Source organism: Robertmurraya siralis (assembly GCF_005502275.1).
GTDB lineage: Bacteria > Bacillota > Bacilli > Bacillales > Cytobacillaceae > Robertmurraya > Robertmurraya siralis.
Map to the genome: position 1 here is coordinate 57,672 of NZ_SWLZ01000013.1, position 57,671 is coordinate 115,342.

Here is a 57,671-nt window from a genome sequence, read left to right on the forward strand (position 1 = left end):
TACCTGCCTCTTGCAGTGCGTAGCTAATTAAGGAAGTGTTCCATACGGAAGCGGTTGTATACTGCATATGGGTATATCCATTAATCGTTGTTCTCATGCCCTTTAGTCCGTTCACAGCTCGCTTGATAATGGGTTGAAGACGTTTATCATTAAACGTAATTAACGCAAAGATCATCAAAAATGTTGAACTGAAATAGCTATAAAAAGTCCCATCTTTTTCTATATGGGCAAGCATATATTGTTTCCCTTTTGTTCGGGCCCGTTTTTTTAACTGGCTTGGCAAGCCGACTATTTTTTCAAGTCCATCAGTAACAAGCGAAGTAAAGTCGCGCCATTCTTCCGAGTAATCTTCCGTTTCCTCCTCCTCTCGGAGAAACAACTCTGACAAATCCGGGCTTCTCTCTGTTTTTAAAATAAACTTTTGCTCCGCTAATATCATAATTGGCAATAAATTCGCACGACCAAAGACAGATAGCTGATAAAAATTGATAGGAAAAGAAGTTGGAAGAAGTATAAACTCCAACGGAATAGGAAAAAAATCAGGCCATTTATATTGACCAGTAATCGCCAGCATAATCTTTGTAAATAAATGAGCTTTATGCGCACCGCCGTTAGCAACTATAAATCTTCTAGCTGCCCTCAAACGTTTATCACTTTTTTCATAATAACCAGAATATAATAATGCATAATAGGCTTCCAATGTAGCAGTTAAATTGCCGTCTCCTTCTTCATCGTAAAATATTTTCCAGGCTCCGTTCTTTTCCTGCCTACTTAAAATCCTTTTCCCAAGCTCCTTGATTAAGTTTTCATCATCAATCTCCAATGATCTTAATAAAATAATCATATAGCAATCTGTTGAAATTCCTGTTTCAAATGGGTACTCCCATGATCCTGATTCCGATTGCTCTCGTTTGAGGATATTGACTAAATAATTAATCCCATCATGGACCTTATCTTTCAATCCCATCACTCCAATAGAGGAAGTCGTTTTCTATAATACATATTCGCACACTGTTCTGAACATTCGCCTCAATCTGCAGCCAAAATAAAGGAGGAGTTGAAATAATTTGGGAAAGCTCTTCAAAAACGAACCTAGCTCCCTTCCACAATCTTTAAAGCGCATTAAGAAAGAACTGCGGGCAAAATCGAAAAAATTCCCGCAGACTCCTTCTTTAAACGAAAAGAAAATCATTGAAAAAATTCAACTTCAAACACAAGAACTGAATGTAAATAATGTGACTAGAACAAAGGCCTATCTAGACTTCTATTTAAAACATCCTGAAATCCATTGGGCTTTTTTAGGACATATGGTTTCCAGAAATGGAGGCTGGAATATGACTGATTTAAAAGGAGGGCTTCTAACTAGGCTGCTTTCTCGTACGGAAGCATTAAATTTCTTCAATTTTTTAGAAAGAGGCAATTGGCTAATCTTTCAAGATGCCTATCCGCAGTTTCTACTATATGAGGAAAGCTTAAGAAGTGGTAAAAATCTCTTTTATTTACTACCTTTTTTTCATGTTTCTCAATTTATGGAAACCATCTGGAATGACTTTTGGTACTACCATGATCCTTCCATTTTAACAATATCGTTAGTTATTAATGAGCAAAGCTATTTAGAAAAAAGAGTGATTCATCATCCAACCTTCAAAAAAGAGGTGTTTGATTCATTGGAATTTATGCTACAGGACATCCTGTCCATGAATCATATTCTTTTCCCCTTCACGTCTTCAGGTCGCGTCCAACTCATCGGGGAAACACTTCATCATTTTCAAAGCTTGCATGAACGCATTCTCTTAGGAAAAAGACTTTATAAAATCTTATACGCTGACCAAAAGCGACTGCAGCAAGTGCTACAATGGGCTAAACAAACACCTCATACTGGCTCAAGGAAGGATTATTGGCCAAATATTTTTAACTCGATTGAGGAGGTTGTCCCCGGCACTGAGCTAAAAAGGCGATTAAAAGGCTGCCAATTAACCCCGGGGGCATACCGCTTTTATAGTCCTTATTTAACTGTTGCATGGAAAAATCAAACACACGAAGCTGCTGAATTAGGAGATTGGTATAAAAGCTGGAAAGTCGTCTACTATTTATTAGATGATCAAAAAACTGAAAATGGAGAGATCGAAAATGACTACTGTAAAAGCCTTGAAAGACTTGAACTCGCCGCCATCGCCAAAAAAGCGGTTTCACTTCTCGGTTAGTATTTTAGCAACGATTCTATTAGCTACCTTAATTGGCACCTATTTAGATTTATTTTTTACAGGCATAGGGTTATACACATTCCCAATTCGACCTTTTTCATCTATCTTTACAATCAATATATTATTTACACTAATAGTTCTTCCACTTTTTACTACATTATTCATTCTTATTTCTTTAAAGCTACATAAATGGCTAAAAGGGATGTTCATTATCACGGTCAGCACCTTAATGGCTGCCCTTGAAAAGTTTGCAGAGTCTATCGGCTTTTTTACTCATCATGACATTTGGCAGCACTATTACTCTTTTTATGGTTATACAATTTATTTAATTTTTGTGCTTCTATTCCATCATCTATTAGACAAGCAAATTAATGACAATTAACGGCTTGAAAGGCTTTTGGCAAACGAACTTAATTGCTTAAGCAGATCGACATTTAAGTTCGTTTCACAGCCCATTTTTTCCAACATATTTACTAATTCTTCCGTCGCCACATTGCCTGTAGCTCCTGGTGAAAATGGGCAGCCGCCTAGTCCTCCGATCGAACTATCGAATTTCGTAATCCCTGCCTGTAATGCTGCAATGACATTAGCCAATGCCATTTTTTCTGTATCATGAAAATGAGCCACAAAGCTTGTTTCTTGAAATAACTCCTGGAGCTTTAAAAAACGTTCATACACTAATCTCGGATTTGCTTGACCATTTGTATCCCCAATATCTATTTCATCGACACCAAATTTTATCAATGATTCACAAACATTTCGCACTTGCTCTAATGAAACGGCCCCTTCATATGGACAAAAGAAAGCCATTGAAACATAGCCCCTAACAAACATTCCCGCTTTTTTAGCGCGCTCAATCAAGCGCTTATACTCTGTTAACGAATCATTAATGGAACGATTAATGTTCTTGCGATTAAAAGTCTCACTCGCCCCTATAAAAACAGCAATTTGCGGAACATGAACAAAGATCGCGCGCTCAAGTGCTTTCATATTTGGTGTCAAAGCAAGATAGGTCAATCCAAGCTCCTGTGAAAATCGAGCGATTTCCTCCGCATCGCTCATTTGTGGAACCCATTTTGGATGAACAAATGACGCCGTTTCAATTCTAGAAAAGCCGCAATCTGCTAACCTTCTAATTAATTGTTTCTTTTTCGCGCTTGAAATCGGAATCGGTTCATTTTGCAAACCGTCACGGGGACCGACTTCAATAATTTCCACCTCTTTTGGTACATACAATGGATACCCCTCCTTAAACTAGAAAAGTCCAGCTATTACAATGTATGCACCAAGTTCACTATTTAAAAACCATCTTTATATATTTTAAGCCATTCTTAAAATTAGGGTAACGCAGTGGAATGTCAAATAAAGTCGTTTGCTTTAATATACTCTTATCATGGGAGAAAGTATTAAAACTTCCCTTTCCGTGATAGGCTCCTATACCGCTGTTTCCAACTCCGCCAAACGGAAGATATGGGTTTGCAATATGATAAACCGTATCATTAATACAACCTCCCCCGAAAGAGACTTGTTCAAGAAGCCGATTTTGAACATCGCTGCTCTCAGTGAATAAGTAGAAAGCAAGTGGTTTTGGGCGGCTCCTTATTTCCTCTACTGCTTCTGATAACTGACGATACTCCAGAACAGGAAGAATTGGTCCGAAAATCTCATCCTCCATCACAGAATAATCCCATGTAATATCAGTCAGAACAGTTGGAGCAATCATTAATTTCTCCTCTGACGATTTTCCCCCATAGAAAATTTCTCCTTCCGCTAAAAATGATCGGAGCCGGTTAAAATGCTGCTCGCTCACGATTTTCGTATAATGTAAATTTTCCAACGGCTCCTGACCATAAAGCTCGTTCACCGCTCTTTTTAAATGCGCCAAAAACTCATCCTTCACTTTTTTATCTACATATACATAATCTGGAGCGATACAGGTTTGACCCGCATTCATAAACTTCCCCCATGCAATCCTTTTTGCGGCAAGCTTTAAATTGGCATCCACGTGGACGATACATGGGCTTTTACCCCCTAGTTCTAATGTGACTGGCGTCAAATGTTGAGCTGCGCTTTCCATAATAATCTTGCCAACTTGGACGCTCCCAGTAAAAAAGATATAATCGAAGTTTTCTTTTAAAAGAGCTTCACTCGTCTCCTTCCCTCCTTCGACAACGGCAATGTATTCCTCCGGAAAATGGCTGTTTATTAATTCAGCCAACACTAATGAAGTTCTTGGCGTGAGCTCTGACGGCTTTATAACGGCACAATTTCCTGCTGCAATAGCCCCGATTAGCGGAGCAACAGCCAACTGAAAGGGATAATTCCACGGAGCAATTATAAAGGCTACACCATATGGTTCAGGATAAATATAGCTTTTAGCACCAATATGGGTGAGCGGTGTTTTCACCTTTTTAGGTTTTGCCCAGGAACGAATATTTTTCAAAGTATAGCGGATTTCTTCTAAAACAATGCCGATCTCAGTTGAATACGCATCAAATTCAGATTTATTTAAATCTTCTTTTAAGCTTTGAATAAGCCTTTTCTCGCCTTCTCGAATAACTTGATTGAGTTTTTGCAAAGCCTTTATTCGAAAAGCTAGATTCTTTGTTGCGCCTGTTTGAAAATAATTTCTTTGTTTTGATAGTAATTCAGAATAATTTAACATTTCATTAATTCTCCTAATACTTTTATTATCATCGTCATCTTCATAATGATATTACCAAATAATTGACCATTTCATGCGCAAAACTTCTTGCAACAAAAAAATTGTGGAGGAGCGTCCATATCGTAAGTGTATTCGGACATACGTGCAACACAAGCATACCGCTCAGCTCCTAAATAAGAATAAAAGACAATCAAGATGGCAATATTCGTCATCTGATTGTCTCTTTTCGTTTATTGCGAAAAATGATTGTGACAAAGCCTGAAGCCTTACTTTGGCTGCATTCGGATCGCTCCGTCAAGCCGAATCGTATCACCATTAATCATCGGGTTCTCGATAATGCTTGTTGCAAGCATGGCAAACTCTGCAGGATATCCTAACCTTGATGGAAATGGAACCATTGCCCCAAGCGCTTCTCTTGCTTCAGCTGGCAGGGATGCAAATAAAGGAGTATCAATTAAACCTGGAGCGATGCTGACATTACGAATGCCATACTTAGCTAACTCCCTTGCAATCGGTAGGGTCATCCCGACAATTCCACCTTTAGAGGCGCTGTAGGCAGCTTGACCAATCTGCCCTTCAAAAGCAGCTACAGAAGCAGTATTAATGATTACTCCCCTCTCGCCTTCCTCATTTGGCAGATTGGCACTCATCCTCTCTGCAGCTAAACGAAGCACATTAAAGGCTCCAATTAAATTCACATGAATCACTTTCGTAAACGTTGATAAATCGTGCGGCCCTTTATTTCCCAATACTTTTTTCGCAAGCCCGATACCTGCGCAATTAATGACCACATGGATGTTTCCGAACTTTTCCTCCGTTTTATTTAAAGCTTCAAGTACTTGCTCTTCATCGGTCACATCTGTCTCTATGTAAAGAGCCTTATCCGGACCAAGCTTCTCTACCAGTGCTTTGCCTTTATCACCTGCTATATCCAAGATTGATGCAACGCCTCCACCTTCGATAATTCTTGTGACAGTAGCTTCTCCTAATCCAGAAGCCCCGCCTGTTACGATTGCGACCATATTATTCAGTTTCATAAAACATTACTCCCCCCATTCGAGCCTGCATCTTACTCTTAGCATCGTTCTATAATGGTTGCATTCGCCATGCCTCCACCTTCACAAACTGCCTGCAAACCAAAGCGACCACCACTTCGTTCCAACTCATTCATCAACGTGATCATTAGTCTTGCTCCGCTTGCTCCAAGTGGATGACCTAACGCAATCGCACCTCCGTTTGGATTTAGCTTCTTTTGATCTGCTCCTAATTCTTTTAACCAAATGAGCGGCACTGGTGCAAATGCCTCATTCACTTCATAAGTATTGATGTCCTCAATGGATAACCCAGCTTTTTTGAGCACCATTTTTGTTGCTTCAATCGGACCTGTCAACATTAACGTAGGGTCGGAGCCGACAACAGTGCGAGCAACTACTTTACATTTTGGTTTAAGTCCCAGATCATTTGCTTTTTCTCTGGACATTAATAGCAGCACTGCCGCTCCATCACTCATTTGACTGGAATTCCCAGCGTGAATTTTGCCATTTACCTTAAATACAGGCTTAAGTGAAGCCAGTTTTTCAAGAGACGTGTCCCTTCTCGGACCTTCATCAAGGTCCACTAACTGTTTTGTTCCATCATCAAGCGTCACTTCTAATGGCATAATTTCATCGCGAAAAAATCCCTCACCTTGCGCACTCACTGCTCTTTGATGACTTTCCAGAGCGAATTCATCAAGCTCCTGACGACTTAAATTCCATTTATCTGCAATTCGCTCAGCCGAGTGGCCTTGATGAATCATTTCGTACCGCGAAGTTAACATCGAACTCCAAACAGATTCCTTTCTCGTTGAATTCATTGGTACCCGTGTCATACTTTCCACACCGCCGGCAATAACAATGTCCATGTCTCCACTTAAAATAGCTTGTGAAGCGAAATGAACAGCCTGCTGTCCGGAACCGCATTGTCTATCAATCGTTGTGCCCGGTACTTCAACAGGAAAACCTGCCATAAGAGCAGCTGTACGAGCTATGTTTACAGCTTGTTCTTCCACTTGTGACACGCAACCTAAAATAACGTCGTCGACCAAATTTGTGGGTATACCAGCTCGTTTGATTACTTCCTGCAAAACCAGGGCGGCGAGTTCATCAGGCCGTATATTTTTTAGCGCACCATTTCTTTTTCCAATTGGCGTTCTTACTGCCTCAACAATGACTACTTCTCTCATGAATATCCCCCTTATTTACTACTAACGAATGATCAGCTCCCACTTGAATTTTATTCAACAGCACTACTTTTAGTATAGCACGATTAATTGAAATTTTCTGTAAATTAACTAAATAGTAAAATTTATTAATGCACAAAAGTGAAAAGACCGTCTGGACAACAATATTTCAAAAAAGATTTCATTCTATTCTGTATATGCTAAAATATTGTAAGACTGCGAAAAAAGGATTGATAAACTCTTGCAAAATTCATTAAACAAATTACAGCGTTTCATCGCGATACACAGAAAGAAAGCGCCACTTGATTTTATTCACGAAAATAGCAGCCAGCTATTAAAAAGACTACATGTTATATCGATCGTCCTTACAATCCTTTTCATTTATTATTTTTTCGCAGATTTTGTCATGCTCAATCATTTGGAAAATAAGCTGTTCCGCTCCAATCTTATCGTGATTCATCTGCTAAGTTTATTGATTTCAATTGTATATATATGCATTTACCGACTGGTAAAAAATAAACAAACTTTCATAAGCTCTAGAAAGGCAAATGTATTAATTAATACTTACATTTCAATGTATTTACTACTCGGTGTGGCAAGCTCTTTAAACAGCCAAAACTTAAGCGGCAATATCGATGCTTATATAACAATCGTTATCGGAGTTGCCGTTTTATTTCAAGTTCAGCCCATGACACTCACTGCCATTTTATTGTTCTCACACAGTCTATTTTATATCGGACTCTATTACACCGTGCAAGATTTACCCAGTTTAGTTACAAAGCAAATCAATTCAACTGCAACCGTAATCGTTGCTCTCATCATTGGAATCATCTTCTACACAAATAAAAAGAGAGACTATTTTCATCAAGAAAATTTCGCAAAGCTATTTGAAATTAACCCTTATCCTCTTATTCTTTCAAAAATTGAAGACGGAGAACTATTAAAAATGAATCATCGTGCCTCTAAATTTTATGGAATTAATAAAAAAGATCTGAAACAAATGCGTGCTAAGGAATTTTATAAAAATCAACAACAAAGGCAAGCGATTATAGAAGAACTCAAGAAAACCGGTTTTATAAAAAATCAAGTCATCGAGCAAAAAACGGCAAATGGAAACTATAGATGGGTTCAACTAAACTATGAACTAATTGACTATAAAGGAGAGGAATGTATTCTCGCAGGTGTAACCGATGTTACAGATTTAAAGGAAATGGAAGCGGAGCTGGTCCAACATGCCTCCATTGATCCATTAACAGGGATTCAAAACCGAAGAAGCGGAATTCAGCTACTGAAAATGTTATTAATGGAGAGTGAAAGAATAAAAGATACCTTTGTTCTTTGTTTTATCGATGTAAATAATTTAAAAATCGTCAATGATCGCTTTGGGCATGCAGAGGGAGATCGATTACTAAAAACGGTGTGTCATGTCATTAAGGAATCACTTGAGGATGATGACCTTTTTTTTCGCTATGGAGGCGATGAATTTATAATCGTATTTAAAGGAGCGGAGCTGGACGATGTAAAAAAACGCTGGAGCATAATCGTAAAGCAGCTGGCTGAAACATCACCAACACTTTATGAAATCTCTGTTAGCCACGGCTTATTTCAATATGAACCGAACAGTGCGATCACCCTTGAAAACATGATTAAAAAGGCTGATGAAAGTATGTATAAAGAAAAGCGATTAATAAAAAATCTGATTTAAAAAAGGAGGGAAACCCCTCCTTCTTTCTAGCCAATCTCTTCACCTGTTTGTACATCATGTATGAATTGTCTTTTATTAGCGATCTGCGTAAGCTCTGTTCTTTTAAGCAGATAATGAAGGTGTTGAAGCGGCATAGAGCCGTGTCCCTTTCCATCACCTAATATAAACTGTACCGTTTGTCCACTTATATTAGTGATTGTTAATGCTCTAGCTGAGTTATAATATCCCATAATTTCCTTTGAAATTTGAAACTTTGTTCCGACTTCAATTGCCATACACACTACTCCTTTTTAAAGTAGTATGCCCTTCACAAAGATAATTTCATACATTTTCCATACTTGTTATGAATTGTTATTTAAACCAACCTTTTTCTTTAAAATGGGTTATCGCTTCGATTCTGTTTTTTACATCTAATTTATCGAGAATCGTCGAAATATAATTACGAACGGTACCGGTTTTTATACTGAGCTCCTCGGCAATTTCTTTTGTATTCCTTCCATCTGCAACCAGCTCAAGAACTTCTAACTCCCGATCAGTAAGGGGATTTTCACCAGCATAAATGTCATCCATCAGTTCTGGAGCGTATACCCTTCTCCCAGACATGACATCGCGAATTGACTTTGCTAGTTCTTCACTCGGACTATCCTTAAGCAAATACCCTTTAACTCCAGCTTTTAACGCTCGCTGAAAATAACCTGATCGGGCAAAAGTCGTAAGGATCATTATATTGCAATCAAGTCCTTTCATTTCTTCAGCAGCTTCTAATCCACTTTTCTCAGGCATTTCAATATCCATTAAACAAATATCTGGTTTCAATTGATGGACGAGCTGAATAGCCTCTTCTCCATTTGTCGCTTTCCCAACAATCTCGATATCTTCCTCCAGGTTAAGCAAGGAGCCTAATGCCCCAAGAAGCATACGTTGATCCTCGGCAATGACAATCCTGATCATGTTCTAATTCCCTCCCTTATATTTTTTATGTTCGGCACAGTCATGATAATCATAGTTCCATTTCTCGTAAGTATTTCTAAACTCCCGTTCACAAATTCTAACCGTTCTCTAATTCCCAAAAGGCCGCTGCCTTTATCATCATCAATCCGTTCTTGTATTCCGATGCCGTTGTCTGACACCTCAATTCGAATGTCGTTAATGGATTGTGAGATATAAATTTTACATGTAGAAGCTTTACTGTGTTTGACAACATTTGTAACAATTTCCTTCAAACACATGCTTAATATATTTTCTAAAAAGAGCGAAACATTTGTTAAAGGCTCTTTTTGTTCTATCACGAGCTGAATTCCTGCTGCGTCCAACAATCTTCGCACTTCCATCAGTTCATCCCTTAGACGAATTCCCCTCATCGAGGACACCATTTTCCGTACCTCATTTAAAGCCTGACGAGAGGTTTGCTGAATATCTTTTAATTCAGCTCTCGCTTGTTCAGGATCTTTATAGACAAGCTTTCTCGCTAAATCGGATTTCAAACCAATTAAAGAAAGCCTTTGTCCCAAAGTATCATGAAGGTCTCGAGCGATGCGTTGCCGCTCCTCTTGTTTCACCAGTTCGGCTATTCTCTTGTTTGCATCCTCCAGTTGTTCTTCCAGCTTTCCCTGTTTCTTTTTATTGTAAAGATTAAAAGGCAGTAAAATAACGCTAATCCAAATAATGATCACAAATGGAAGCTGCTCGAGAAACAGACTCTTTTGCATGACTAAATTATAATTAATGGCAATAGTGGTACAAACTAGATGAATGATATATAAAGTTAGAAATGCGATTCGATTCCGTATATTCCCATTATAATAGGCAATATAAAAGGCAAAGTAGATGAAATCAAATAATATCGTCATTGTCATCGATATGCTAATTAAAATGACCGTCCAAACATAAACTGGCCATTTTTTAGATAAAAAAGCAAAGCGATACGAAATGAAAAATGTTGCCGTTAACAAAAGTCCAACGATAATTTCAATTGTTGAAGATGATTGAAAAATAAAGTAAAACGGCAAGATGCTTATAATCGTCCATATATAAGGGGAAATCCCTGAAAATTTTTGTTTGAGCATTTGCTTATTGATCATAAATCGTCCTCAGTTTTTATGACTTTCTCCAAATTTTATCATATTTCAAATAGAAAATAGTCGTTCTATTTCTAGAACGACTCACCATTTTTCATAATTCTGGTGAAACTCTTGCTTTACTTGCTTTTTTTGCTTTTAATTCCTTAAAGCCTATAAACTTTTTTTCTGTTTCGTCCCAAAGATGGAATTTAATTGATTCAATGCTTGTAGCTAATGTCACCGTTGGAACGTTTTGCAGAGGTGGTGTGTTTTCATGTGCCTGTTCAAGCTTATAATTTGGAATACGCGGGCTTAAATGGTGAACATGGTGGTAACCAATATTACCTGTGAACCATTGCAATGCCTTTGGAAGCTTGTAAAAAGAACTCCCTTCAACTGCCGCTCGAACATATTCCCAGTTCTCATCTTCCTCAAAATAAGAATCCTCGAATGTGTGCTGGACATAAAACAACCAAATTCCCGCTGCGCCTGAAACCATGAAAATCGTTCCTTGAATGAGGAGGAATGACTGCCAGCCAAGAGTAAAAGATAGCAAAACAACTAGCCCCACAATCGCTACGTTCGTTACATACGTATTGATTCGCTCTTTTTTACGTGCCCCTTTACGGTTAAAGCGGTTTTCAATTAAGAATTTATAAATCGGACCTAAAACAAACATCACAAACGGATTACGATACAAGCGATATTTCATTTTTGTCCATCTGTCTGCCTCTAAATATTCATCAACCGTTAACATCCATATATCGCCTGTACCACGCTTATCTAAATTTGAACTTGTAGCATGATGTACAGAATGGTCATGCTGCCATTGACGATAAGGGAATAATGTTAATATTCCAGTAATCGTTCCTAGAATATCATTCGCTTTGCGGTTTTTGAAAAAAGAGTAGTGACAGCAATCATGGAAGATGATGAACACTCTCACTAAAAAACCTGCAGCGATTACTGACAAAATAACGGTTAACACATATGAAATGGATAAGGATTGATAAGCTAGTATCCACAATAAAAAGAATGGCAAAATTGTATTCCCAATCTGAAGGATACTATTTTTTGTGGTGGATTTTTCAAATGGAGCCATTTGTTTTCGAAGACTTCTTTGCTTTTCTTTTATCATGCACTTGCATCCCTTCGTCATTTGTTTTTTTTAATCATAACAAAGGCTATAAATTATACTAGACATAGTTGTCATGGTGCATACATGATAAATGTCATACTCAATCCATTTTTTACGAAAAAAATCCTTCACTCAGCAATAGAGCGAAGGACTAGCTACAGCTTTTTCCCTAAAAAACAAACTGTATTCGGTTTCATCATATATTCATCACTGACATCTCTATTTTGTAATAAATCGACGTATGGAGTAGCGATTTCAAATTGAAAAGGGGTATCGGAGCGGTTTACACCCACAATTACTTTTTCTAAACCATTATATCTTTGAAAAAGATACACCTGCTCTTTTGCATAAAGCGTTTTATATTGGCCTTCTTTAAAGACATCCCATTGCTTACGAATTGTTCCTAATCTTTCGTACCAATGTTGCAATGTCTTTTCTTCTTTCCCCCACGGAAAGCAGCGGCGATTAAAGGGGTCCTCATAGCCTTCCAAACCTGCTTCATCGCCATAATAAATGCACGGTACACCCGGTAACGTCATTTGGATTAGACTGGCCATTTTTAACAAACGAATTGCTTCCTGACGCTCGCTCGCTGACATTTTCATTTGCGCCTGCAGTTCCCGCGGTAATTCTTGAACATTCTTCTCGCCCAATGCCGTTAAAATTCTTTTTGTATCATGTGTGCCAAGCATGTTCATCAAACAATGAACAACACAGGAAGGATAATGTTGCAATATAGTGGTTACAACTTCATGAAGCTTTTCAGCATCACCGTTTCGTACAAATTGGATAATTCCATTCATAAAAGGATAATTCATAATGCTGTCCATTTGTTCCCCCAATAAATAGCGACGACGCTTTCCATAGGATATTTTATAGGAAGCGTCTTCCCAAACTTCACCAATTAACAGTGTGTCTTGTTCATAACTTTTGGCTGCTCTGCGAAAAGCCTCGATAAAGGAATCAGGCAATTCATCTAGCACATCAAGCCTCCATCCTGATGCCCCAAGCTGTAACCATTTCCGTGCAATTCCCTCCATCCCCGTAATAAATTGCAGAAAATCAGGATCTTCCTCATTAACGGCTGGTAAAGTATCAATTCCCCACCAGCTCTCATATTTGTCTGGATATTCAATAAAGGTATACCACGAGAAATATGGTGATTCTTTCGATTGAAATGCCCCAACACTATCGAAGGTTCCCTTCTTATTAAAATAGACGCTATCGGAGCCGGTATGATTAAACACACCATCCAAAACAATTCGAATCCCCCGTTTTCTTCCTTCTTTACAAAGCAAGTGAAATTCCTCAATAGAACCAAACATCGAATCGATTTTTGGTATAATCTCCCGTATCATATTTATGATTGGAGTAGGCTTCGAAAATGGGACTTAAATAGATGCACGTTACCCCTAATTGTTCAAGATAATCCAATTTTCCTAGTATCCCCTTCAAGTTTCCGCCAAAAAAATCATTGTTGACAATCTCTCCCTCCTCATTTGGCATATACACAGGGATACCACCCCAATCCTCGCGAAAGACGATATTCTCCTTCGGTGTTGAAACTCCTGCCCGTGCAAAACGATCTACAAAAATATGATAAATAATGCCACCTTTTATCCAATTAGGTGTTGTAAAATGGCGATCATACACGATTAGCGGCCAAGACGGGGGCTCATGATTGGCAACAACGACTGACACCCCTTCTTTTCCAACATAAAAAGTTTGCGATAATGTCTCTAGTTGAAAGTAATACCAGTTCAATCCTCGCTTATTCACCTTAATCGTTTTTGTATAGACGTCCTGCCCACGCTTTATTCCGCTCCAGTCCATTTTCAGATATTCGTAACAATTTTCCTCATCGTCAATCCATACTAGCGTCGCTTTCCTTATCGATTGAACTCTAGAGATTTCTATTTCAAACTCAATCATTGTATCGGCTGGAACAGCACCGGCCGGATAGCGAAAATTGCCTTCGGTAAAACGGGAACGGATTTGTTCCTTCACACTGACAGCTCCTTTTTTCCTTGCTTTATATTTCTACTCAATGACCTTCTTAATTTTAAATATTAGTTATACTAGAGTCGGAATATTCCATATTTTATTCGTATATTCTTGAATGCTCCTGTCAGCTGCAAAACGTTCAGCACCAGCAATATTGATTAATGCTTTTTGACTCCATCTAAATGGAGCATGATACGCTTCAAGCAGCTCCTTGTATACATCCAGATAACTTTCGAAATCAGCAAGACACATATATGGATCGCCAATGCCGTAATCCCCTACCAATAAGTAACGATAGATGGATTCAAACGACTCCCCATTAAAGCCATGGCGCAAATACTCGACTACCCTATGTATCTTTTCATTGTTATGATAATATGAGTAAGCAGCATAACCTTCCTTCCATTTGTTCTCAACTTCCTCTGCAGTCATTCCAAAAATAAAAATATTCTCTTTTCCTACTGCTTCATAAATTTCGACATTGGCTCCATCCATCGTTCCGATTGTGAGCGCCCCGTTAATCATCATCTTCATATTTCCCGTACCGCTCGCTTCTTTTCCAGCAAGAGAAATTTGTTCACTAACATCAGCGGCTGGCAATAATCCCTCCGCCATTGTGACATCGTAATTTTCTAAGAAGACTACGCGAATTTTTTCTCTTATGGTTGCATCCTTTTCAATCTCGTTACTCAAATTCCAAATTAGTCGAATCACTTCTTTAGCCGAATAATATCCTGGAGCTGCTTTTGCCGCAAACAAAAATGTCTGCGGAGGAAGGGATAAATTTGGCTCATCCTTTAAATCTAAATAGAGGGAGATGATTTTTAACACATTAAGCAACTGGCGCTTATATTCATGCAACCTCTTTGCCTGCACGACAAAGATTGACTGAGGGTCGATTACAATCCCATTTTGCTGGAGTTGATTGGAAAAACGAATTTTGTTTGCCTGTTTGATCGCTTGTAGCCTACTGAGAACTTCTTTATTTTCATAAAAATTGCGAAATTTCCCAAGTTGGCTAGCGTCTTTTTTATAATCTGGACCAATGCAATCATCGAGAAGCTGACTTAGAAGCGGATTCGATTGACAAAGCCACCTTCGATGAGCAATCCCATTCGTTACACTAATAAATTTCTTAGTGTCGAGTCGATAATAATCAGAAAAAATATGCTTCTGAATGATTTCCGAATGCAGCTTCGATACGCCATTGACATGGGACGAACCAATCACACATAAATTTGCCATCCTCACTTGACCATGACTAATAATCGACATCCGTTCAATTTTTTCCCAATCTCCTGGATATCGCTTCCACAATTCTTGACAATAGCTTTCATTCAAGCCTTTCATAATTCCATAAATACGTGGCAATTGTCCTTTAATGAGATCCTCCGGCCATTTCTCCAACGCTTCAGACAACACCGTATGATTCGTATAGCTAACCGTTTTTTTTACCAACTGATACGCCCTTTGCCAACTATAGTGATAGTCATCAACAAGTATCCGCATGAGTTCAGGAATACAAAGGGCAGGATGAGTATCATTTATATGAATAGCTACTTTTTCGCTAAAATTATCTAACGTTTCATACTGTTGCAGATGCTCTGCAATAATATCCTGCACAGTTGCGGAAACGAGAAAATATTGTTGTTTTAAACGAAGAGTCTTTCCTTCAAAATGATTATCAGACGGATACAAAACTTTACAAATAACCTCTGCATTCATTTTCTCTGTCATAGCGCGATCATAATCACCACTGGCGAATGAACTCATGTCAAAATTATTTAAATCTCTTGCTCGCCAAAGCCGTAGGATCGCTACCCCTTCTGAATCTAGACCGGAGATCATTAAATCATATGGGACAGCTTCAATTTCATCATAATTAAGATGTTTAATTTGCAAACCTTCATCTGTCCAATTTTCCTCAACATGGCCATTAAATCGAACATGACAGACAAGATCATTTCGTTGATTTAACCACACATGACCACCAGGTAACCAAATATCAGGCAGCTCCATTTGCCAGCCATCAACAATTTTTTGCTTGAAAAGTCCGTACTCATAACAAATTGAATACCCTGTTGCAGGGTATTCTAGTGTTGGTAATGAATCCATAAAACATGAAGCAAGTCTGCCAAGCCCTCCATTGCCCAGGCCTGGATCTGGTTCTTCATTATAAAGATCCTCTAAGTCAAAATTCCATTGTTTCAACACATTACGAAATACATCCTCTAATCCTAAATTATATAAATTATTTTTAAGAGAACGTCCTACAAGAAACTCCATGCAAAGATAATAAACCTTCTTTGCTTGGCTCTCTTTAATTTTTTGATTAAATTTTGTACGTTTCTCTGATAACAATTCGAGAATAGTTCTTGCACAGCTTTTGTACATTTGAGCCCGATCTGCTTCATCTATAGAGATTCCATAATGCCTTGATAATTTATTCTCTATCAGCGCTCTTAATTCTTCCTTGGTCATGTTGCTTTCCATGGAGATACCTCCTGTCAAAACGGGTTTTATAGTTTATGACAACATCTAATTCTTACAGTGATTGATTGAATACACGTAAATATCTCCTTATTCCAACGCTGCTTTTATTGTTCATTTTCCTTACCTATCGCTTTTGCAAAAAATGAATATGTCCACTACACGTGGACCCCATTTAAATTTAAGTAGATCTTCTCGTACTCCTTCGCTGATTTTTCCCAGCTATAATTGAGATTCATCACCCATTTAAGTAGTGAATCCCAATTTTCTTCATTTTCATAGGCTTTTAATCCACGCTTAATCGCAGCAAATAGATCATCACTGTTATACTGTTCAAACACAAATCCGTTCCCCTCACCAATAGAGCAATCTTGAATTGTATCACGCAAACCTCCAACTGCATGGACAATAGGAACCGTTCCATATCTTAAGGCAATCATTTGTGCTAATCCACAAGGTTCACTTTGTGAAGGCATTAAGAAAAAGTCTGCACCGGCATAAATTTTTCTTGCTAAATCTTGATTAAAGCTAATAAGTGCCGCGACTTTTCCTTGATATTGTTCGTGAATCCAGCGAAAATAGTCCTCATACTTTCTCTCACCAATCCCTAAAACGATTACTTGAACCTGTTCATTCATCAATTTCTCCATCATTCCTGTAACTAAATCAAGCCCTTTATGTGGAACAAGTCTGCTTACGATGGCGAGCAGTGGAACCTTTTCATCCGCCGGAAGATTAACGAGTTTTTGAAGTTGAAGCTTATTTTCTCTTTTTTTATCAAGTGAATTTCGATCGTAATTCGTAAATAAGGCACTATCTGTCTGTGGATTATATAGATCTATGTCAATTCCGTTTAAAATACCTAACAGCTTTTTTTCATTCCTTTGAATAATAGAAGCCAGCCCTTTAGCAAAATAATCGTATCTCAGTTCAGTTGCATAGCTAGGACTTACTGTATTTACTTGATGGGCCGTTTCTATTGCAGCTTTCATTAAATTAACGGCACCTTTATATTCTAGAATTGCACCTGCTTCTTTTGGCAAACCAATAATGTCGTCAATGATGCTTAAATCATGTATTCCTTGATATTCAATATTGTGAATGGTAAAGAGGGACTTCATACCCATATTGTGGTGAGTAAAATGAAGATAAACTGGGATTAAAGCCGTTTGCCAGTCATGGCAATGGATAATTGTCGGTTGAAAATTCATCAAGTGGATACTTTCTAGCACTGCTTTACTAAAAAAGGCAAATCGCTCTCCATCATCCCCATAACCATAAGGGACCGTTCTTCTGAAATAAAACTCATTGTCAATAAAATAATAAATAACACCATTCTTTTCGATTTGAAAAACGCCACAATATTGCTTCCTCCACGAAAGAGATACGTCAAAATGGCCAAGAAACTCCAATTGACTTCTATCCTCTGGACGGATCGATTCATAAAGTGGAAGCACTACCCGTATATCGAATTGGTGACTATCTTCTTTCATAATAGCTTTCGGAAGAGAACCGATAACTTCACCAAGTCCCCCCGTTACAAAAAATGGAGCTCCTTCCGAAGCTGCTATTAATATATTTATCTTATCATCCCCATGGCTTACTTTTGACGTTTCTTTCACACTCTTTCTTCTAATGGAAACATTGCTGCTCCCCAGCTCTACTAACCTGTCATTGACAATTTTCACTTGCCAATTTACATTTTTTTCGGTTTTCACTCGATCATCATTGACAATCTCCTGCTTCCTCATTTCCCTTCACCACCAAAGGATTCCAATTTTTTTAATATCTCAACCCTTGTTGAACAGCAATCATTGTCGCTATTCCTCTATAAACAGCCGTTTTGCTGTCTTCAATTTTTCAACTTTAAAATTTATATAATTGCTCCTTTATCAATATAAAATGGATGGGTTTGGTGTCCGCACAGCATCCTATTTTCGCCAATAATGACATTTTTATCGGTCACAATGTGGTTTAACGTAGCATTAATTCCAATCTCGCTATCTTGCATTACGATGCTATTGCTCACTGTCGCACCACTTTTAATTTTTACACCTCGAAAAACAACAGAATTTTTGACTGTTCCATTAATGATGCAGCCATCTGCAATGATAGAGTTCTCAACGACCGCGTTCATACCATATTTACTAGGAGCTGAATCATTAACACTTGTGTAAATCGGACGATAAATCTTCCGAAAAAGATCCTCTCGCACCGCTAGCTTTAGCAGATCCAAATTGCATTTCAAATAGCTTTCCAGCGAATCTATATATTCCGAGTATTCCTTAAACTCAATTCCTTTCATTGTTATATCTGCCGAAAACTCTTTGCAATAATCACTCAATCGTTTATATCCATAATGGACAGCCTTGAGAATATGTCTTTTTAAAAAATCCTTTTGTAAAATCATTGTTCCTAAAAACAAGGCATCGCCTTTCTTCGCTTTACTTGAGTCCTTAACCGTTACAATTCTTTCGTTTTCATCCAATTCTAATAGCGTTCGTGTTCTTTTCCAGCTGACGTATTCGCTGCTTCTTTTATATAAAACAGAAACATCAGCATTTTGCGCAATATGGTTATGAAGAAGATCTGCATAGGAAATATTACCAACCATATCGCAATCAGATAAAATAACGTATTTTTCGTCGGTTTTATCCAAGTAATACATAATTCCTTTTAATGTTTCTAAGCGGTTATCAATGGGAATTATTCCATCAGAATCATCACCATAAGGCTGAATCACGCGAATCCCGCCTCTTTTCCGCGCCAAATCCCAAGCCTTTCCTGTTCCAATATGATCGATCATATTTTGGTCATTTCTTTTTGCAATAATCCCAATTTTATTGATGCCAGAGTTTGTCATATTTGAAAGCACAAAGTCAATAAGACGGTATCTTCCGCCAAACGGTACAGTGGCCATAATTCGCTTTTTTGTAATCTCAGGTACATGTTTATCGCCAATATTAGAAAAGACGATCCCTACGGCATTCATTCGACAACCCCTCTTTCAAGAAAATTAGCATGTATGGCACCGTCTGTTTTTCGAGTAATAGCAAAACCTTTTGCCATGGGTTTTTCTAAATACTTGATATACATATTGCTGTCAACGATTTCGCCGCCATGGATAAATGTATCTTCCTTAACCTTTACACCACTTCCTAAAACCGTCAGCTCTCCCTCGTTTACTTTTTCTTCGCCAATTTTCACATTTTGACCAACTTGAACGCCTACATCAACGATGCTGTAATCGATTGATGCCCCTTCTTTTATAAGAGTGTTTCTCATCACGACACTATCCTTTACTACCGCCCCTTTTTCAATTGTTACTCCGCTAAAGAGAACTGAGTTTACAACCGTGCCATGAATTTCACAGCCCTCTGCGATCACGCTGTCTGCCACCATTGCCCCTTTCCCAATATAGTGAGGGTGATCAGGATAGTGACGATAGCTGATTTTCCATTTATGGTCATTTAAGTCAAGCTTTGGGGATGTTCCTAATAAGTCCATATTCGCCTCCCATAAGGACTGCAATGTTCCAACGTCCTTCCAGTACCCTTGAAACGGATAAGCATATAATTTTTCACCGCTTTGAAGCATGGCTGGAATGACGTTTTTGCCAAAATCTTTTGACGAATATTCATCGGCCTCATCCTCAATTAAATAGCGATACAATGCCTCCTTCTTGAAAATATACACCCCCATCGACGCCTTATTGCTTTTAGGCTCCGTTGGCTTTTCTTCAAACTCATAGATTCTTCCGTCATCATACGTATTCGTTATCCCAAAACGACTTGCCTCTTCAAGCGGAACAGATAGTACAGCAATCGTGCAGTCCGCATTTTTCTCAATATGATAGTCAAGCATTTTGCTATAATCCATTTTATAAATGTGATCACCTGATAAAATAAGCACATATTCCGGTGTATACCGATCAATAAAATTCATATTTTGATAGATCGCATTTGCCGTTCCTTTATACCAATCTCCCCCATGAACACGCTGATATGGAGGAAGGATGTGAACACCCCCATATGTTCGATCCAAATCCCATGGTTCGCCATTATCGATGTAATCGTTCAACTCAAGTGGCTGATATTGGGTTAACACACCGACTGTATCAATACCAGAATTAATACAATTTGATAAAGTAAAATCGATAATTCGATACTTTCCACCGAAATGCACTGCTGGCTTCGCAATTTGTTTTGTGAGTACATAAAGTCTGCTTCCTTGTCCGCCAGCTAGGAGCATTGCCACACATTTTTTCTTTCTAAACATGAAATCCTCCCCCTTTTCTTCTCAAATCCTCACTTTTTGACGCTCATTATATTGAAAAACCATAGTGGTTAAAGGTGGCACTGTAACAGAAATGTATTGCTCAAATCCGTGCATTAGCTCATCTCTTGTTGCTAATAACTTGCGATTCCGAAGACCTGAACCGCCAAACTTCTTCAAATTGGTATTAAATACTTCCTTATATACTCCTTTTTGAGGAACACCTAAATAATAATCATCCCATAACACGGGTGAGAAATTAGCAATAACGAGCAAATCGTTGTCATGTTTGTCGATGCGGCGAAACGCTAAAACATTCCTTTTATTATCATTTGGGCAAATCCATTTGAAGCCTTCTTCGTTGCAATCTAATTGCCAAAGGGGAGAATTCTGTAAATAAAAATGATTCGCTTCGCTAAAAAAAAGTCGCAGCTTCTTGTGTAATTCGTATTTCAGCAAAAACCATTCCAGTGGTTGTTCACAATTCCACTCGATAAATTGACCGATCTCGGCACCCATAAACATAAGTTTCTTCCCTGGATGACTAAGCATATAAAGAAGAAAACTTCGAACTCCAGCAAACTTTTCATGGTAGTCTCCAGGCATTTTATCTAATAATGAATGTTTTCCATGAACAACTTCATCATGAGAAATTGGTAATATGAAATTTTCTTCACAAGCGTACATAATTGGGAATGTTAATTTGTCGTGATGATATTGACGTGCAATGGGATCGACCTTAATGTATGATAAAACATCATTCATCCAACCCATATTCCATTTAAAATTAAAGCCTAAACCGTCGTAGGATGGGGGAAGTGTAACACCTGGCCAGGCTGTAGATTCTTCTGCTATCATCAAATTATGAGGAAAATTAGTTAGTACAGTGTGGTTCAATTCTTTAATAAATTCTATTGCTTCTAAGTTCCCATCGCCTCCATGAATATTCGGCCTCCATTCTCCATTTTCTCTGTTGTAATTTAAATAGAGCATCGAGGCAACGGCATCTACTCGAATTCCATCAATATGATACTTTTCCATCCAAAAGAGGGCGTTTGAGATGAGGAAGGAGCGGACCTCTTTTCTACCAAAATCGAATATTCTCGTCCCCCACTGTTTATGTTCTTGTTTATAAGGGTTTTGATATTCATACAATGGCTGACCATCAAATTCATATAATCCGTGGGCATCTTTAGGAAAATGAGCCGGAACCCAGTCCATAATAATGCCAATTCCATGTTCATGCGCCAAATTTACAAAATACATAAAATCCTCCGGTTTGCCAAATCTTGATGTTAAGCTATAATAGCCGCAAACTTGGTAGCCCCAAGAACGATCATACGGATGCTCAGCTAACGGCAATAACTCTAAATGGGTATAGCCCATTTCTTTCACATATGGGATTAATCGATCGGCGATTAGACGGTAATTGGCATAGTGACCATTATCAGCTCTTACCCACGAACCTAAATGAACCTCATATATATTAAGCGGACATTCATATATGTTTTGCCTCGCCTTTACCTTTTGCCAATCATCGTCCGTCCATGAAAATTTATGCTCAAATCGATAAGTAAACGAGGCTGTTTTTTCCTTCGTTTCACTATGAAATGCATATGGGTCAGCTTTAAAAAGTATGCGTTCATCTTTTGTCAAAATAGCAAACTTGTATAATGAATACTCATCCAATCCCTCAATAAAGAGTTCCCATATCCCTTCATCTGTCTCCTTTTTCATTGGATGGGATTGAGGATTCCATTGATTAAAATCACCTACTACAGAAACGGATCGAGCATTAGGCGCCCAGACACGAAAAACAAAGCCTGATTTTTCGTTATTTTCTGTAAAATGCGAACCTAAATAATCATATGCTCGAAAGTTCTGCCCATGGTGAAATAAGTATTTTGCCAGTGACATATCTTCTTTATATTGCTGCATTCAAATCAACTCCTTTCCTAATTTTAGCTTGCATACAATGCATGAACGTAAGTCAGCTAGCGGTTCAGCACCTAAAAGAAAACTTTTCCAAGATTAAATTCATAATATGAATCATATTGTAACATTTATGTTAGCATTATTTGTAAATTTTGTGAGAAATTCTTACAAAGATTTCAAACGTATGGAAATTTTTATGTAATAGAGCGGAATCCTCATCTTTATTGGCTAACTTTCAGCAGCTTATAAATAGATTGAATTCCGTTCGAAAACACTCGATTTCGCAAAATCGCAAGCTCCTGCGGATCTCAGTTTAACGTGCTTTTCCCGCACTAGTCTCCAAATCCTCACTCCAAAGAACTGGCAAAATAGCCATTTTGACTCTCGAAAAATGCCAAAAAAATCGTCCTTTACAGTAAAGTCTAAGTAACCGGACGATTTTGTTAGTACGGGATAGGACAATGTACGAAAGCAAAGGAAAATCGGTCAAATATCGTCTTCAAGAAATGAAAACGAAGGCAAAAACAGCCCTTAAATGTTAATCCACCATCTATCACGACGCTAAGTCGAAATAGATGGGATCACACCAAGGGCAATCGGTCGTTCCGTAGATTTTCTCTGCCGGGTTCGATAAAGTACATGCTGAATTCGAAATTGATAGCTTTTGTCCACAACATCCTCAGAATATCCCTCAAGAGAAAAACTTTTTCTCCATTTCTTTTATTTTATGGACTTCTCTGGCAGTTCCTCCTTCAATTCTATTTTGCAAACGTTTCAAGCAAACTCTTGGAAAGTTTAAGCGTTTGCTCATCCATATTCAAAAGAAATTGCTCATCTTCTTTTTTTCGATTCGTTTCCTTTATAATGGCCATTTCTTTATGAATTCTTTCCATTTTTTGATCAAGCTCTGATGCAACTATTGCAGCATCTTTCAGTTCCATAATCAATTTTTCCGGGACTTCTTTATTATATTTATAAAAGATCTTATGCTCCAGGCTCGCCCAAAAGTCCATTGCGATCGTTCTAATCTGTATTTCCACTGGAATCAATTCTTCTCGATCAGACATAAATATTGGAATCTCAAGGATTAAATGAAGGCTTTGATAACCATTGGGCTTAGGATTGGAAATATAATCTTTGCAAGCCAACAGCGTGATATCTTTTTGTTGCTGGAGCATATTGCTAATTTCATATATATCTGAAATAAATGAACAGGTAATACGAATTCCTGCGATGTCTTTAATATTTTCCTTAATAGAGGATAGGGAAAAAGGGTATCCCTTTCGATACATTTTTTTGAAGATACTTTCCGGGGATTTCACACGAGAAGAGACATGCTCAATCGGATTATAGTCATGAATATAATTAAACTCTTCTTTCAAAATATTAATTTTCGTATTCATTTCATCAAGGGCGAATTTATATGCCATCATAAATCTCGTTAATTCGATTTTTACATTTTTAAAATTAGTCATATCCATTTTTTGTCACTCATCTCTCGTATTTTTTTAAGCTGTGAAAGTTTGTCAGGTGGAAATACTAATCGACAGATAATCTTTGCGATTTCCGGAAAATCTGGTTCCTTCCCGCTTTCTGCATGCATTTCAGGGATTTTTTCAAGAAGCGCTATAATCGTCCATGATATGGTATCAAGGCTTAAGTCATCCCAAGTCAATCCATGCTCTTTTGTCGTTTTCAATCCATTATATATTTGCTTATGAATGATTCGTTTCGTCTTTCGTACCACTTCAGCCAATTCTGGATCACGACTAACCAGCTCTGGAAGAACCCGATGCAATCCTAGTCTGTTCATTTTCCCAAAGTGTTCCTTCATTAAGGCTGCTAAAAAAAACTCTGGGTTCACATTATCCCAATCTGGTTTTGGTGGCATCAGCAAATCAAAATTCTCTTCTAACAAAGACATAAGAAGCTGCCTCTTATCAGCAAAATAGCGATAAAAGGTTCCTGTTGCTACGCCGGCATGGAGAGCAATTTCCTTTGCTGTCGTTTGATCAAAGCCTCTCTCCACAAATAGAATACTCCCACTTCTGAGTAATGCTTCTCTTTTCTGCTGGGCTCGTGCTTGCTTTGGCATAATCGGAAACGAGCCAACAAGTTGTCCATCATCTTTTTCTGTCATCTTCGCCACCTCATGATTATTATAGCACAGCCCCTTAAGTTGAACTAGAGTTCATGTTTTCGTTGACTTATTTTCTCAGTAATGCCATACTTGAACTTAAGTTCATATTATTTTTTTAAAAAGTTTTGCTAAACCATATTTTTGAGCAAAGATTTTTGGCTCGTTTCTTTTAAAACCTTGGTTTCACACACCTTTCAGTTATGCTGAAAAGGCGCTCTGATTCCATAGTCAAAATCAACAGTGACATTGAATAAATTATAAAAATAGGCTGATATTGGCAATCATTTGAATGACTTAGACGATAAAGTCATGCTTATTTGCTTGAAGGATAAAAAGCACAGCATAAGGAGTAGTTTATATTGACTTCAAAAAAAGCAGCTATCGGAGATACAGTTAAATTTACTAGATTCGGACATACATTTTTCGGCACGGTAACGATTATTCGGGAGCAGAGTATCATCGTAAAATTGGAACCATCAGATGCAGATAAATTAAGTTTAGATACTCCTTTTACGGTCGTCTCTCATAAACATTACAAAGTTGTTTTTGTTTGATATTTTGCTAGTACTTGATTTATAATAAAAAAAATCCAATCTCGAAGGATGGATTTCGAATTTGTCTTTTTTTATTTTACTTTAACTTTTGGAGGGTGAAAAAAATGACAAAAACCCCTGATAACAAGAAAATCGCAGTTGATTCTCAAATTTCCTTAAAAGGTTTAGTTAAAGCCATTTTCAATGATACGATACATGTGCAGATCGGCGGAAAGGTCATTACCATCCCAATTGCCGATTTAAAAGGGAATAAACTAGGGAATAATTTATAATTTTACATTTATTATTGATATAATCCATTAAAAAAGTCTACGAACTGTCGTAGACTTTTATTTTTCAGCTGAAATTACCTGGAGGATATTATCCTTCTCCCTCCTTAAACAAACATTGGCGAAGTCGATCATATCATCGATAAATTTCACTTCGTCGAAAGGAATCTCTCGACCCAAATCCTCGTTTATCCTGATATAATTTCCTTTAAGAAATTGCTCACAATGGTAGGTAATTGATTCAGACGACAAATGCAATGCTAAGTCAAGTAATTTAGGTGTTACTTTAAGTGAAGGAAATTGCAAAGGTAGCCATTGTCTTGCTCCCCAGTCTTGATTGGTTTTGCTTGAAAAATCAATTTTTTGTTTGCCCGTTCCAATTGAAACAATTGTTATATTCTCAAATTTTTCCTCAAACTGATGGAGCGCTTCAGTTAAGCAAACTAAAGAAGGATTGTTGGCCCATAAGCCACCATCAATGGAAAGAAATTTACCCTCCATATTGTTTGGCGGAAAATAGAGGGGAGCAGAGCACGACGAGAGTACTGCATCCCAAAGTTTTATAGAAAGATCGTTTTCCTTTGGAGCACGCCCGAAATTCGTCCGATGAATATACGGCCTTCCATTGGTAAGGTCGACGGCTGGGATGAGCAACGGTTTTTTAATGTCTGCTAAACAATCATCTCCGAACGCTTTTTGAAAAAAACGGCGCATGTACCGATCATTGTACACTGTCTTAAAAAAGCCGACTTTCGCTTGTCTTAGAAAAATTTTTTCCGCATACCGTTTGTAATAATCAAGTACTTCACTCATTTGCTTCTTAAGAGCAACAGAGGCTGCGACAATCGCCCCTGTACTCGTTCCAGCAATCAGATCAAATGCTTCACCGACAGGCTTCCCTAATTCTTTTTCAATTTCAGCGAGAATGGCAACGGCAAATACTCCCCTTATTCCTCCACCGTCAATGCAGAGAACCTTCAATACGATCACCTTTTAAGTTTGAAATGGATGTTACTATTTTACAAATTTTACTAAACGAGTAAGAAAATCAATGATTAAGCGAAGTGCGCTTGCCAGTGTCATGTCCTCCATAAAACCGGACACATAATCTAAAGTAAAATTGACATTCCACAGACCGTCACCTTGATCAAACATTAAGTCATATTTAATATCATTTCCATTCAACTCTTGATCTAAAAACGCTCTGATGGCTGAATCCTGTTTTTTTGCAAGCTTTAATCCAAGCATCACATCATAGGTTGCAAAAACATCATCGACTTCAATTGACAAGGAATCAACGCCTATTTCAGTCAACTCACTTGTTTCAAAATAAATAAACTCATTTTTATGTTCTTTTAAATAGTTAATTTTAGTCTCTAAAAATGCTGAACTTTCTTCCGCGATAAACTCTTCTGTTTCTTTATCGGAACGTTCAATATAAACATCTTCCATCATTTGGGATCACCTCGGTATGACTTTCGTTTCCCTACACTGTTGCTCTTTTTCTTCTTAGGGTAAGAGTGTTGTTTTTTATTTTCACTCTGGCCGCCGCCCTTTTTCAATTTCTTTTTTTGATTATCTGCTCCAGATGAAGTTTGACGATTCCGCTCTTGCTTTGCACGTTCTTTCTTTTTAGATGCAGTTTGTGAACGCCTGAAATTCTTACCCTCTTTTCCTACCTCTCCTTTTGTTTTTGTCTCATTTGTCGATTCTCTTCCCTTTTGTTTCTTTTGCTCTGTATTACCGATATTTTGCTTCGGAATGCGAATATTCAATTCTGACTCAATTAAATCTAATGCTACGCGATCGGCTGATGAGTACAAGGTGATAGCCATTCCCTTCATTCCAGCTCTCCCTGTTCTCCCAATACGATGAACATAGCTTTCACTATCTTGGGGAATGTCATAATTAAACACATGGGTGACACCTTCTACATCAAGTCCCCTTGCCGCCACATCAGTGGCAACTAAGACTTGGATTTCTGCCTCCCGAAATCGTTTCATCACTTGTTCCCGTTTTGGCTGAGATAAATCCCCATGCAGCTCATCACAGGAAATGCCTTGTGCTTTCAGAACCCCGGCTAATTTACTCACCCTTCTCTTTGTTCGACAAAAGACAACGGCTAAAAATGGACGGTGCATTTCGAGCAGCTTGATTAATGTTCCCTGCTTTGCTCGATCCACCGTATGAATCGCAATTTGCTTAACGGTCGTGGCAGGCCCCTGAACCTTTTCAACCTGAATAAACAGCGGCCTGCACATATGCTTTTCAGATAACTTGCGGATTTCTTCTGGAATGGTTGCCGAAAATAATAATGTCTGCCTTGTTTTCGGAGTCTCATTTATAATTTCCTCAACTTCGTCAAGAAAACCAATGTGAAGCATTTGATCCGCCTCATCGAGAACAAGATAGGAGACCTTTGATAAAGTCAAAGTTTTGCGGCGAATATGATCCAATACTCTTCCAGGTGTTCCAACAATAATTTGCACATGATGTTGAAGTTTCTTTAATTGCTTTTCTACATCTTGTCCGCCATAAACAGACAAAACATCTATTCCATCAAGGTTCTCAACTAATTTCTTTGCTTCTTCAGTAATTTGTAAAGCCAGCTCTCTTGTTGGTGCAACAATCAACGCTTGAATATGTAAGGAATTCGGTTCAATATTATCAATCATCGGCAATAGGAAAGCAAATGTTTTTCCTGTCCCTGTTTGTGCCTGTGCAATAACATCTCTTTTATCGATAATCGATGGGATTGCTTGCTCTTGAATTGGAGTTGGAACAACAATCCCATTGTCGCTCATTTTATCGACCAATTTTTGCGAAATACCTAACGCTGAAAAACTTTGCATATGTAAAAACCTGCTTTCTAATTTCCTATTCCTTGCTTATTTTGCCGTTTTTTTTGCAGAATGCAAGGTGGTCAGTAAAAAAGATTGGTATACAACAACCAATCTCTTTATGACAAACTTATTCATTTTTAGCTGGGATACTGCAGCCGTCATCGCTGCAAGTAGTATCTTCTTCAGAGGATAAATCTTGAAACATCGGGGTCTTTGCTTCTTCCTCCCATACCTTCTGCAAAGCACTTTGGAATGTTTCAAATGGTTGAGCGCCGGAGATTGCATACTTCTGATTTATAATAAAATATGGCACACCCGTTATTTGATATTGTCTGGCAATCTCCTCTTCTACACGTACATCATGGCTAAAAGCCGACTCATCCTGTAAAACTTCAAGCGCTTCATCTCGTGTTATTCCTACTGATTCTGCAATATCAGCCAATGTTTCGTAATCACTTAAATTTTTTGACTCGGTAAAATAGCCATAAAGAAGCTTTTCCGTAATTTCCTTATCTTTCCCCACTGTTTTAGCATATTTGGCCAAACGGTGTGCATCAAATGTATTAGTGGGTTTCATATCCTCAAAGTTAAATGTTAATCCTACTGTTGCAGCTTGTTCACCAACACCAGCATTTGCTTGCTTCGCTTGGTCAATCGACATACCATATTTACTAGCGAGTGCTTCGTGAATGGTCATTTTCGAGTTTTTAGGAGCGTTGGGGTCAAGCTCAAAGCTTTTAAATTCAACTTCGATTTGTTCTTTGTGAGGAAATTGCTGGATTGCCTCTTCTAGCCGCCGTTTGCCAATATAACAAAATGGACAGACAAAATCAGACCATACTTCAATTTTCATTATGTCACCTCTTCAATTCATTATTTTAAGCGTTTAAATTTGTCATTTTTAAAACAACTGGACAGTGGTCACTTCCGAGTACCTGATGATGAATTTCAGCTTCTTCAATATGATGCTCCAATTGTTTAGAAACAATAAAATAATCAATTCTCCAGCCAATATTCCTTTCACGAACCTTACTCATATAAGACCACCACGTATAAACATCGGTTTTTTCCGGATATAAATAGCGGAATGAGTCTACAAAGCCTGATTCAAGGAGCTTCGTCATTTTCTCTCGTTCTTCATAAGTAAAGCCTGAATTTCCTATGTTTGATTTTGCGTTCTTCAAGTCGATTTCTGCATGAGCAACATTTAAATCACCGCAATAAATGACTGGCTTTTTTGAATTTAACTCGAGAAGATACTCTCGAAGCTCTTCTTCCCATTGCAATCGATACTCGAAACGAGACAGATCCCTTTTTGAGTTTGGTGTATAAATATTGACCAAGTAAAAATCGGCGAATTCCAAGATAATGCTTCTACCCTCTGCCTCCGTTTCCTTATCTCCAATGCCGTAGCGAACAGAAAGAGGTTTTTTTCTCGTAAAAACAGCCGTGCCTGAGTATCCTTTTCTTTCTGCATAATTCCAGTACTGCTCATATCCATCTAACTGCAAATCAATTTGGCCCTCTTGTAGCTTCGATTCCTGTATACAAAATATATCAGCATCGGCCTCGTGAAAATAATCTAGAAAACCCTTTTTCACACAGGCACGAATTCCATTTACGTTCCATGAAACAAATTTCATTGAATATTCTCCTTGCTTAGCTTTTGATGTCGTCCAAATAAAGCATTCTAGTTCCATTCGGAATAATTCTACTATACTATGAAAGAAACCGTTTATCGAGTAATTAAGACTAAGCGATTGTCATTAAATATCAGTTTCGCTTTTAATTTTATAAATTTTGACTAAACTGAAATACTATCAAGATCCGTGAAGGAGGGGTAGCATGAGACGTTTTCTTTTTATGATAGTCGTTGTTTTTTTGATCGTGATTGGCGCTTCATATTTGGAAGAAGGAACTAAAACGGAGGCGAAGGTAAATTTTCAGACGTTCATTGAAAATGGAGAATTACAAAATATAGCCACCTCTGTCATCTCAACCTTTCAATCCATTTTCGAGACAATTAAAGAGACGATCAATGGCTCGCCTGAAATTAAGGACCAAAATAGTGTGGCACAACCAGAGTTAACTGCTCCATCTCAGCAAACCTTTTCCATCCATAACATCCAAATTGGCGAACAAAAGGCTAAAGTAGAAAAAATACTTGGAGCTCCACAAAGAAGCTCCGTTAATGAATACGGCCGCAAATGGCATACCTATCATCAAAACTATCAAAACTATGTGCAAGTGATGTATAACGACGCAGGCGAAGTCGTTGGTCTTTATACGAATCAAGATTTAATCGCATCTACAAAAAATATCAAGCTAGAAACAGTTAGAGAACAAGTTATTCAAGAGCTCGGTACCCCCTTAACGAGAATTCAAAAAGGTTTTGTCTACTATCAGCTTGAAAAGGATGCGGATTATGATGTTTTTTTAATAGACGAGAGTTATATCACGATTTTTTATGATAAACATGAAGGCAATTCATTAACTGCAATCCAAATTATTCATAAAGATATGGAAGAAAAGAAAAAGAATTTCTATGCCACAGCCACTGATTTACTAAGAGAAGGTTTTGAATGGCAAATGTTTGATTTGACAAATGCAACGAGGGTACAGCATCGTTTAGGGATTCTTACATGGGATGAGCGCGTTCGTGAGACAGCGAGAAAGCACAGCACCGATATGGCTAAAAACGCCTATTTTGACCATACGAATCTGCAAGGGCAATCCCCTTTTGACCGAATGCTCGCTGATCAAATCACCTTCTCAGTTGCCGGAGAAAATTTGGCATATGGACAATTTAGTAGCATTTTCGCCCATGAAGGTTTGATGAATTCTTTAGGACACCGGAAAAATATATTGAAAGCTGAATTTAATCATTTAGGTGTTGGTGTTGCTTTCAACAAAGAATCACATCCATACTATACACAAAATTATTTTTCAAAATGAAAACAACTACTTATTTTCGATTGTGAGGATGGTTCTTTCAGTCCATGCAACTTCCTCTAAAAGTGTGAAAGTTTGCATATAATGGCATGTAAGGACTATGCATTTCTGCAAAAGCACTTGCAGAACCCGTCATAATAATTAACGTTCGAATTCTGTACAGATTACCAAGAAGCTCCCTTCCTTCGTTTTAAAAACTATTCAACACCAATGAAAACTTCAGCTTGCGAGAAAAAACCTATTCTTCTTGTATTAACAGTTCTGATTGATTCAAAAGCGAGAGGCGTTAACCTACATGAGCTAAAAGCAAAGTTATCAAGTAAGTGAATGAACTCGTGTAGCCAAAATCAAAGCCACCAGTGTTAATGGTGTTTTTTTTTCTTGGGTGTGTTTTTATGAACCTTCATGATGCGGACACGGTTTTCTTTTTCACTCCCGGCTGTGTCCTCATGGACCCTTCATACGGACATCATTTTGCTTTTTCCGCTTGAGTTTGTCCTCATGACACCTTCATGCGGACACAAATTCCCTATTCACGCCCGACTGTGTCCTCATAAACCCCTTCATGAGCAGGGACATGAATTTGATTTCGAAAAGGAAGTTTTCTAAACTATAAAAAATCAAACAGCAAAGGGTTTTTACCTTTGCTGTTTGAATGTGGACTATTGCTAAACCTAATATACCCTCTTCACCTCCACGTTGCACAGTTTCTCTAATGGTTTGATAACTGCGGACATATCTTCATTTCCAAAACCTTCTGCTATCGCTCTATGAAAACCAGTTTCTGCAAGCTCGCCAAGTTTATCGCCAATTCCAGCTTGGGTAAAAAGTTGATTAGCAAGCTTGACATCTTTATGAACATATTTGACAGCACCACCTGGTTGAAATTGCCTATCAAGTACATAATGTTTCATATGCCGTTCCAACATACGACTAGTGCCATAGCTTGCAGTTAGCAAATGAACGAGCTGCTCCGGGTCCAATCCAAAGGATGCTCCTGCGACCATTGCTTCTGAGGCAGCAACAGAGTGAACAGCCACAAGGTATTGATTTATTAGTTTGGCAGCACTTCCTGAGCCGGATTCGCCCAAATATTCAATCGTTTCTGCAAATAATTTTAGCAGTGGCAGTACTTTTACAAATGCTTCTTGCTCTCCACCAACCATAATTGTTAAAGTGCGCTGCTCGACTCCCTCTGGACCACCGCTAACCGGTGCATCCAAATAAGAGATTCCATTTTCCTTCGCTTGCGTATAGATCCGTTGGCTCGTCTTAACCCCGACTGTAGAAAAATCAATGCAAACCGTCCCTGTTCGTGCATAAGGGAGAACAGTATTCTGAAATATGTGCTCACAATCTTCTGGCATCGAAAGACAACTGCATATAATTTCACATTCCTTAGACAGGGACGCGATATCATTCGCTCGTTGGGCACCTAAAGCCACAAGGTTTTCTGTTTTTGTCACTGTACGATTATAGACAACTAGCTGATTGCCACCCTCAAGCATTTTTTTAGCAATTCGAGAGCCCATCACACCCAATCCAATAAAGCCGATTTTCATTGTCTCTCTCCTATCTCCAACTAGTTAGCCAAGTGAAGCTAGCCTCACTTGTCGTTTCTGGGGTATATTCAAGGCCGATAAATCCATCATAGCCACTTGCCTGAATCGTTCGAAAAATATTGCTGTAATTGATTTCCCCTGTCCCAGGTTCATGCCTCCTAGGACAATCAGCGACCTGAATATGAGCGATGCAATCTATATTATTTTGAAAGTTAACAATTAAATTTCCTTGCATTCGTTGAATATGATAAAAATCAAATTGAAGTTTAACATTCGGCATATTGATTTCTTTCAAAATAGCAAGTGCATCATCCAAAGACGATAGAAAATATCCTCTCATATCATGTGAATTAATCGGTTCAATTAAAAGCGTCATTCCGTAGGAAGACATTTTCTTTGCCGCATATGTAATATTGTTTATATAATTCATTCTTGTTTCTTCAATTGACTGATTTACAGGAATAATCCCAGCCATGCAATGTAATTGTTTCACCTTCAATCTTTTCGCATAGGTAATTGAGCGCTCTACCGATTCTTCAAATTCATCAAATCTATTTTTATCTACAGCAAGCCCCCGATCGCCAGATTCCCAGTTCCCAGGAGGACAATTCATTAAGGTCATCACAAGATTATTTTTAGCCAGCCTCTCCTCAAGCTCATTCAATCCATAACGATAAGGAAACTGACATTCTATATAGTGAAAACCTGCTTTTCTTGCCTTTTCAAAACGAGAGAGAAAAGGAACTTCTGTGAAGATCGTCGAGATATTTACTGAAAAACGCAAACTTAACTCCTCCCAAAGTGAATGACTTATTCTTTACTTTCTACATTTATCGAAAAAAACCTTGTTTAATTTTAAGACTTCTGCAAAAAAAACAATAGAACTGCTCCTTCACAGCCCTGAGTTCCCATTTATTGGTTTGCAATCACTTCGAGAAGTCGATCCTCTACTTGTTTACCTTTACGTTCATCCAATAAATTATTCATTAAAATCGAAAAGACAAGTAACTCACCACTTGCCGATTTCACATAACCGGAGATCGCCGTAACGGTTGTTAACGTCCCTGTTTTAGCATGAACCTGCATGCCAGCCATTCGATCGCGCAGCGTACCGCCCACTATTTTTGATTTTTTCCCCGCGATCGGCAAAGACTCATAGTAGGATGAGAACCATCGCTCTTTTTGGATATTAAATAAAAGCTTGGTAAATTCATTTGCCGTGACGAGATTAATATGAGAAATACCAGAGCCATCACGGATTACCAATGTGTCCGTATTGACACCGAACTTCTCTAACTCTTCATTGATTACCCTCAGCCCTCCTTTCCAACTTCCTTGACCTTTTCTCTGTTTACCCATTTCTTTAAGCAATACTTCTGCATGAACATTATTGGAAAGTTTCATGAATGTCACTAATAATTGTGATAATGGAATAGACTGATGGCTTGCGACTAAATTTCCAGACGTATACCGACCTCTTTCAACATTTCCAGTAAGGCTAATGCCTTCAGCAGCCAACGCTTGCTGAAACAAATCTAGTGCATATCCAGTTGGCTCCCAAACAGCGATGCACTCTCTTTTTGTTGGCGGAGCAATTGGTAACATCCCTTCTAAAACTATCGTGTTGCTACCATGCTTTCTTTTTATGCGAAATTCAGCCTTGCTCTCTGGTGAAACAGTCAATAGTTGATTCACGATGTTCACATACTGTGTCTTTGGTATTAGCGAGATTTTTGCTTGATCCCCAATATTTTTCCCCGGAGAAGCTTCCACAATGAGCGCCCCAGTGTCATAATCAGTGTCAGTTGAAGTAGTTAAGGCAGAAACTTGAGCTCCATAATAACGTTCTTCATCCGTCCAAATCATATCTTGAGATAGGCGGATATCATCATACCAGCTATCATCGCCAAAAAGACTACCATCAATTTTTTTAATCCCTTTTTCCTTTAGCTGTCTAGCTAATTCTTGAAAATTCTCTTTCCTTAAGGTCGGATCTCCTTTGCCGATTAAATATACATCTCCCTTTAAAGTATTTCCTATCAACACCCCATCTGTCCGTACTTCTGTTTTAAATCTATGTTTTTCCCCCAACACGGAAAGTGCCACTGCTGCCGTAATTAGCTTCATGTTTGAGGCAGGCTTTAACCGCGTATCTCCATTAAATTGATATTTCACTTCCCCAGTACTGCCTGAACGGACACTTATTCCCACAACCGCCCCTTTTAAAACATAAAGTACCACTTAAGTTTTTTGGTAAAAAAGGAAACGTTAGAAAAAATCAGTTGAAAACAGGGAACAAAACGGTTTTTTCTGGGTTTCTGAGCTTTTTTGCGTTCATTATAATTAACGATGATTTCGTCTGATTTTCAAATTGAGAAAAAGGACAGTCAATGGTTGCCCTACAAATAAAAGCAAAAAAACCCCGTAAACGTCAGATTGTGACTAACATTTACGGGGCAGTTCAGAAAAACAATTTCATTTTTCCTTTGCTTTTTTGTATGAAATCTTTACAAACTACGGCTGCATCGTTAATGAATGGCTGATTTGAATTTGCCACCATGGGCCTCGTGTGTATCCATAATGGTGATAAATGCGTTCGGATCAATATCCAATATCATGCTTTTTAATTTTGCAACTTCCAATCTGGTTACGACAACATAAATAACTTCCTTTTCTTTGTCGTGATAACCACCTTTTCCATAAAGTCTTGTAACACCGCGGCCAAGTCTTTGATTAATTGTTTGCGACAATTCCTCAAATTCGTCTGAAACAATAATCGCTGCTTTCGTTTCATTAAGAATTCCTTGCGAGACTCCGTCAATCGCTTTGGAAGCAATATAATAAGTTAGAATAGAATACATCGCTTGTTCCCAGCCAAGAACAAAGCCTGCCCATCCAAAAATAAAAACATTAATAAACATGACAAACTCACCAACTGAAAATGGGAGTTTTTTTGTAAGTAAAATTCCTAATATTTCTGTTCCGTCGAGGGCGCCCCCTGCTCTAACAACGATTCCAACACCCGCTCCTAAAAGTAAACCACCAAATACAGTAGCCAGCAATGGAACAGTGGTAAATGCTTCAATATGATGCAGTAATTGTTCAAATATGGAGAGAGAAATAATTCCTACTAACGACGAAATAAAGAAGCTCTTGCCAATATATTTATAACCTGCGTATAAAAATGGCAAGTTAATAATTAAAATTAAAATTCCAAAATTAATCCCTGTTAAATAATTGGTTAATATGGATACCCCAATTACGCCACCATCAATGATTTTATTGGGTACTAAAAATAATTCTATCGACATCGCTGCCATTGCCGCCCCAATTATAATCATGATATAACGCAATATGAGGCGTTTCACCCCTGTTTTCTTATGTACTTTTCCCAAATGCTAACACCCTCTATGTATTAATTTCTATCGATTCTTCTAAAAAATCGAATAAACTTATTTTCTTACAAAGAGGAAAATTATTCAACTTTGAAGCCTTTAATTTGAACTCCTTTTTACCACCTTTCATAGCGTTTCTCGTGACAAAAATTACAAATTGGATAGGGGTGTTCCCATGATAACGGTTTTCCACATCTTCTGCACTTCTTTTTCATTTTCTTGACTTCCGTCTTCAAAGATTCATGAACAGCATCACTCAATTCTGCTCTCTCCTTTTCCCAGTAAAGTGCTTCAAGCCTTTTATCAAGGCGATACAAAAATAAGAGATGCAGTCCAATCGCTTTATAGGATAATTCCTGTTCTTCCAAATTCCTTTTTCGAATGACCGGCTCTGGCAATTCTTCTCCTTTTACGATGGCAAACATCGTATCTCGCCATTGGTGGATAAGACCTTGATCTTTTGTTGAAAAAGGTAAATGCAAAAATCCGTATAAATCCATAAGTGAAAGCTTTGCTTCAACCTCTGTACCACGAATTACTTGATAAAGTTCTTTTTCTTGAGCTAAACCTGCCTTTTCTGTACCATCGGGACTCTCAAATTGTTCCCACAGTTCAAAAAATATGGCCAGTTCACGATAATACTTTTGAAATCGTTCAAAGACTGCGGATGTCGGTGCAATCGCAAATGATTGTAGTGGCTCATCTTTATTTTTGAGCAAATGCTTAAACCATTTCATATCGGAACTAAAGGCAACTTTTCCGACATCGTAAATCCCTTTTCGACCAGCTCTTCCTGCAATTTGTTTAATCTCCTGAGAGGTTAGCCTTCTTCTTTTCGTACCATCAAATTTTTCCGATTCTAAAAAAACAATGCGCCTGATTGGCAAATTGAGCCCCATTCCGATTGCATCTGTTGCAACAATTACTTTCGTTTCACCATCGATAAAACGCTGCATTTCCTTTTTTCTAGTTTCCGGTGGCATGCTTCCATAAATAACGCTGACAGGAAAACCAGAATTTTGTAATCTTGATGCCGTTTCCAATACTCTCTTTCGGGAAAAACAGACCAGTGCATCTCCTTTTTTCGTTTGCTCTAACGTAAAAAGCCGTTTTTCCACTTGCAGTGGAATATCTCGACTGTATTCCTTGATTTCAATGTCGGCATCCCCAAGAAGTCTGCATACCATTTCCTGTAAGCTTTTGCTGCCGACAATATGAACCTCACGCGCATTCGCCTTCGTAATCGCTTTATACCAGGAAAAGCCACGATCCTTATCGGATATCATTTGTGCTTCATCAATGACAACGACATCAAAATACTCTTTTTCATGAAACATTTCAACGGTACAAGAAAAATGCCTCGCACCTTGGATTGCTTTTTCTTCTTCGCCGGTTTTTAAAGTGCAAGGGACCCCATCGCTATTTAATTTGTCAAATACCTCTAAAGCTAAAAGACGTAATGGAGCTAGGTAAAGTCCACTTGATGCTTTTTTCATTTGCTCAAGGGCATGGAAGGTCTTTCCTGTATTTGTATCGCCGATATGAAGAACATAACGAATATCGCTCCCTAGCCGCGGTTGATATTCTTGTCCAAAAATTTCCTCAATTCTCTCTGCCTTTTCTTCTTCCTTCTTCCTTTGTGCCGCTAACTCTTCTTCTTTACGCTTCTCTCTTTTAGCTAGATCATCCAGCAAAATTTGTTCATGAATATCAGGATCAAATGAAACTGTGGCTAACCTTAATAGTTCATCAACATACTCCTCTTTTATTAAGCTGTAAAAATCAAGGACGATATCAGGTAACTCATCCTTTAAAAGCGCTTCAATCTCCGCTAATTCAAGCATTTCAGACCGGGCAGATACAGACCCATGGAAAAACTGTTTATTAATTGCCGCAAGAATGAATGCCGGCACTTTGTCATAGACAATTTCACGGACAAATTGTTTAAATATAATCTCATATGTTTCATACTGATACAGATTTCTCCCCCTGTATCTAGTTTTTCTAATATCACCCGTTAATTCTCCTAAAAAAGTAGCCAATGTAGTATAATCAGCCGCATTGAAATACCCCATATTATGTAGAGGAATTTCTAGCGAGAACAGCTCAAGCTGTTCATATTTAGGCTGTGTACTAATTATCTTCTCAAGATTTTTAGCAATATAAGCACGGGTATGTAAGTAAAACAATTGATAGTCTTCTGTCAATCTTTCCTCAATAAAAACATCAAGACTTTGTAAAAGTCTCAGCTTTTCACCTTGCTTTTGCTTTTCATCTTCTTCTGCCAAAAATTGTTTTCGTGCATTTTTGTAAATTTCAAGCCACTCATCTTGATCATTAAACCTGTCTCGTGCCCACGACCAAGTGTCGAAAGGTTGGTACGCACGGATCTCATTGCGAAACAAATGATTGATTAGCTTTCGCTCAACACCTTCCACTTCGTGGCCAAAATTCTTCAACCATTCTTTTTTTTCTCTTCTAGGGATCTGATTGGAGGCTTTATTTAACCATACGTTGAGCCAAATTTGTTCTAAATAGCTCCTTCGGTCAAAAAAATATTGTTCCATCGTTGGTGGATGTTCCTTACTGCCTAAATAACGGTATAAATCCTCCCAAACCTTACTTTTTGTATACTCAACTGCAACTGGATATAACGATTGTAAATGTGACATTAACTCTCTCCTTAAATGAACTTAACATTATCTTTCCACAACACCCAAACAAATTTAACACTTTCCTGCATAAGTTTATAGAAACAAGTATTTTAAGAAAGGACAGATATTTTTGAATGAATTAACGTTTCAAAACCTTCAAGAAAAAGAAATGTCCTTTGAACAAGTATTCGACCGCATTATAAAGTTTATGAAGTTAAATCCACAAGGAAATTATCGCCTAATGATTGGGACTGATTCTCAGGTTCATCATGATTATACCCTTTTTATTACGGGAATCGTCATTCAAAATGAAGGTAAAGGAGCTTGGGCGTGCATTCGCAGAGTTTATATACAAAGGAAAATGGAACAACTACATGAAAGAATCTCTAAGGAAACATCATTAACAGAGGAAGTCGTCGCTCTCTTTACAGAAGAACGAAAAAATTGCATGATCGATCTCATTCTTTGTTCATTTACCAAGGAGCGACATTTACAATGGAAGGCCATATTGATATTGGTGCCGGCAAACTAAATAAAACGAAAATATACGTGGAAGAAATGGTGGCAAGAATTGAATCCCTTGGTCTAGAGCCAAAAATAAAACCTAATTCTTTTGTTGCTTCAAGCTATGCAAATCGCTATACGAAATAAATAATACATAATCGAGAAACATCTTATAAGCAAATTAATATTATAAAAGAGCTTGAACATCTTAAAGTGGAAAAAAAACGCCACATAAGTTGTTTCAGTTTCATTTTTGACATTAGTTGCAATTGCCAATAGACAGCTCCTTCTTTTTCACTCATGCTTAATTCCCCCAGTCATTTGTAAAAATGAAGGGGAATTTTTGTTGTTTTTATTGCTAAAAAAGTAGTATATCCACTTTCTTTGGCGAATACAAACTTGTTTTGTCACCTGCATAGGAATTTTTATGAAAAGGAAGAATTGATCCTGTAAAGGAGGTGAGTTATAGGTTGAATACGGGCGCTGTTTCGAAATTATTAGGGGTTTCTTCCAGTACAGTGCAAAGATGGGTCAAACATTTAGGCTTAGAAATGGAACGCAATGAATTTGGTCACTTTTTATATTCGCAAGAAGATGTCGAAACCTTAAAGGAATTTAAAGAACAGATCCAAAAAGGAATCCCCATCCAACATATTCGGGTGCGGAAACCGACTCGTCGAGGCTCTGTTAAATTTCAGCAAAAGCAATCCAGTTTGATAGATAAAGTCAATAAACTCGAGAGAAGTATTGAAAATAAAGCAGATTCTGTCGTTACCTATCAATTGCTGCAGCATCGCCGAGAAATTGAAGAATTGCAAGGTAAAATTGAGCAGCTCACGAATCAAGTCGACGAGCTTCAACTTTCTCTTCGTCACTCACTCGCTAACGTTAACGAACAAAGAGAACACGAGCATGAAGCAAGCAAAAAACAAAAAAAGAAGACCGTATTTCACACCCTTTTCGGATTTTAGGTCATTCCCAAGATTCTAAGGCCTCATGATGCTCACCCAAAAAAAGATACCTTCCTTTATTACAAATGAGGTCTTTTATTTAATTTTTGTTTCTTCATTACCTCATAAGATTTATCAATTATATCCGTTAAAACATCAGCCTTATATACTTTTCCCAGCTTCGTATGTTCCTGGTAAAATTCAACAATTTCGTCTAATTTTTGCAACGTTTCCGCTGAGACTCTGACATTTAATTGACTTCTAGCTTTACTCGTCATATAAAGCCCTCCTTATATTAGGCTAGCGCACGCTATCAGTTTGCTATCTACAAGCTAGCAGATTGATAGCATAATGCTATATTGACTATTTTAACATAAATTTTCACTTTAAAAAAAGTACAAGCCTCCTCCAATAAACTAGTTTAATAGAGAAAATTAGTAGTTTGTTTAGCATAAGCTTGTGAAACGAACGAAGTTGCGTCTCCTAAAAAACACTCCTAAAATTTAAATTTTAGAGTGTCCATTCATCTTATTAGCAGTTATGATTGATATTTTTTTACGATCTCTTGCAATTTTAATGCAAGTCCTAGATTTCCATCTACTTTTAAACTACCTGTCATAAAAGCCATTGTTGTACTAAGCTCATCCTTTAATAACTTAGAAAACTGCTTATCTGATGTCCACAGTATCACATTTGCTTCATACTCCTCCCCATCAACTACCGCAATCTTCCCTTGTTCAAGGATCATTTGTAAGATGCCGCTTTCATCTAAGTTAATTTGAAAAACACGATCCTTTTCATGTTTAATATGGACCGGATTTGAATTTATTTTATCAATCAAACGGTGCAGTTCTTCTTTTACTGACATCCATAGCACTCCTTTCTTAACAAAATTCTCACTGATGTCACTTTTTATAAATTTAACTGGTTTAAGTTTCAGGAAGTTCTAGCAATTTGACTTAAAAGACGTGAGAAACAGAAGCTTTATACCCAGCTAAACTATCAAGCACATCCTAACGCAGCCCGCCTATTTATTAAATATATTATTTCACTTTTTTCAAAATATTACAAACCTATTTTCTAATGAAAAACTTGTATTTCAAATAAATCCGTGCTATATTTATTGAGCGATGAGCTGAATTGCGTAAGACGAATTGACATTCCTACGGGAAATGCACAATGTGGAGTGCAGTCAAGCGCCGCAGTTTTCGAAGAAAAAGGACTTCCTTTCCGGAAGTCCTTTTCGTGATTTTACGCTGCTATTTTGAAAAGACGATATATTTTTGAGCGCAATAATTCGTTATCGTATAAATTACCGTTCCTATTAGTACGGCCTGTTCTTTTTTCGTTAAAATCCCAGTTAGAGTGAAAGCCTCTGCCACCATAGCACTTAATGAATATGAAAACCAATAACAAAACAGGACAACGAAAACGAATAAAACTCCAGTCTTTTTGATTGCAGCATTACTTTGAAAAGTAAAATTACGATTAAGAACAAAACTACATATCGCCCCAACGCCATTGCCGAGAAATGTTGCAAACCAGTAAGTAAGCCCGAACCCATTTAAAAGTATAAAGCTAGTAGAAAGACCCACTAAAGTATTAAGACAACCCACACATAAAAATCGTATAAAAGGGCTAGTTAGACTTAAATATTTCCCCACGCTCAAGGAAACGGGTTTCATCCTCTAAACCTCCGCTGTCTTTAAAATGCTCTGGCAGTGCAACTGTATAAGCATCAATATCTATAATATACTTTGGGCGTCGTTTTACTTCTTTATAGATTTTGCCAATATATTCGCCAATTATGCCAACGGCGATAAGCTGAAGACCACCTATTAACCAAATCGACGTGATTAAAGAAGTCCATCCTAGCTCCGTAGCTCCAAAAAATTTCAGGCAAAGAAAATAAAGAGCGAATGCAAGGCTGCCAAAAAATGAAACAAGGCCTATAAATAAAACCGAGCGAATCGGAGTGATGGAAAACGATGTAATTCCATCGAAGGCAAAAGAAAGCATCTTTTTCAGCGGATATTTTGTTTTACCTGCTTTTCTCTCTTTTCTTTCATAATATACACTTGTTGAATTAAAACCAATCAACGGGACAATACCGCGTAAAAAAAGATTGATTTCTTCAAATTTTTCAAGTTTCTCGACAGCTCGCTTGCTCATTAACCGAAAATCGGCATGATTATAAACTAAATCTACCCCCATCAGCTTCATTAGTTTATAAAAGCTTTGTGCAGTCGTCCTTTTAAAAAAGGTGTCGCTCTCTCGTTTAACTCTAACTCCGTAAACAATTTCATATCCCTCTTTATACTTTTTAAGAAACTCTTTAATGACAGCACAATCATCTTGCAGGTCAGCATCGATTGAGATAATACAATCAGACAATTCCTTCGCTTTAAAAAGCCCTGCTAATAAGGCATTTTGATGACCAACATTCCTCGCAAGCTTTAGACCTCGCACATATTGATTTTGAATCGTTTCTTTATAAATGAAGGTCCATGTTTGGTCAATGCTCCCATCATCAACAAATAAAAGCCTACTTCTATCAGAAACGAGTCTCTCTTGTACCAGTTCACTCATAAGCCCTTTTAGTTCTTTAAACGTATAAGGGAGAACCTCCTCTTCATTATAACAAGGGACGACTATTGTTAGGATTGGTTCGTTCATGTTGACCTCCTAGCTGCTTACATTGCTTTATACAAGTAGATCTTCCATGGCGATTGTGCACTAGCAAATATTTTCATTAAACCGAGTCTATTCTCGCTAGCATTTTCAATCGGGATAGCAGAAAAAATGTACTCGCCCCCCATGTCTTTAAATGCTTCCGTATTTATTTGCAAAGTTTTTAACTTCACTTTTGCATTTTTTTTAAACATATAACGTTTTCCCAATTCTGCTGTAAATATGTAGCAACGACCGCCCCACTCATCAAAATAAGTTCGGATTGTTTGATTTTTCTCAAGTTCTGCTGCAATGATTCTCCGAAATTGATACTTGTAAGACAAAGGGTAAAAATTATTGTACGAATCAAGGGTATAAAAACCGTTAAATTGTGATATTGCGGGATGGATACCAATACTTGCGACTCGATAATCTTCAACAGGTTTGCCGATATATTGCTTAATTTCAGAAAAGAGCTCAACTGAATAAAACTCTTTTACTGTTGGTTTTCTATGATACACAATCTCATCATTAAAAAGAAATAGAACAAATAACTGTGCTGCGATCAAAAAATGAGCAAGAGTCTTTAAGCTAATAGAATGCTCCATCCATATTTTTAGGGCGAGAGCAAAGCTTACGTAAATAACCATTGGCCTCAAAAAGTGGAAACGGGCAAAGTTAAACGTATCCAGTACGTGAAAACGTTCCGTTAGTGGGAGCCAACCTTTATAAAACCAAAAAGCATACCATGCAGATAATAAAAAATTTATAACGAAAAGGAGCAAAAACAATTTTTCTTTTTTCCATAGTCTTTTTATGATTACGATATACAAAGCGAGCAGGATAACGGGTAATATCACAAGCCCATGAACAGTCATCACATGGGTATGCCCTAATAGAAAATTTTTAAATGTCAGGCGAATTACCCGCCATAAAGACAATCTTGCATGAAAATACTCATCCCTGCTATTTGCCTCCGTGATCAATAAGAAGGAGCCTACCAAGCGATACTCGACGATTAAATAAATAAAGGTCATGTAGGCAATCGAGAAAAAAAATTTCAAGTTTAGTCCTTTTCCGCGTAGTACGTCGATCACCCAGAAAATAGCGATCGCAAATAAAAAGAAGAAAAAGCCCAATACAAAGCTAGAGTACAGCGGTAAAAGCGTTAGCACAGCATAATTGTGCCAGTCACGTTCCCCTTTTCGTATATTTAAAAAAGCCCATAGAGCAAGCGGCATCCCTAGTGTACTAAGCATTCCCGATGGCCAAAAAGGAGTTAGAGCAAAAGCTAAAGCCACTCCAATACAAACAAAATGCCATTTTTCCCCTTGCAAAAAATGCTTTTTTAAAAGTAAAAACATCCCAAAAAAGGCAATATACCTGGTTAGCGCTTGACTAAGTGCGTACGCAACCATCGTTGGAAAGAAATGATACAGCCAAACAATGAGCGTTAATTCAGAGCCTAGAGCATTTCTCGGTAAACCATTCATCACTTGGGGGATTGTCGATTCAATTCCACCAAAGATTTTTCCGCTTTCTGATAAAATTTTATACCATGCTAGATTAGAATCTAAGTTATCATGTACTCGGATATGTGCGTTTTCTCCTAAAATAAATAAAGGTGATAAGTATAACGTAATCACTGCTAGAGCGAGAATGACTTGGTGTCGTTCACTTAAATTCCATCGGACCACAAAATACACCTCAAAACGATTTACAGTCAAAGCATGATGATCAAGTTTAAAGAAAATGGTTCGAGTTAATTTATGATTCGAACAGTAATATTCAACTCTAACGCTGACTGTACATTTATCGTTTACGAATAAATTGAATTATATTCCAAACATCCAATTTTCCACTAATTTCAAAAAAGGAACAAAATCATTAGAAAAAGTTTAAAGAATTTTTGCTGGGTTGAATCGAAGCAACTTTCCTTAATCAGGCAAATATATCGTAACGTCCCCTCTACAAAAAGAGAAAAAGCCTTCCTACTTTAAATAAGTAAAAAGACTTCAAATATCGGCAATCAATCAGATATAGTGGAAGAGTTCTTCTCCCAGTGCCGTAGAAAATACGTTCTTACGTAAATTGGCAATTTGAATAGCTCATCGCCTGCTATTTTAACTACCGCAAAAGCTTGTCCGAAGGATTCACTAAAAATATGAACATGAGTGGATCTCTCAAAACATATTATCGTGGAAAGGCAAGCACAGAACGAAATCGACTCTATCTGAGCAAGCGGGTCTGCCTTCAGGAAAGTGCTCATCCATTATGTCTGCATTTAAGGATATAAATTATCAAACATTTTCTGCATAAAATGTTGATCATTGCATTTTGCCGTTTGCAAAACAATCGCTTTTCCTTCTTTAACCTTTTTATCAACTAATATCCATTCATGAGCTTCCTTTTTCACAGTTAACATAATATTATTATTGTTGATATCTTTATACAATATATAACCTCTTCTTGGATCATGATTTAAGAAATACAATCTCTTTTCGCCTCGATATTTGCCTGACATTAATTTTTTTAATGATTCAAGAGTCTCATTTTTTCCTGTCAGCATTTCGTTTTTCCAAAGATCACTTGCTGTGAAAAAGATCAGGCTATTTTCACTTTTTTTCTCCAACAAATCAAAACTGGCTAATACATCATTATTAACTAAGTTTATATATTCAGCTTTTGTCTCATCGACCATTTGCTTACACTCTTCGGATATTTCCTCTTCATTCGCACTACTATGTTGCGGTTGTAAAAAGAGGAGCAAGGCTCCGATCCCAAAAAATAACTTTTTCATTTTACCACCTCTTGTCTTATGAAAACGGCATTAAATATCATGTTTTTGACAATAGTTTTCAACAATTTCTTCAATTAAGCTCGGCTCAGGATATTTGCCGTAAAAATGAAAGCTAAGTTCCTCAATAAATTCCCCGTTCAAATATACATGAATTGCTCCATTTTGGTTTACCACACTATATTCAGGCTCAAATCTGTATCCATTTCGATCAATAGCCCCCATTTTATCAGCTCCTTTATTGAAAATGACGATACCAAGCATTATTATTACTTTCACAATCGGCACTGCGCTCTCATATTAACGCGATATGAAAAGGATTCATGCCATGGTTTAAGCAAGCTTTGGTTTCATTTTCACCTTTCGTTACATAACATATGTTAGGACATATTCAAAGTTCCATTCTGCCCAATTTTCTCAGCAACTATAACTGGGGCTACATTTAAAAAAGAGGTGAAGCATAGAAATGTTAAATGAAGAGGTCAATCCTCAAATACATAAACCTAGAAGGAAATCTCCCATATCATCTAACCAACAACTGTTCAAATTGAATTATTTACAACGTATTCTTGAGGAACAAACTACGATTAATAAAAATTTAACTCATTCCGTTGAAAAGGTTAGTCAGTCACTAAAAAGAACAAACGCTAACCAAGAAAGTACACTCAAACAAATGAACCTGAAGCTACAGGAACAGGAAAATTTCTCTAATGAGTTAAAGGACTACTTAATGGAACAGGAGAAAATAAAAAAGGAGCTTTTAGAAAGAATTGCTGTAGTCGAAAAGACGAATCTCGCCGTTATGGAAAAATTACAAGCAGACAGCCTTTTAACAGAAGCGATTTTAAAACAACAATCAACACATGAAGAAATGCTAGTAAAAATGATGACAAATTTTGAGGACACGAGTTCAGTTACTGAGCAATTAAAAAAACAGGAAGAATTGTATCAAGACTTTTCCAATAAACTTGGAGTTCACGAGGTATACCATACTACGGTTATGGAACGACTTGATCAACAGGAAGGCTTAATAAAAAAAATTGGCGGTGAATTGGATCATTTAAGAGCGATTCTCTTCGAAAGAACATCGCATATTTTAGAAAAGCTAGAAACGCATCTCAACCGGATAACGAAGCCGATCCAAAGATTCTTCATTAACACAGAAGGAAAGGAAAAGGTTGATAAATAAATATGAGTCCAGCCAAAGTCAAAAATGAGCGATAGCTGTTCCCCTTCAGAGTGATTGAAAACGTTTGTCACATTAAACACAAGGCTTTGGCTGGAGCGGAATTTCTATAATAGGTAATGAATTTCCAAACATAACAAAAGCACGAAGAATGCGAATGTTTTGCAGGCAGCCTGAATTAACCTCTTCCCTTTCCCAAAAAAGAGCAAAATTGATTAATCTACATTCTTTTTGCGAATATTAACGGCACAAGCTTTAAATTCAGCCGTTCCTGAGATAGGATCATACTCATTTATCGTCAGCACATTTGTCGGAACCTCGCTCCAATGAAAACTCATGAAAACAAGCCCAGGAACAACTTGCTCTGTTATTTTCGCCTTCACAGAAAGAGACCCCCGTCTTGACAGTACTTCAACTACCTCCCCATCTTCGATCTTTAATCGGGCAGCATCCTTAGGATGGATATCTACTGTCTCCTCTGCTTGCTTGAGCTTAACGCCTGAAGCGTAATGGCGTGTTTGCGTATGTGTATTATAACTTTCCAGCCGTCTTCCCGTTGTTAAGGTAAACGGATAGTCTTTATCTGGTTGTTCAATCGGAGGTGTATAAGCTACAGGGACAAAGGCAGATTTAAGTGTATTATCATAAGATTGATGAAACCTTTCGTGCAAAACAAATGTTCCTGGATGCTCTTCATTTGGACATGGATAATGGATGGCATATTCTTGATCTAGACGTTTGTAAGAGATTCCTCCGTACACTTCATGTGCTAGCGTTCTTACTTCCTCCCAAATCTCTTCACTATTATTGTACATCATTTTATAGCCAAGACGAGAAGCTAGATCACATAAAATTTCCCAATCCTCCCTAACGTTTGCATCTGCTTTTACAGCTTGCCTAACTCGCTGTATGCGTCTATCCGTATTAGTATACGTACCCTCTACTTCACCCCACGATTTTGCAGGTAACACGACATCAGCTTGTTTTGCAGTATCGGTTAGAAAAATATCTTGTACTATTAGCAAATCAAGATTATTGAAAAGCTTTGCTGTATGATTTAAATGTACATCTGCAAGCAATGGGTTTTCTCCAATAACATATAAAGCCTTTACCTCTCCATTTTCCATTCTTTCAAATGTTCTTGTTTGCGTGTCTCCCACATTGCTGTTAATCTGAATTCCCCAATGGTCCTCAAATCTCCTGCGGTATTGGTTGTCAGTAATGGAACGTGCCCCCGTTATCATATTAGGGAGACAGCCCATATCTCCAGCTCCTTGAACATTATTTTGACCTCTTAACGGCATGATTCCATTGCCACGTTTGCCAATATGACCTGTTAGCATTGCAAGGTTGGCAATATCAAAGACGTTATTAACTCCACAATGATGTTCAGTAATTCCTAATGTATACGCAATCATCGCTTTGTCTGCTCTCGCATATTCTCTTGCTGTTTCTACAATATCAGCGGCATCAAGACCAGTTATTTTTGCAGTATATGACGGTGTAAAAGTTTTAACTTGAGCCTTTAAACGCTCAAAGTCAGCGGTGTGCTTCCGCACCCATTCATCATTAAAAAGTCCTTCTTCAATAATTACATGGAGCATTCCATTCATTAAAGCGATGTCCGCACCTACTTCAATTTGAAGATGACGATGGGCTACTTTTGTCATATCAATCTTTCGCGGATCTACGACAATAATTTTTAAGCCCTGTTTAGCGGCCTTTTTCATTTTGTTTGCAATAATCGGATGCGCTTCTGTTGTGTTGGAACCCATCAGTAAAAGAACATCTGATTCTTCAAAATCATCAAGTGTGTTTGTTGGAGAACCGCTGCCAAACATCGTTGCCAGACCGGCAACACTCGGGGCATGTCACGTTCGATTACATCCATCAATGTTATTGCTTCCAATTGCGGCTCTCATGAATTTTTGCGTTATATAATTCGATTCATTTGTTGATCTGGCACAAGCAAACATAGAAATTGCATTTGGGCCGAAATGCTCCTTAATATGTGTAAGTTTATCCGCAATAAATTGCAGCGCCGTTTCCCATGTTGTCTCAACAAGTCGTCCATCTTGGCGTATGAGCGGACTTTTTAAACGTTCATCTGCATGAACATACTTATAAGCAAACGCCCCTTTTACACATGTCTGTCCTTTATTGACCGGTGCTGCTTTATCTCCGCGGATTTTTGTAATGTTATTATCCGTTACCTCAAGCAGAAGCCCACAGCCTGTCCCGCAATAGCCACAAATTGTTTTAACTGTTTTAGTTTCTGAAGCCTCCATAACAATCCCTCCTCTTCCTTTCTTTTATTCTAGCGAAAAAATAATCACAGACGATTACAAAAGTTAGAAGTTATTTTGAACTTTCTAAATAAAAGGCTACGATATATGATTCTGGTGACTTTTGGCTTATTTCGAGGTTTGTCCCAAAACCTTTTAAAAAAACTGTTGTCAAGAAGTCGTTTTTAACGACCTTTTCACACAGCTGCGTTTTTTCGCATTGCTAAAAAGAGCACTGATTCGATGAAACGCTTGGAGAAAGCTTGTTTTCTCCCTCGTTTTATCGAGTCAGTGCTAAACAACAAGTTTATTTAAACTTAACCAATAAAAAATAGTGTATCCCCAACCGAAGAAAATTTTTTAGTAAAAACTTGTTAACTGGCGGAAAAGGACCACTCTTAAATAAAAAGCCCACTTACAGCATTAGGCTGTGTGAGCTGGTAAAATAATATTAAAGGTAGTTCCTTTATTTAGTTCACTTTCAATGAAAACTGTTCCGTTATGACTTTCAATAATTTTATAGCTCACCATTAAGCCGAGGCCATTCCCATCCTTTTTCGTTGTATAAAAGGGCTCACCAATTCTCTTCAATTTTTCCTCTGGAATTCCTACTCCTGTATCTTGAATTGAAATTTGTACTTGCTCGCTTGCTACATGAACACGAACAGTAATATCTCCGCCGTTTGGCATTGCCTCAATACCGTTTTTCACAAAGTTTAGAAAGACCTGTTTCAAACGGTTCTCATCACATTCAATTTGGACAATATCATCATTTGCTTCAAAATGCATGCGAACCTTTTTCTTTCGTGCTTCAAATTCCAATAATGATAAAACGTCTTTAATAATCGGAATAATATTTTTTTCCTTCAGATCAACAACCTTTGGCTTAGCTAATACCATAAAATCCTCAACTATTTGGTTTACTCGATTTATTTCATCTAAAATAATGTCTACAAACTCTCTTCTTTGCTCATCTGTTTCATCTTCTAACAAAAATTCCGCATAACCTTTCATGGATGTGAGCGGATTTCGAATTTCATGGGCAACACCTGCTGCCAATTGTCCAACTGCCGCAAGCTTATCTTGACGATGAAGAATTTCCTCTGTCCGTTTACGCTCTGTAATATCGTTTCTTATTGCCAAATACTGATATGGTTTCCCTCTTTCATTCATAAAAGGAACAATGGTTGTGTCCACCCAATAATAAGAACTGTCTTTCGCCTTATTTCTTATCTCTCCTTTCCATACTGACCCACTTCCAATTGTTCTCCACAATTCTCTAAAAAAATCGTGACTGTGGTACCCAGAATTTAAAATGCTATGATCCTTCCCAATTATTTCGTCTCGATTATACTGAGATATTTCACAAAATTTATCATTAACTCGAGTTATAATCCCTTTTTCATCTGTAAAAGCCACAATCGACGACTGATCTAAAGCAAATTTTATATCGTTTACTTCTTTTAACGTTGCTTTCAGCTTGCGCTCTGAATGCTTACGATTAGTAATATCTGTTCGAATAGAAACATATTGATAAGGTTTTCCCTTTTCGTTTAAAAAAGGAACAATGGTCGTATCAACCCAATAGGTACTCCCATCCTTTGCCCTGTTTTGAATTTCGCCTTTCCAAACCTTTCCACTGCCAATTGTTTTCCAAAGTGATTGAAAGAATTCTTTTGGATGGTAACTAGAGTTCAAAATTCGATGATTTTGCCCAATTAGTTCATCCTTCGTATATTTCGAAATCTCAACAAATTTATCATTCACATAGGTAATCGTTCCTTTGGCATCTGTTATCGCCACGATCGAAGACTCATCAAGCGCTGCTTTAATATCTTTTAAATTTGAATCAGAGTCAGCAAGTCTTTTGCTTACAAGAGCACTTGAACCTATTAAACCGCTCATGATCATGACAGCAACGATTAAAATGGCATAAATCAAAAATGTTTCCTGAAAAGGGTCTCCCGTAACACCTGAAATATCTGTCCTTGACGTAATGGAGGAGGCTTTAAGAAGTAAAAAATGTCCTTCAACAACAGCAGTTGTAATTATGAGTGAACTTAATGGTCTAATCCACACGTTCTTTGCCAATGATGAATCATAAATTAGCCAAAAAGCAAAATAAAAAGAGACAAATACTACTAGTGCTGTCACAGCTAATATCACCCAATTATAGGTTAGAGCCAGCTCAAGTCCGAACATGCCAATGATATGAATGGAGAAGACTGCACTCATCATAAAAAAACTTGCTGCAACTAAATTTTTAGGTGTAAGGCTATTTAATGAAATTGCGTAGAAGGCCATTCCAGTGAAGCAAATCCCCACCAAAATTGCTAAAAAAGTTACAGGCAAATTGTAATTCGATAATGTCGTAATGTCTAACGCAAAAAGAAAACTCATCACCCATATGCCGAAGCTTAAAGACAGCGTTCCACCAATAAACAGGAGAGGCTTATTGCGCTCTGATGTTCTCAGCATCGAAAACATATCCAATGCTGAATAGGTAGCCATCATCGTTAAAATAATTGCAGCAATAATCAAGATTGGATTTAAAGATAAATATAAAGTCAACATCAATCAGCCCTTTTCAAAGAAAAGTTTCTACTATAATTGTAATGTAAACTAATCGTTCTTTAAAGAAATATTTCCAGTTCCCTTCTGTCTTAGGATAAAGATGGCCATTTTGTCGAAAAACAACCATTGATTGATAGAACATATTTAGCTTTGGGTTAGATTTCGATATTCATTTTTGGCTCATTTCGTGTCAAACATTGTTTTCACACGTCTCTCAGTATAACTGAAAGAGTTCTATCTTTGATGCAAAGCTTGTGATCTCCGTTGTTTTACCGAGTCAGTGGCCAAAAAACTTTTGATCGCCTATAAAGTTTAACAAAAAGTTTTTAAAAAAATAGTTCATTTTTTTAAAAATTAATGTATACTGTATTATAACAGAATTTAATAATTTAAACTGTATTAGAAAAGGAGTGGATTCAATTGATCATTAGTCCCATCGAATTTTTCCGCACGCTGCCAAAAAAGATTTGTCCGGAATGCGGGGAAACTATGAAAGAGCAAGCCGAAAGTTATTTAATGGAATGTGACCGCTGTTTATCAAAGAAAACTGAATAGAAAAAGTCATAGCTTTAGCGCCAATTCAGATGCGCTAAAGCTTTTTTGAGCGGTTTTAATCATTGAAACAATTTTATATAATATTTAGAAAAATATATTAATTAACAGGATGCTCATGTTATTATTTTAATTAGGATACCGAAATAAAAAGTTCCGAATAAAAGGAGGAGATTTTAATGGAAAAAATGATGACCACTCGATTAAAGCGTGAAGAAGTTCCCATTAATTTAACATGGAAGCTCGAAGATTTATTCTCATCGCCTATTGAATGGGAAGCTGAAATTGCTACAATTGAAAAAGAACTTTCCGCATTTTCAGTTTACAAAGGGAAACTTCATGAAAGTTCAGCTACACTATTAGCATGCCTTGAATTGCAGGAAAAATTAAATAAGAAATTGATTTTAGTGAGTACATATGCTTCGCTGCTACAATCAGGAGATAGTACCAATCCCATAAACCAAGCTAATGCAGCGATAATTGGTAATTTACGTTCAAAAACAGGTGCAGCTCTGTCCTTTATAGAATCTGAAATTATTACTATGCCAGAAGAAAAATTGCAACAGTTCATCGATGAAGAAAAGGGGTTAAAGCCTTTTACAAAGATGTTAACAGACTTAATTGATGGCAAAAAATACCGACTTTCTCCTGAAACAGAGGAAGTGCTCGCTGCTCTCAGTGATGTGCATGAGTCACCATATGCGATTTATCAAACAAGTAAGTTAGCTGATATGCAATTTGAGCCAATCATTCATGAAGATGGTGATGAACTGCCGAACTCATTTGCATTATTTGAAGATCGTTACGAATTCTCTTCAAATACAGAAACTCGAAGAAAAGCTTACGAATCATTTACAAAAACGTTAGAGCAATATAAAAATACTTTTGCGACCACATATGCAACTGAAGTCAAAAAACAAGTAACGTTATCCCGTCTTCGAAATTTTGATTCTGTAACAGATATGCTTTTATACCCACAGCAGGTTTCTAAAGAAATGTACGAAAATCAATTAAACATTATTCAAGCCGAGTTAGCGCCTCATATGAGACGCTTTGCCCAATTGAAGAAGAAGGTTTTGCAATTGGATGAACTGCAATTCTGTGATTTAAAGGCGCCATTAGATCCTGAATTCAATCCTAAAACCTCATACGAGGAAGCAAGTGAAGTGATTTTGGAATCATTAAAGATAATGGGGCCTGAATATTTAAATATCATGAAAAAAGGGCTCACAGAACGATGGGTTGACCGAGCTGATAACGTGGGGAAAGCGACTGGGGCATTTTGCTCAAGTCCATACGGTTCACACCCATTTATTTTAATAACTTGGACAGACACGATGCGTGGTGCATTTGTGCTTGCACATGAATTAGGGCATGCTGGACATTTTTATTTAGCTAATCAAAATCAACGCATAATGAATACAAGACCTTCTACTTTTTTCATTGAAGCACCTTCAACCATGAATGAAATGTTGCTTGGTGATCACCTGCTTTCTAATACAACAGACCCACAAATGAAACGATGGGTTGTACTACAGTTATTGGGAACTTATTATCATAATTTCGTTACCCATCTTTTAGAAGGGGAATTCCAAAGAAGAGTTTACGAGCTTGCAGAGAAAGGTACTCCCTTGACCGCAAAAATACTTTGCGAAACAAAAAGAAATGTGCTTTCTGAGTTTTGGGGTGACACTGTGGTACTTGACGAAGGGGCAAGCCTAACTTGGATGAGACAGCCTCACTATTATATGGGGCTTTACCCATACACATATTCAGCAGGTTTAACAGCCTCCACGGCAATGTCACAGCAAATCAAAACTGAGGGAGAGCCTGCTGTTAACCGTTGGTTAGAAGTTCTAAAAGCTGGTGGAACCAAAAAACCGATAGACTTGTTAAAACAGGCAGGCATTGACATGTCAAAACCTGATCCAATTCATAAAGCAGTTGCTTATGTTGGCTCCCTCGTTGATATTTTGGAGGATAGCTATAAATAAAGAGGAATAAAAACAGGGTGTCCAAAAAGCATAGCTTTTGGGACACCTCTTTTTGATACTTCTTCCACCATAGATTAAATCTGAAAAACAAACCTTTTATCTGTCATAAAATGCCCCAAAAAGAAAAAAGCAGATATCAAAAGTCATTTTTAATGACCTATTGACACAGCTTCTTTTAATAACAGCTTAGGAGACCCAACCAATTCATCAGTTTAATGGAATATCCCTGTTATCAGGAATTTCTAATAACTGACATGTGTTTGTTCCGCTTTAACAGGCATTACTCTGCTCATAAGCATTCATACTATCTCGCAGTACCTTGGGTTACAAACTTATTCAATTGTCATTGCTCAATTGCTCCATCCCTATTCTTGATTAAATGCTTCAAAATTTACTTTTGAAAGGTATCATATGTGATTGTGTAACGACATTCTTGAATCATTTACCATAGACGTTTCCCAATTCTTGCTAGAATCTTCTGGGTAAGAGCTTTTGTTCTACGTATCATGACATTTACTTATAGGTAGAACATTCCTTCTTAACCAAGTGGAATATCCTTCGCAAAGTGAGGCGAAAAACTGGATAAAATGTCTACTTGGTACGATACTTCATCATTTCATCGTTACAAATTTTCATTACCTTCTTCATCATTCCACTATTTAATCAAAAGTGATAAAAGAGCATTTGCTTACGTTCACGCAATCATACTTCTACGGAACGAGCACAATGGTTGAGCCTCCTAAATCGTTATTGCATAATCTTATTTACACCTTTATTATAAGCAATTTTTTACTTATTTTACCTTCCATTTACGACATTTATGTGAACGTTCTCATGAAGTTAGATGTTGTTAATTGTCAGTGTTGACTTTACTTTAAACGTAAGATCATCATAAACAGTAAGCACACGGCGGGAGAGACTTTCGTATGAAAGTCCTCTCTCGTCTGCAAACAAATATGTATCATTCTTCACTTTAATTTATTTTTGGCAATTCCCTTATCTCCATTGTGGTATCATTGCCACAGAGTGGACATTTCAGGTCGTAACTAGCAAAATCCTTTCTCATCCAGCCTATGCAGCCATCATCCATACAAGCATAGACTTCTACATCCATCATGATATCTTCCGGTTTTTCTTCCTGTGATTTCCTATTAAAAAACATAATCATCGTCCCCTCACATAAAAATTCAGTAATAATTACACTTTGCTGGTCAGTATGCTAAAGTGAAAAAATAGCGGTGTTATTTACCTATTTGCCTCACATACCATTTAAAAATATGGTATTCTGTCGTTCTTCTACTTATTATTGGCAAAAATCATTTATTTCACGCATCTATTTCCAATCTTGTCAAAATAAGTCGATCCATTCTTCCATTTTCTTAAGGACGTTTTTAAAGTCCAAGGAGCTTTGCCCCCTTCTTCACTTACTAATGTGGCGGTAACGTGATTCTTTTTAAAAGCTGGTGAGAACCTATAGAGGAATAATACAAATCATTCTTATGAAAATTTCTGCAAACTATCACACTTCACGGTAATGTACTTACATGAATGCCTGTTTTCGGAAATTTATGTACTCTTTGGCTCCAGATGAAACAAAAAGCAAGGGAAAAAAATCGCTTACTTTTCTTCCCTTGCTTTATTTCTTAGAATTTTTCAGACAGCCTTGCATCACTTCTTTTATAGCCATGCAGCGCCTACAATGATTAAAAGGATAAACAATACGACGATGAGGACGAATCCACCGTATCCAAATCCAGTTGCAGGGTAGGCATAACCACAACCACCAAATCCTCCGTAACCCATTACTCCACTTCCTTCCCAAATATTGTAGAATATGGAGCCATTTCAATGATTTTATATTGGCTCTCTTTCTAAACTCTTCTTATTTAGGATGCACCCCGTAATTGTTAATACCAGCCACCGACGTAAGACGCACCAACTATAATAAGAAGGATGAACAACACAACGAGTAAAGCGAATCCAACACCATATCCGTGTCCAGCTCCTGCGCTCATCTTATCCACCTCCCATTATCTCTACACCCATACTATGTAGGAAAAAGTTGTCCTGAATGGGCTTCTGTAATAAGTGTATAAAGAAAATAAAAAGAGTGGCATCAACTCCACTCTTAATTTCATGAATGTATAATTGGATAAAAGTGAGATTTACTATTCATTAAAATGTTGAAACCCCATTAATGCTATTTCTTCAATCGTCTCATCTTCAAGTTCTACAATGGGCAAAGTAAAGAAAATAGTTGTGCCTTCTCCTTGAACACTTTCTGCCCATATATTGCCTTTATGATGTTGGATGATTTCCTTACTAATCGATAGCCCTAAACCATTCCCTGCCATAAATGGATTTGTATTCCCCGTGTACGAACGTTCGAAAACTTTTTCCAACTCAGAATGTGAGATTCCCATACCGGTATCTGTAATCGCAAAAGTTACATAGTGATTATCGCGTTTGAGTGCAAAGGCTATCGAACCTTCCATCGTATGCTTAAGGGCATTAGAAACAATATTTGTCACAACCTGTTCAATCCGAGCGACATCAACATCCACATACAAAGGGCTTAAACCCTTCTCTTCTAATACTGAGCGCTTAAAGGCAAGTCCTTCATGTTTAACATCCCATTCGTGCTGATCACATAAATAATGAAACAGTTTTTCAACATTTACGATTTCTGTAACAAAGGTCATATTTCCAAACTGCAATTTAGATAATTCGAACAAATCCTCGATAAGCCGATTTAAACTAGCAAGTTTATCTTTACTGCGTTTTAAATAAGTAAGTTGTTTCTCCGGTGAAATTACAACTCCATCCAACATTGCTTCAATATATCCTTGTATCGATGTAATAGGGTTTCGCAAATCATGAGAAATATTGGATAGTAGTTCCATCCGTGCTTTTTGGGCATCGGCAAGCTCTGCATTTGTTTCTTCCAAGCTTTTATTAACAATCTCCAGTTTTTCTGTCCGCTCTTTAACTTTTTCTTCTAAGTTCATATATAGTAAAGCATTTTGTATGGAAATGGCTGCTTGGGACGCGATAGTGGAAAGCAACAATAAATCTCGCTCAGTAAATGCATAA

General features: G+C 37.5%; 51 protein-coding genes and 1 pseudogene (2 of these 52 cut by a window edge). 11 read left to right on the plus strand and 41 right to left on the minus strand.

The features are described 5' to 3' along the window. Positions 1-967, minus strand: partial view of a terpene cyclase/mutase family protein gene (locus FCJ93_RS15115; RefSeq protein WP_095306151.1) — the 5' portion only. It extends 932 nt beyond the left edge of the window; 967 of the gene's 1,899 nt are visible here — the first part of the coding sequence; the start codon lies at positions 965-967; the stop codon falls past the left edge of the window. Between the two features lie 100 nt (positions 968-1,067). On the opposite strand from FCJ93_RS15115, the gene FCJ93_RS15120 reads away from it, so the two are divergent. Both FCJ93_RS15120 and FCJ93_RS15125 read left to right on the plus strand, forming a co-directional pair. After that, positions 1,068-2,204 carry a DUF2515 domain-containing protein gene (locus tag FCJ93_RS15120; RefSeq protein ID WP_095306152.1) on the plus strand — a complete coding sequence of 379 codons (1,137 nt, stop codon included), beginning with the start codon at positions 1,068-1,070 and terminating at the stop codon, positions 2,202-2,204. Beyond that, entirely contained in the window at positions 2,131-2,586 is a 456-nt protein-coding gene (locus tag FCJ93_RS15125) for a CBO0543 family protein (RefSeq protein WP_235879500.1), read from the plus strand. The genes FCJ93_RS15120 and FCJ93_RS15125 overlap by 74 nt, the downstream gene beginning before the upstream one ends. Here FCJ93_RS15125 and FCJ93_RS15130 read toward each other — a convergent pair. From FCJ93_RS15130 to FCJ93_RS15145, 4 genes are all read right to left on the minus strand, one after another. Beyond that, a complete protein-coding gene (locus tag FCJ93_RS15130; protein WP_095306153.1) occupies positions 2,583-3,440 on the minus strand; it encodes a hydroxymethylglutaryl-CoA lyase in 858 nt (285 codons plus the stop codon). The genes FCJ93_RS15125 and FCJ93_RS15130 overlap by 4 nt on opposite strands. Before the next feature lie 58 nt (positions 3,441-3,498). Further along, positions 3,499-4,869, minus strand: a complete 1,371-nt coding sequence (locus FCJ93_RS15135; RefSeq protein WP_137744064.1) for an aldehyde dehydrogenase — start codon at positions 4,867-4,869, stop codon at positions 3,499-3,501. Between the two features lie 266 nt (positions 4,870-5,135). Further along, positions 5,136-5,906, minus strand: coding sequence for a 3-hydroxyacyl-CoA dehydrogenase (locus FCJ93_RS15140; protein WP_095306155.1), 771 nt, complete (start codon positions 5,904-5,906; stop codon positions 5,136-5,138). 38 nt (positions 5,907-5,944) lie between these two features. Further along, complete coding sequence (locus FCJ93_RS15145; RefSeq protein WP_137744065.1) at positions 5,945-7,093, minus strand: thiolase family protein; 1,149 nt, start codon at positions 7,091-7,093, stop codon at positions 5,945-5,947. Between the two features lie 238 nt (positions 7,094-7,331). Between FCJ93_RS15145 and FCJ93_RS15150 the strand changes: the two genes are divergently transcribed. Next, positions 7,332-8,795: a sensor domain-containing diguanylate cyclase gene (locus tag FCJ93_RS15150; protein ID WP_137744066.1), complete on the plus strand. Its 1,464-nt coding sequence runs from the start codon at positions 7,332-7,334 to the stop codon at positions 8,793-8,795. 26 nt (positions 8,796-8,821) lie between these two features. Here the strand turns inward: FCJ93_RS15150 and FCJ93_RS15155 are convergent, their stop codons facing one another. The 13 genes from FCJ93_RS15155 to FCJ93_RS15215 all read right to left on the minus strand — a co-directional run bounded on the left by FCJ93_RS15155 (position 8,822) and on the right by FCJ93_RS15215 (position 24,837). Beyond that, a complete protein-coding gene (locus FCJ93_RS15155; RefSeq protein WP_095306158.1) occupies positions 8,822-9,070 on the minus strand; it encodes a hypothetical protein in 249 nt (82 codons plus the stop codon). A gap of 76 nt (positions 9,071-9,146) precedes the next feature. After that, complete coding sequence (locus FCJ93_RS15160) at positions 9,147-9,746, minus strand: response regulator transcription factor (protein WP_095306159.1); 600 nt, start codon at positions 9,744-9,746, stop codon at positions 9,147-9,149. Continuing rightward, entirely contained in the window at positions 9,743-10,876 is a 1,134-nt protein-coding gene (locus FCJ93_RS15165) for a sensor histidine kinase (protein WP_095306160.1), read from the minus strand. The genes FCJ93_RS15160 and FCJ93_RS15165 overlap by 4 nt, the downstream gene beginning before the upstream one ends. A 91-nt stretch (positions 10,877-10,967) precedes the next feature. Then, a complete protein-coding gene (locus FCJ93_RS15170) occupies positions 10,968-11,993 on the minus strand; it encodes a fatty acid desaturase (protein WP_095306161.1) in 1,026 nt (341 codons plus the stop codon). Positions 11,994-12,148: 155 nt separating this feature from the next. Further along, positions 12,149-13,291, minus strand: a complete 1,143-nt coding sequence (locus tag FCJ93_RS15175) for a glycoside hydrolase family 13 protein (RefSeq protein ID WP_170211321.1) — start codon at positions 13,289-13,291, stop codon at positions 12,149-12,151. A gap of 10 nt (positions 13,292-13,301) precedes the next feature. After that, positions 13,302-14,000, minus strand: coding sequence for an alpha-amylase family glycosyl hydrolase (locus tag FCJ93_RS15180; RefSeq protein WP_137744068.1), 699 nt, complete (start codon positions 13,998-14,000; stop codon positions 13,302-13,304). A gap of 66 nt (positions 14,001-14,066) precedes the next feature. Further along, on the minus strand, positions 14,067-16,490 hold the full coding sequence (locus FCJ93_RS15185) for a glycogen/starch/alpha-glucan phosphorylase (RefSeq protein WP_137744069.1): 2,424 nt from the start codon (positions 16,488-16,490) through the stop codon (positions 14,067-14,069). A 155-nt stretch (positions 16,491-16,645) separates the two neighbouring features. Further along, positions 16,646-18,238, minus strand: a complete 1,593-nt coding sequence (locus FCJ93_RS15190) for a glycogen synthase (RefSeq protein ID WP_095306163.1) — start codon at positions 18,236-18,238, stop codon at positions 16,646-16,648. 122 nt (positions 18,239-18,360) lie between these two features. Beyond that, positions 18,361-19,479, minus strand: coding sequence for a glucose-1-phosphate adenylyltransferase subunit GlgD (gene glgD / locus FCJ93_RS15195; protein WP_137744070.1), 1,119 nt, complete (start codon positions 19,477-19,479; stop codon positions 18,361-18,363). After that, positions 19,476-20,765, minus strand: a complete 1,290-nt coding sequence (locus tag FCJ93_RS15200; RefSeq protein ID WP_137744071.1) for a glucose-1-phosphate adenylyltransferase — start codon at positions 20,763-20,765, stop codon at positions 19,476-19,478. The genes glgD and FCJ93_RS15200 overlap by 4 nt, the downstream gene beginning before the upstream one ends. A 21-nt stretch (positions 20,766-20,786) precedes the next feature. Further along, positions 20,787-22,700 carry a 1,4-alpha-glucan branching protein GlgB gene (gene glgB / locus FCJ93_RS15205; protein WP_137744072.1) on the minus strand — a complete coding sequence of 638 codons (1,914 nt, stop codon included), beginning with the start codon at positions 22,698-22,700 and terminating at the stop codon, positions 20,787-20,789. Positions 22,701-23,455: 755 nt separating this feature from the next. After that, entirely contained in the window at positions 23,456-24,178 is a 723-nt protein-coding gene (locus FCJ93_RS15210; RefSeq protein ID WP_095306167.1) for a GTP pyrophosphokinase, read from the minus strand. Next, positions 24,169-24,837, minus strand: coding sequence for a TetR/AcrR family transcriptional regulator (locus FCJ93_RS15215; protein ID WP_137744073.1), 669 nt, complete (start codon positions 24,835-24,837; stop codon positions 24,169-24,171). The genes FCJ93_RS15210 and FCJ93_RS15215 overlap by 10 nt, the downstream gene beginning before the upstream one ends. A 359-nt stretch (positions 24,838-25,196) precedes the next feature. Here FCJ93_RS15215 and FCJ93_RS15220 point away from each other — a divergent pair, with 359 nt between their 5' ends. Both FCJ93_RS15220 and FCJ93_RS25035 read left to right on the plus strand, forming a co-directional pair. Then, positions 25,197-25,391, plus strand: a complete 195-nt coding sequence (locus FCJ93_RS15220; RefSeq protein WP_170211322.1) for a DUF2187 family protein — start codon at positions 25,197-25,199, stop codon at positions 25,389-25,391. A 104-nt stretch (positions 25,392-25,495) separates the two neighbouring features. Continuing rightward, positions 25,496-25,663 carry a hypothetical protein gene (locus tag FCJ93_RS25035; RefSeq protein ID WP_170211323.1) on the plus strand — a complete coding sequence of 56 codons (168 nt, stop codon included), beginning with the start codon at positions 25,496-25,498 and terminating at the stop codon, positions 25,661-25,663. A 57-nt stretch (positions 25,664-25,720) separates the two neighbouring features. Here FCJ93_RS25035 and FCJ93_RS15225 read toward each other — a convergent pair whose 3' ends face one another. The 5 genes from FCJ93_RS15225 to FCJ93_RS15245 all read right to left on the minus strand — a co-directional run bounded on the left by FCJ93_RS15225 (position 25,721) and on the right by FCJ93_RS15245 (position 30,146). Beyond that, positions 25,721-26,650, minus strand: coding sequence for a CBASS cGAMP-activated phospholipase (locus FCJ93_RS15225; RefSeq protein WP_408014802.1), 930 nt, complete (start codon positions 26,648-26,650; stop codon positions 25,721-25,723). A 24-nt stretch (positions 26,651-26,674) separates the two neighbouring features. Beyond that, positions 26,675-27,115 carry a branched-chain amino acid aminotransferase gene (locus FCJ93_RS15230; RefSeq protein ID WP_235879501.1) on the minus strand — a complete coding sequence of 147 codons (441 nt, stop codon included), beginning with the start codon at positions 27,113-27,115 and terminating at the stop codon, positions 26,675-26,677. Continuing rightward, positions 27,112-28,512, minus strand: a complete 1,401-nt coding sequence (locus FCJ93_RS15235) for a DEAD/DEAH box helicase (protein WP_137744074.1) — start codon at positions 28,510-28,512, stop codon at positions 27,112-27,114. The genes FCJ93_RS15230 and FCJ93_RS15235 overlap by 4 nt, the downstream gene beginning before the upstream one ends. A gap of 118 nt (positions 28,513-28,630) precedes the next feature. Beyond that, on the minus strand, positions 28,631-29,356 hold the full coding sequence (locus tag FCJ93_RS15240; protein WP_137744075.1) for a DsbA family oxidoreductase: 726 nt from the start codon (positions 29,354-29,356) through the stop codon (positions 28,631-28,633). Between the two features lie 25 nt (positions 29,357-29,381). Further along, positions 29,382-30,146, minus strand: a complete 765-nt coding sequence (locus FCJ93_RS15245) for an exodeoxyribonuclease III (RefSeq protein ID WP_137744076.1) — start codon at positions 30,144-30,146, stop codon at positions 29,382-29,384. Positions 30,147-30,348: 202 nt separating this feature from the next. Here FCJ93_RS15245 and FCJ93_RS15250 point away from each other — a divergent pair, with 202 nt between their 5' ends. Then, positions 30,349-31,458 carry a CAP domain-containing protein gene (locus FCJ93_RS15250; RefSeq protein ID WP_095306174.1) on the plus strand — a complete coding sequence of 370 codons (1,110 nt, stop codon included), beginning with the start codon at positions 30,349-30,351 and terminating at the stop codon, positions 31,456-31,458. 671 nt (positions 31,459-32,129) lie between these two features. On the opposite strand, the gene FCJ93_RS15255 is transcribed toward FCJ93_RS15250, so the two are convergent. The 5 genes from FCJ93_RS15255 to FCJ93_RS15275 form a co-directional block, all read right to left on the minus strand. Continuing rightward, positions 32,130-33,017, minus strand: coding sequence for an NAD(P)-dependent oxidoreductase (locus FCJ93_RS15255; protein ID WP_095306175.1), 888 nt, complete (start codon positions 33,015-33,017; stop codon positions 32,130-32,132). 10 nt (positions 33,018-33,027) lie between these two features. After that, positions 33,028-33,801: a hydroxypyruvate isomerase family protein gene (locus tag FCJ93_RS15260; RefSeq protein ID WP_095306176.1), complete on the minus strand. Its 774-nt coding sequence runs from the start codon at positions 33,799-33,801 to the stop codon at positions 33,028-33,030. A gap of 128 nt (positions 33,802-33,929) precedes the next feature. Beyond that, positions 33,930-35,258 carry a D-alanyl-D-alanine carboxypeptidase/D-alanyl-D-alanine endopeptidase gene (dacB, locus tag FCJ93_RS15265; RefSeq protein WP_137744077.1) on the minus strand — a complete coding sequence of 443 codons (1,329 nt, stop codon included), beginning with the start codon at positions 35,256-35,258 and terminating at the stop codon, positions 33,930-33,932. Between the two features lie 287 nt (positions 35,259-35,545). After that, positions 35,546-36,358, minus strand: a complete 813-nt coding sequence (locus FCJ93_RS15270; RefSeq protein WP_235879504.1) for a YitT family protein — start codon at positions 36,356-36,358, stop codon at positions 35,546-35,548. Positions 36,359-36,528: 170 nt separating this feature from the next. Then, a complete protein-coding gene (locus FCJ93_RS15275; protein WP_137744078.1) occupies positions 36,529-39,084 on the minus strand; it encodes a DEAD/DEAH box helicase in 2,556 nt (851 codons plus the stop codon). A gap of 151 nt (positions 39,085-39,235) precedes the next feature. On the opposite strand from FCJ93_RS15275, the pseudogene FCJ93_RS15280 reads away from it, so the two are divergent. Continuing rightward, positions 39,236-39,717: pseudogene (locus FCJ93_RS15280) on the plus strand (ribonuclease H-like YkuK family protein). Between the two features lie 323 nt (positions 39,718-40,040). Next, positions 40,041-40,541 carry a MerR family transcriptional regulator gene (locus FCJ93_RS15285; RefSeq protein ID WP_170211324.1) on the plus strand — a complete coding sequence of 167 codons (501 nt, stop codon included), beginning with the start codon at positions 40,041-40,043 and terminating at the stop codon, positions 40,539-40,541. Positions 40,542-40,600: 59 nt separating this feature from the next. On the opposite strand, the gene FCJ93_RS15290 is transcribed toward FCJ93_RS15285, so the two are convergent. The 7 genes from FCJ93_RS15290 to FCJ93_RS15320 form a co-directional block, all read right to left on the minus strand. Further along, the gene (locus tag FCJ93_RS15290) at positions 40,601-40,798 is read right to left on the minus strand and encodes a hypothetical protein (protein ID WP_095306181.1); all 198 of its coding nucleotides are present in this window, start codon (positions 40,796-40,798) and stop codon (positions 40,601-40,603) included. 260 nt (positions 40,799-41,058) lie between these two features. Then, the gene (locus FCJ93_RS15295; RefSeq protein ID WP_095306182.1) at positions 41,059-41,388 is read right to left on the minus strand and encodes an SCP2 sterol-binding domain-containing protein; all 330 of its coding nucleotides are present in this window, start codon (positions 41,386-41,388) and stop codon (positions 41,059-41,061) included. Positions 41,389-41,779: 391 nt separating this feature from the next. Continuing rightward, positions 41,780-42,205 carry a GtrA family protein gene (locus tag FCJ93_RS15300; RefSeq protein WP_095306183.1) on the minus strand — a complete coding sequence of 142 codons (426 nt, stop codon included), beginning with the start codon at positions 42,203-42,205 and terminating at the stop codon, positions 41,780-41,782. Next, positions 42,159-43,196 (minus strand): glycosyltransferase family 2 protein, encoded by a 1,038-nt coding sequence (locus FCJ93_RS15305; RefSeq protein WP_137744079.1) that lies wholly within the window; start codon positions 43,194-43,196, stop codon positions 42,159-42,161. The genes FCJ93_RS15300 and FCJ93_RS15305 overlap by 47 nt, the downstream gene beginning before the upstream one ends. Positions 43,197-43,213: 17 nt before the next feature. Then, entirely contained in the window at positions 43,214-44,887 is a 1,674-nt protein-coding gene (locus FCJ93_RS15310; protein WP_137744080.1) for a DUF6044 family protein, read from the minus strand. 587 nt (positions 44,888-45,474) lie between these two features. Further along, positions 45,475-45,990 (minus strand): hypothetical protein, encoded by a 516-nt coding sequence (locus tag FCJ93_RS15315; RefSeq protein WP_095306186.1) that lies wholly within the window; start codon positions 45,988-45,990, stop codon positions 45,475-45,477. Between the two features lie 30 nt (positions 45,991-46,020). After that, complete coding sequence (locus FCJ93_RS15320) at positions 46,021-46,212, minus strand: YbxH family protein (RefSeq protein WP_095306187.1); 192 nt, start codon at positions 46,210-46,212, stop codon at positions 46,021-46,023. Positions 46,213-46,453: 241 nt separating this feature from the next. Here FCJ93_RS15320 and FCJ93_RS15325 point away from each other — a divergent pair, with 241 nt between their 5' ends. Beyond that, positions 46,454-47,176 (plus strand): hypothetical protein, encoded by a 723-nt coding sequence (locus tag FCJ93_RS15325; protein WP_137744081.1) that lies wholly within the window; start codon positions 46,454-46,456, stop codon positions 47,174-47,176. A 212-nt stretch (positions 47,177-47,388) separates the two neighbouring features. Here the strand turns inward: FCJ93_RS15325 and fdhF are convergent, their stop codons facing one another. Further along, positions 47,389-49,461 carry a formate dehydrogenase subunit alpha gene (fdhF, locus tag FCJ93_RS15330; protein WP_235879503.1) on the minus strand — a complete coding sequence of 691 codons (2,073 nt, stop codon included), beginning with the start codon at positions 49,459-49,461 and terminating at the stop codon, positions 47,389-47,391. Between the two features lie 420 nt (positions 49,462-49,881). After that, the gene (locus tag FCJ93_RS15340; RefSeq protein WP_137744082.1) at positions 49,882-52,032 is read right to left on the minus strand and encodes a PAS domain-containing protein; all 2,151 of its coding nucleotides are present in this window, start codon (positions 52,030-52,032) and stop codon (positions 49,882-49,884) included. Positions 52,033-52,452: 420 nt separating this feature from the next. On the opposite strand from FCJ93_RS15340, the gene yhfH reads away from it, so the two are divergent. After that, positions 52,453-52,587: a protein YhfH gene (gene yhfH / locus FCJ93_RS15345; protein WP_095306192.1), complete on the plus strand. Its 135-nt coding sequence runs from the start codon at positions 52,453-52,455 to the stop codon at positions 52,585-52,587. A 176-nt stretch (positions 52,588-52,763) separates the two neighbouring features. Further along, complete coding sequence (pepF, locus tag FCJ93_RS15350; protein WP_137744083.1) at positions 52,764-54,578, plus strand: oligoendopeptidase F; 1,815 nt, start codon at positions 52,764-52,766, stop codon at positions 54,576-54,578. Between the two features lie 973 nt (positions 54,579-55,551). Here pepF and FCJ93_RS15355 read toward each other — a convergent pair. The 4 genes from FCJ93_RS15355 to FCJ93_RS15370 all read right to left on the minus strand — a co-directional run. Next, positions 55,552-55,740 (minus strand): cold-inducible protein YdjO-related protein, encoded by a 189-nt coding sequence (locus FCJ93_RS15355; RefSeq protein ID WP_095306194.1) that lies wholly within the window; start codon positions 55,738-55,740, stop codon positions 55,552-55,554. 515 nt (positions 55,741-56,255) lie between these two features. Continuing rightward, the gene (locus FCJ93_RS15360; RefSeq protein ID WP_095306195.1) at positions 56,256-56,381 is read right to left on the minus strand and encodes a YjcZ family sporulation protein; all 126 of its coding nucleotides are present in this window, start codon (positions 56,379-56,381) and stop codon (positions 56,256-56,258) included. A 104-nt stretch (positions 56,382-56,485) separates the two neighbouring features. Next, positions 56,486-56,593, minus strand: coding sequence for a YjcZ family sporulation protein (locus FCJ93_RS15365; RefSeq protein ID WP_095306196.1), 108 nt, complete (start codon positions 56,591-56,593; stop codon positions 56,486-56,488). 153 nt (positions 56,594-56,746) lie between these two features. Beyond that, on the minus strand, positions 56,747-57,671 hold the 3' end of the coding sequence (locus FCJ93_RS15370; protein WP_170211325.1) for an AAA family ATPase. 4,157 nt of this gene lie beyond the right edge of the window; 925 of the gene's 5,082 nt are visible here — the last part of the coding sequence; the start codon falls outside the window, past its right edge; its stop codon occupies positions 56,747-56,749.

Bases quoted from the DNA above. Each gene is read 5' to 3' on its own strand.
- pepF (WP_137744083.1), top strand. From the start codon at position 52,764: ATGGAAAAAATGATGACCACTCGATTAAAGCGTGAAGAAGTTCCCATT.
- FCJ93_RS15140 (WP_095306155.1), bottom strand. From the start codon at position 5,906: ATGAAACTGAATAATATGGTCGCAATCGTAACAGGCGGGGCTTCTGGA.
- FCJ93_RS15210 (WP_095306167.1), bottom strand. From the start codon at position 24,178: ATGGATATGACTAATTTTAAAAATGTAAAAATCGAATTAACGAGATTT.
- FCJ93_RS15230 (WP_235879501.1), bottom strand. From the start codon at position 27,115: ATGATGGAAGATGTTTATATTGAACGTTCCGATAAAGAAACAGAAGAG.
- FCJ93_RS15155 (WP_095306158.1), bottom strand. From the start codon at position 9,070: ATGGCAATTGAAGTCGGAACAAAGTTTCAAATTTCAAAGGAAATTATG.
- FCJ93_RS15200 (WP_137744071.1), bottom strand. From the start codon at position 20,765: ATGTTTAGAAAGAAAAAATGTGTGGCAATGCTCCTAGCTGGCGGACAA.
- FCJ93_RS15290 (WP_095306181.1), bottom strand. From the start codon at position 40,798: ATGACGAGTAAAGCTAGAAGTCAATTAAATGTCAGAGTCTCAGCGGAA.
- FCJ93_RS15125 (WP_235879500.1), top strand. From the start codon at position 2,131: ATGACTACTGTAAAAGCCTTGAAAGACTTGAACTCGCCGCCATCGCCA.
- FCJ93_RS15270 (WP_235879504.1), bottom strand. From the start codon at position 36,358: ATGATTATAATTGGGGCGGCAATGGCAGCGATGTCGATAGAATTATTT.
- FCJ93_RS15245 (WP_137744076.1), bottom strand. From the start codon at position 30,146: ATGAAATTTGTTTCATGGAACGTAAATGGAATTCGTGCCTGTGTGAAA.
- FCJ93_RS15165 (WP_095306160.1), bottom strand. From the start codon at position 10,876: ATGATCAATAAGCAAATGCTCAAACAAAAATTTTCAGGGATTTCCCCT.
- glgD (WP_137744070.1), bottom strand. From the start codon at position 19,479: ATGAATGCCGTAGGGATCGTCTTTTCTAATATTGGCGATAAACATGTA.
- FCJ93_RS15325 (WP_137744081.1), top strand. From the start codon at position 46,454: ATGTTAAATGAAGAGGTCAATCCTCAAATACATAAACCTAGAAGGAAA.
- FCJ93_RS15215 (WP_137744073.1), bottom strand. From the start codon at position 24,837: ATGACAGAAAAAGATGATGGACAACTTGTTGGCTCGTTTCCGATTATG.
- FCJ93_RS15320 (WP_095306187.1), bottom strand. From the start codon at position 46,212: ATGGGGGCTATTGATCGAAATGGATACAGATTTGAGCCTGAATATAGT.
- FCJ93_RS15355 (WP_095306194.1), bottom strand. From the start codon at position 55,740: ATGTTTTTTAATAGGAAATCACAGGAAGAAAAACCGGAAGATATCATG.
- FCJ93_RS15240 (WP_137744075.1), bottom strand. From the start codon at position 29,356: ATGAAAATTGAAGTATGGTCTGATTTTGTCTGTCCATTTTGTTATATT.
- FCJ93_RS15250 (WP_095306174.1), top strand. From the start codon at position 30,349: ATGAGACGTTTTCTTTTTATGATAGTCGTTGTTTTTTTGATCGTGATT.
- FCJ93_RS15365 (WP_095306196.1), bottom strand. From the start codon at position 56,593: ATGAGCGCAGGAGCTGGACACGGATATGGTGTTGGATTCGCTTTACTC.
- FCJ93_RS15315 (WP_095306186.1), bottom strand. From the start codon at position 45,990: ATGAAAAAGTTATTTTTTGGGATCGGAGCCTTGCTCCTCTTTTTACAA.
- glgB (WP_137744072.1), bottom strand. From the start codon at position 22,700: ATGCAGCAATATAAAGAAGATATGTCACTGGCAAAATACTTATTTCAC.
- FCJ93_RS15340 (WP_137744082.1), bottom strand. From the start codon at position 52,032: ATGTTGACTTTATATTTATCTTTAAATCCAATCTTGATTATTGCTGCA.
- FCJ93_RS15190 (WP_095306163.1), bottom strand. From the start codon at position 18,238: ATGAGGAAGCAGGAGATTGTCAATGATGATCGAGTGAAAACCGAAAAA.
- FCJ93_RS15360 (WP_095306195.1), bottom strand. From the start codon at position 56,381: ATGGGTTACGGAGGATTTGGTGGTTGTGGTTATGCCTACCCTGCAACT.
- FCJ93_RS15135 (WP_137744064.1), bottom strand. From the start codon at position 4,869: ATGTTAAATTATTCTGAATTACTATCAAAACAAAGAAATTATTTTCAA.
- FCJ93_RS15185 (WP_137744069.1), bottom strand. From the start codon at position 16,490: ATGGAAAGCAACATGACCAAGGAAGAATTAAGAGCGCTGATAGAGAAT.
- FCJ93_RS15295 (WP_095306182.1), bottom strand. From the start codon at position 41,388: ATGTCAGTAAAAGAAGAACTGCACCGTTTGATTGATAAAATAAATTCA.
- FCJ93_RS15275 (WP_137744078.1), bottom strand. From the start codon at position 39,084: ATGTCACATTTACAATCGTTATATCCAGTTGCAGTTGAGTATACAAAA.
- FCJ93_RS15145 (WP_137744065.1), bottom strand. From the start codon at position 7,093: ATGAGAGAAGTAGTCATTGTTGAGGCAGTAAGAACGCCAATTGGAAAA.
- FCJ93_RS15160 (WP_095306159.1), bottom strand. From the start codon at position 9,746: ATGATCAGGATTGTCATTGCCGAGGATCAACGTATGCTTCTTGGGGCA.
- FCJ93_RS25035 (WP_170211323.1), top strand. From the start codon at position 25,496: ATGACAAAAACCCCTGATAACAAGAAAATCGCAGTTGATTCTCAAATT.
- FCJ93_RS15300 (WP_095306183.1), bottom strand. From the start codon at position 42,205: ATGAAACCCGTTTCCTTGAGCGTGGGGAAATATTTAAGTCTAACTAGC.
- FCJ93_RS15255 (WP_095306175.1), bottom strand. From the start codon at position 33,017: ATGAAAATCGGCTTTATTGGATTGGGTGTGATGGGCTCTCGAATTGCT.
- FCJ93_RS15235 (WP_137744074.1), bottom strand. From the start codon at position 28,512: ATGCAAAGTTTTTCAGCGTTAGGTATTTCGCAAAAATTGGTCGATAAA.
- FCJ93_RS15305 (WP_137744079.1), bottom strand. From the start codon at position 43,196: ATGAACGAACCAATCCTAACAATAGTCGTCCCTTGTTATAATGAAGAG.
- FCJ93_RS15170 (WP_095306161.1), bottom strand. From the start codon at position 11,993: ATGATAAAAGAAAAGCAAAGAAGTCTTCGAAAACAAATGGCTCCATTT.